Genomic DNA, 48,434 nt, shown 5'->3' with positions numbered 1-48,434 from the left:
CCCCCCGCGGGGCGGGGGGCCGCCGTCTTGTTCAAAACCCCCCCCCCCCCCGGGCCCCCCGGCCGCCGCCGGGGCCCCCCCCCACCCCCCCCCCCCCTCCCCCCCCCCCCCCCGGGCCCGCGCCCCCCCCCCCCCCCCACCACTGGTGGATCACTCGAAGTCCTTGACGTTCTGCAGCGTCACCAGTCCGGCGCCGGTATCCACATTGGCCTCGACGGATTCGCCACGGATGGCCTTGACGACAGTGTCGATGCCAAGCTCACCCATTTTCGCAGGAAATTGAGCTACGCTGGCGTCCTCCGCTCCCGACTTGATCGCTTCGATCTCTCCGCAGCAGGCGTCGAAGCCGACCACTATGAGGTTGTCGTTGGCAATACCGGCATTGCTGATCGACTTGACGGCGCCAGGGATCGGCGGGCCGCAGGCCGAGTAGATTGCCTTGAGATCGGGATTGGCGGTCAGGATGTCTTCGGTCACTGACGTACCAAGCTCCAGCGTGCAGTTGGTTGCACCTTTGCCCACGACATCGACCTTGACGTCGCCCAGTCCCTCCATCATGCCCGTGACCCGGTCATCCAGAGCCGGCACGCCGGGAACGCCTTGCAAGATACCGATCTTGTCACCGCTCTTGAGCACCGTCTTGAGATACTCTCCGGCGATCTTGCCGCCGTTGAGGTTGTTGGTCGATACCAACGCAGTCTGGCCTTTCCAGTTGGGAATGCTGTTGTCGACGAGAACCACCTTGATGCCGGCGGCCACCGCCTTGTCGAGCGCCGGCGCGACCGTCGGGTCGACCGGAGTGATTGCCAGCCCCTTGACGCCTTGCGTGATCATGGATTCGATCAGAGCGATCTGGCCTTCAATGTCGGTAGCCGCCTGGCCCTGGCCTGTGACCAGTTCAATCTCCGGATGAGCGGCCGCATATTTCTTGGCAGCGTCCTCCATGGTCGAGTAGAACGGCACCGGGAATTTCGTAATCAGGCCGACCTTGATCTTATCTGCGGCCGAAGCCGGCACGGAAAACGCAACCGCGATCGCCAGCCCTGCGAACAGTTTTCGGTTCATTGGCATTGTATTCCTCCCTTGGATTGAGACGCCTCCCGGCGGGAGACGCTTCAGGCATTTGCGGACCGGAAAGGTCCCCAAATTTCGAACGGGTCAGGCTCCAACGATCATGGAAACCAGTTCCTGTTTGTTGCCCTTGGTCGGCACCAGTTCGCCGACCCTGCGGCCCTGGCGAAGCACCACCGCGCGATCGGCGAGCTCGACGACGTGTTCCATGTTGTGAGTGATCAGGATGACGGCATTGCCCTGGTCGCGGAGCGCAGCGACCAGATTGAGCACCTGGCGTGATTCACGCAGGCCGAGTGCGGCGGTCGGCTCATCCAGAATGACAACCTTGCGGGCGAACACGGTTGAGCGGGCCACCGCGATCGCTTGCCTTTGTCCACCCGACATCATGGCGACGACGGCATCCAGCCGCGGCAACGTAACCTTCAGGTTTGCCAGCAGAGCACGGGTCTCGGCGTCCATCCGGCGCTGCTGCAGAAATCGCAGGCCGCGTGGAAGCCATTGCGGGCCAGCCAGCTCGCGACCGGCAAAGAAGTTCTGTCCCGGCGTCAGATTGTCGAACAGCGCCAGATCCTGATAGACGGTCTCGATGCCGGCGAAGCGCGCATCCGCAGGGGAGCGTATCTGCGTTGGCGCACCGTCCAAAAGGATCGCGCCGGCATCGAGTTGGTGCACCCCGCTGATGCATTTGGTCAGCGTCGACTTACCCGCGCCATTGTCGCCGAGCAGGCCGACGATCTCGCCTCGCCGCACCTCGATACTGACATCGTCCAGGGCCAGAACCGAACCGAAACGCTTGGTAGCACCGTGTACCGCCAGCACGGGATTGTCCGCCGTGACCGCGTGATCGACTTTGGCCGCAACGGCGCTCATGACTGCCTCCCGGCTTGCAGGACACGCACACGCCCTTCGAGGTAATTGCGCAGCACGTCGGACTCGACCGCGATCACGATGACCACGCCGATGACGATGAGCTGGAAAAAGACATTGACGTTGAGCAGGTTGAGCGCGTTGCGGATAACGCCGATCATGATGGCGCCGATCAAGGCATGGCCGAGGTGGCCGCGACCGCCAAGAAAGCTGGCGCCGCCAATGATCACCGCCGCAATCGTATCCAGTTCCAGCAGATTGCCGAACAGCGGCGAACCGGCGTCGGTGCGGCCGGCAAGGATGACGGAACCGATGCCGGCGCACAGTCCTGAGATGACATAGACCGAAACCAGGACCCGGGACACGGGAATACCCATGCGCAATGCGGCGTCGGGCCGGCCGCCAACCGCATAAATCCAGCGACCCCAGACCATGGTTTTAGCCATGACGAAAAGGACCGCGGCAACGCCGGCAACAACGAAAACCGATCCAGGCAGACCCCAGACCGCCTCGCGGCCAAGTGCATCGATGGAATCCGGCATGCCAGGGATGGCCCGGCCGTCGGCCAGTTGCAGCGCCAGCCCCTTGGCGATGCTCAACGTCGCCAGCGTGATGATGAAAGGATGCGGCAGCCGGCCGAAGACGTAGAAGAGCCCGTTGATGGCGCCGACCGCGGCACCGCAGCCAACCATCACCGCGATCACGATGATGGCGGGAGCGCCGGCATGAAAGCTCAGCGCGCCGACGACGGAAGCCAGTGCAAGGTTCGAGCCGACGGAGAGATCGATGCCGCGTGTCAGGATGACCAGATGCTGGCCCATCGCGACAACCGAGATGACGGCCGTCTGGGCGAGGATGTTGCTGAGATTGCGTCCCGTCAGGAAATAGGGTGACAGAAAGCTGAGGACGGCGATCAGCAGCACCAGGATGACGACCGGACCAGCGCTCAGCAGCATCAGGCCAAGCGCAAGGCCGGGGACGGCTTCTGACTTCCTGGATGCCGGCAACGCGGCCTCGCCGACAGTCGTGTCGGTGTTTCCCGTTTCAGGCAAATTCCCCTCCCCGCCGCAGCTTGTGCGAGCCGCGTCGTCAAACACTCAGTTCGTGCCTCTTCTTATCGATAAAAAACAACCGACCGAGGCGGGTCAAGTTGTTTTTTATGGATAAAGTTCATGCTAAAAAGGACAAGGTATTGTTCCCAAGGAAAATCCGATGAGAACCGACACCGTCTACAAGAAGGCCTTCAATCGAGCTGCAAATATGCTGCGCGACGGGCAACTGGCCGGTGAACTTCCTTCCGAAAATGAGCTTAGACGGCGAATGTGCGTCAGCCGCACAACCGTCAGAAAGGTCTTGCGGGAACTTGTTCACCGCGAACTTGTCATCGAACGCAGCGGCCTCAGGTCGACGGGCCGCCCGGTCAGCGACAACGACTACTATCCGGACGCCGAAACCACGCCTCGCGCCAAGCATGTCGAACAACAGTTCATGGAGTGGATGCTGCGGGGTGACACCAGGCCCGGAACCAGCATCAATGAGCTCGAGCTTGCGCGCCAATTCGGTGTTGCGACCAACGGAATTCGCGAATTCCTGATCCGCTTCAGTCGGTTTGGACTGATCGAGAAAAGGCCGAATACAGGCTGGCTTTTCAAGGGTTTCACCGAAGACTTTGCACTTGAGCTCTTCGAGATCCGGGTGATGTTCGAACTGCGTTCGGCACAACTGTTTTCATTGCAGCCGGACAGTTCTCCGCTATGGTCGAAACTCGCAGCGCTCAAGATGGCGCATGCCGACCTGCTGGAGCGAATTGAAGGCCGTTTTCACGACTTCTCCGGCCTGGACAACCGGTTTCACCGGCTCATAAACGAGGCCTCACCGAACCGCTTCATCGATGATTTCTACGACATCATCACGTTCATTTTTCACTATCACTATCAGTGGAACAAGCAGGACGAAAAGCAGCGCAACCTTGCCGCAATCCACGAACACATTGCCTATATCGATGCGCTTGAGAGCCGCAACTCCACACGGATTGAGGTGGCCTGCCGAGCGCATCTGGCCTCAGCGAGGGAAACACTTATGCGTTCGCTTACGGGATTTGATGAAACGAGCATCAATGCATAACGAAAGACCTCCGCCCATGGGAGGCAAACTCAGCGTGATGCAGGCGTTTTATGATCCGGGCCGAACTGGCGGTGACAAGTTCCCCTTCCAGAAAGGGAACCGACGCACCCCTTTAAGATGCGCCGGAAGAAGGTCTAAGCGTGGCGGATTTCCGTTCCCAGCACCTTCAGGCATTCGCGGATGAACGCAGCAAGCGCCGTCCAGCCTTTTGCCGAAACCATCGTCCCATCCACATATGCCTCCGTTGGAGACAGGTCGATATAGGTGCCGCCCGCAAGCGTCACTTCGGGCTCGCACGCCGCCAGCGCGCCGACCTTCTTGCCACGCACGACGCCGTCTACCGCGATCAGGATCTGCACGCCGTGGCAGATCGTGAAAATCGGCTTCTTGGTTTCGTGGAAGTGGCGCACCATCGCCTGTACGCGCTTGTCGGTGCGGATGTATTCGGGGCCACGGCCGCCGGCGCAGTACACAGCGTGGTATTGCTCCAGCTGCTTCTCAGCGTCGGAAAAGGTCTTGTTGATCAGCGCATAGTGGCCGAGCTTTTCGGTGTAGGTCTGATCGCCCTCGAAATCGTGCAGCGATGTTTTGATCAGGTCTCCGGCGCTTTTGTCTGGGCACACGACGTGCACGGTGTGGCCCACCGCTTCCATCGCCTGCTGGTAGACGAAGATTTCGTATTCCTCGGTGAATTCACCGGTCAGCATCAGGATCTTTTTGCCTGGCATGGTACTTCCTTTCCTGTGACAACGGCCGGGCGAGACCTGTACTCGCCTGGTAGGTTTGAGTTTCTAGAAGGGTGAAACGGGGAAGTAGTCTTCGTTGGCACTGGCCTGCGTGATGACCGTCAACGGCGGGTACGGGGACATCGGGACAGTCTCAGTCGAACGCCAGCAACAAACGGTCGCGGGAATGCTCGATATGGCGACGCATCGCCTGCTCGGCAGCGGCAGGATCGGCCGCAGCGAAAGCGGCCAGGATGGCCTCATGCTCGTCAAGCGCCTCCTCGGTGACGCGCGAATGGAACATCAGGCGAAATATGTGGAAGTGGGTATGCTGGTGCGCCAGTGTCTCGCGCACGAGTTCGTTGTTGGCGAATTCCATGACCTTGTCATGGAAAATGGCATCCTGGCGGGCGAAGTTGGAATACCGCAGGCGCTCGTCCTTGCCCTCACGGCGCGCCATGACGCCGGCCGATGTCTGAAGCTGTGCGAGCTTTACCTCGTCCATGAGCACCGCTGCCTTGGCTGCACCATGAGGCTCGAGCAGCAGGCGAAGCTCGTAGAGTTCATCGAACCGCCGTTTCGTAATCTGCGGCGCAGCGCGGTAACCGATCAGATGCGTCTTCAGCACCAGGCCTTCGCCTTCGAGCCGGCCGAGCGCCTCGCGAATCGGCGTGTGGGATACGTTGAATTCCTTGACCAGGCTGTCGACGGTGATGCGCGAGCCCGGCGCAATCTTCAGGGACATGAGTTGCGCAAAGATCGCTTCGTAGACGTCCTCAACCAGGCTGCTGGAGCGCTGGATACGCCCGCCGGCGAGGTTCGCTTCGTCTAGGCTGGGTAAGTTCATGGCCTGCATGTTTTGCCTCTTGACACATTGAGTTGCTAACACGATGCTCCGGCCAATGCAATCCTATATCCTATACGATTTTATAGAGGATATCATTTGCGGCAGCTAGGAGACAAAGCAATCGAATTTGCAGTGGCCCTGCTGGAACAGCGTGCCGCCCTGGCAGCCCGTGCTTCCTCACCTGCTGAACGGACCGCCAGCGTTGCGGGCGATGGTTCGGCACGTCGATACGCAACCGCGCTGCGAGACGGGTTTTATATCGAACCCGGCCTTGGGGCCGAGTTGAACGCCATCTCGCATTCCAATCCAGTCATCATCACAGGATGCAGGTCATGAGCCTTTTCGCTGCCCTAAGGCTGCCGCGCGAAATCCTCTTCGGGAAGGGCCAACGCCACGTCATCCCGGTTGTCGCGGCCAGGCTCGGGCGTCGCGCACTCGTCTGCACCGATGAACGTTTTGCCGCAACGGGCCTGTTCGCAGAGATTGTCACGGGGCTGCGAGCCGCCTCGATAGACGTACTGGTGCATGATCGTGTGCTGCCCGACGTTCCTCGGGACACCGTTGCCGTCTGCGTCCAGGAAGCACGGAAGTTCGCGCCCGACGTGGTGATCGGCATTGGCGGCGGCAGTTGTCTCGACATGGCGAAATGCGCCGCGTTGCTCATCAGTCACGGCGGTCAGCTCCAGGATTACTACGGCGAGTTCAAGGTGCCCGGTCCGACGCTGCCGTTGATCGCGGTGCCGACGACAGCCGGCACGGGCTCTGAAGTGACCCCGGTCGCCGTGATCTCCGATCCGGATCGCACTCTGAAGGTCGGCATCTCCAGTCCGTATCTGATCGCGGCCGCGGCCATCTGCGATCCTGAACTGACGATGACATGCCCGCCGGGATTGACGGCAATGGCAGGCGCCGATGCACTGACGCATGCAATCGAGGCCTTCACCGCCGCCAGGCGTGGGACCGATCCCGGCCTTCCGCAGAACCATGTCTTTATCGGCAAAACCGCCTTGACCGATCACTTCGCCCTGCTGGCGATCAAGCTGCTTGGCCGAAGCCTTGAAATGGCATACCGCCGGCCCTCCGACGAGGACGCCCGGGCCGACGTCATGATGGGTGCACTTGCAGCCGGCTGCGCGTTCGGAACGGCCGGCACGGCGGCAGCGCACGCCGTGCAATATCCGGTTGGCGCGATCACCCACACCCCTCACGGATTGGGTGTCGCCACCATGCTGCCATACGTCATGAAGTACAACAGAACAGCCGCAGCGACCGAGATGGCCGAGATCGCCAGCGCGCTCTGCCTCGATGGAAAAGGCCGGACGCCCGAAGAGTTGGCCGACGCGACCATTGGCGAGGTCAGTCGGCTGTTTGGGGCAATCGGGATCATCCCCACGTTGGCCGAGCTGGGGCTGCCTGCCGACAAGCTCGATTGGACGGCGGAACAGGCGATCGGTATCGAGCGCCTCATCAAGAACAATCCGCGGCCATTCGATTTGAGGTCCATGCGACGTCTGGTCCAGGCCGCCTTTGATGGCGACCTCGCCAGCTGCGTCATGTAAACAATCGGGAATATCGAGATGAACACGTTTTCACAGGTTCTGTCGGATGATCAGGGCGTCAGCGACTTCCACACAATTTCGCACCGGCTGTATATTGGCGGCCAATGGCGGCAGTCCGCGGATGGCAGGGTAATTCCGGTCATTGATCCGTCGACGGAAGCCATCATCGCTGCCGTACCCGATGCGACCTTGGAGGACGCGGCCGCCGCCGTTGACGCCGCTGCCAAAGCAGCCCATGGCTGGCGGACAACGTCGCCGCGAAAGCGTTCCGAGGTCCTCAGACGCTGCTTTGAGCTGATGACGGAACGATCGGAGGCACTGGCTACTCTCATCGCACTGGAAAACGGCAAGGCCCTGCGGGATGCCCGCGGCGAGATCGCTTATGCCGCGGAATTTTTCCGTTGGAATGCCGAGGAGGCCGTTCGCATTACCGGTGAATTCGGTACTGCGCCTTCCGGCACCAATCGCATTGTGGTCGACTACGAACCGATCGGCATATGCATCCTGATCACGCCCTGGAATTTTCCTGCCGCGATGGCGACGCGCAAGATCGCGCCGGCACTTGCCGCTGGATGCACGGTGATCCTGAAGCCAGCCAGTGAGACACCCCTCACCGCCTATGCGCTGGCCGCGCTCTACCAGGACGCAGGCGTTCCACCAGGGGTGGTCAACGTCCTGACAACCTCCAGTCCCGGGCCTTTGACAGCCGCCATGCTGGCCGATCCGCGGGTGCGCAAACTCTCCTTCACCGGTTCGACGGGTGTGGGTCGCGCTCTGCTGGCAGAGGCTGCCAGGCATGTGATCTCGTGTTCCATGGAACTCGGCGGCAACGCACCGTTCATTGTGTTCGACGACGCCGATCTCGAAGCGGCGCTCGATGGCGCAATGGTGGCCAAGATGCGCAACGCCGGCGAGGCCTGCACGGCCGCAAACCGCCTCTACGTCCAATCTGGCATCTACGAAGCCTTCTGCGAGGGCCTCGAGAAGCGGATGTCGTCGCTCAAGGTCGGCGCCGGCACCGACCCGGACACGGAATGCGGGCCTATGATCACGAAAAAGGCGATCGAGAAGATAGACCGCCTTGTCGTCGACGCGGTCACACGCGGCGCGCGGGTCTTGTGCGGCGGCTCAGTCCTGTCCGGACGTGGTTTCTTCTACCCTCCGACAGTGCTTCGCGACGTGCCGGGCGACGCAAAGATGGCGCATGAGGAGATATTCGGGCCGGTGGCGCCAATCTCCAGCTTCGAAACGGAGGCCGAGGTCATCGCGCGCGCCAATGACACCGAATATGGGCTTGCTGCCTACATCTACACGCGCGATCTGGCGCGCGGCATGCGGGTGGCCTCCCGGATCGAGGCCGGAATGATTGCTCTCAACCGCGGGCTGATGTCCGATCCGGCAGCCCCCTTCGGCGGCGTCAAGCAGAGCGGGCTCGGCCGCGAGGGAGGGCAGCATCACGGCATTGCGGAATTCATGGAGGCGAAATACCTCGCCATCAGCATGTGAGCAGAAGAATGCAAGGCGATCCCTTTCGCATCCGCGACCACGTCGCGGATTTTGACGAAATCGTGCAGGACTTCGTTGATCGCAGCGAGGTCGCCCGCGCCACCATTGCGATGACCGCTGACGTGGCCTACGGACCGGATCCGACCGAGACCATGGACCTGTTCTTTCCCGCGGGCAAAAGAACGGCGCTTCCGGTGCACATCTTTGTCCATGGCGGCTACTGGAGAACGTTCTCCAAGCGCGACTATTCATATATGGCGACGACGATTACCCAGGCCGGGGCCATTGCCGTCATCCTTGATTATGCTCTGATGCCCAAGGTCCGAATGGCGAGGATCGTCGACCAGGTGCGCCGGGCCAAGCACTGGGTCCTGGCCAACATCGCCGATCATGGCGGAAGCCCGGCGGCCCTGACCGTCAGTGGTCATTCGGCTGGAGCCCATCTTGCAACGTTTCTGTTCGACGGCGAGCATACCCCCTCGAATGTGAGGGCAGCCCTTCTGCTGAGCGGGCTCTACGATTTGAAACCGCTCCAGGATTCCTTTCTCGCCGACGAGATTGGAATCACCGACGAGGAAGTCGCCATGTTTACGCCGCTCGCCTGTCGGCATGATCCTCAAACCAGGGCGGCGGTTCTGGTCGGAGCCAATGAGACGCCACCCTTCCATCAGCAAGCCGATCGATTCATAGCGGGCTTGCTGCGGCAGGGATCGTTGGTAACATCGCTTGTGCTCACGAACCGCAACCACATGGACAGTGTCAGAGATCTTGGCGTGCCAGGGACGGACGCTGCTGATTGCCTTACAGAACTGATCGCCAAGGCCCGCTGACTAACTCGGGTTCTCCAGGCGGTTTGTTTTGCGCCACTCCTCGTACTCCCCGCGGGCATCGTCATGCAGCGGATAGTAGCGTTGCAACGGGCCGCCCTCCATGAGCTTCGCTCGCGAGAACTCCTCCCAATCGTGATGCTTTTGTGATTCTTCGATCACCTTCGGGGCCATTGCGACGGGAAGCACCACCACCCCGTCGTCGTCGGCGACGATGATGTCGCCGGGGATCACCGTGACACCGCCGCAGGCAATCGGAACGTTGACGGCATTGGGATAGATGCTGGTTTGCACATGATAGTTTGGCGTCCAGCCGCGCAGCCATAGGGGCAGGTCGAGCTTTTCGACATTGGGCCGGTCGCGCATGCACCCATCGATGACGATACCCGCCCCGCCCCTGCCCTTGAAATACGTCGACATCATATCGCCGAAGACGCCCGAGCTCATATCGCCGCGCGCGTCGACCACGACCACATCGCCCTCCTGCGCGTGATAGAGCACGTGTCGGTGCAGCTGCGTCTCCGGATCGGCATATTCTCCTTCGGTGAAGAGGTCAGGCCGCTGCGGCAGGAACTGCAGCGTCAACGCCGGCCCGACGATCGACTTCCCGTGGTTTTGCGCCACCGGACCAACCATGTGCGGATTGCGGAAGCCCATGTGGCCAAGCGTGCCGGCTACCGTCGCGGCGCCGATCTCCCTTAGCGCGTCGATCAGGTCTTTAGGCGGCCGCATGATGTCGGAAGTATGCGTCATTGTGGACTCCGATTGAATGGAACTACCAGTTCGTAACAGAACCATCGCGGCGCTTAAGGTGAGGCGCTTCCCAGAAACGCAAACTCTGCGCCTGGACCGCAACTTCGTTGACCTCGACGCCGAGTCCCGGCAGATCGCCGACCGGGTAATCGGTCCCGTCGAGCCGTGGTTGCACGGGGAAGAAGTCGGAATTGTCGAAGCCCAGCTTTGTTTCGGGCGCCCTGGTCTCGAGCCACGCGAAGTTGGGTACCGCGGCAGCGAGATGCACGGTCGCGGCCGTGCACACTGGGCCAAGCGGATTGTGCGGCATCAAGTCCACATAGTGCGCCTCGCTCCAGCCAGCGATTTTCATCGCCTCGGTGAGCCCGCCGACATTGCAAACATCGATCCGGTTGAACTGATGGATGCCGCGCTCAATGTAGGGCAGGAACTGCCACTTGCTGGCAAATTCCTCGCCGATGGCAAAGGGGATGTCGGTCATCGTGCGCAGCGATTCATAGGCCTCCGGCGTTTCGGCCCGTATCGGCTCCTCGAGGAAATCAAGCACGCCGCGACCGAGCTTGTTGCAGAAGCTCGCCGCCTCTGCCACCGACAGCCGATGATGATAGTCGAGGCCGAGGACCACGTCGCTGCCCAGCGCCTCGCGCGCCTTGTTCAGCATACTCGCGGTAGCGCCGATGGACTCGCGCGGCTCGAAGATGTCCTTGCTGTTTTGCCCGAAGGGGAAGAAGCGGATCGCCTGCCACCCCTGCGCGCGAAGTTCGCGGGCGCGTTCGATGGCAACGTCGCCCTCGGCCTCGTCGCCGGTCGAGGCAAAGGTGGGAACGCGGTCGCGCTGCTTGCCGCCCAGCAGCTCGTAGACCGGCACGCCCAGCGCCTTGCCCTTGACGTCGTGAAGGGCGATGTCGATGGCGGAAATCGCCGCCTGAAGGACTCGCCCGCCTTCGAAGTACTGGCTGCGGTAAACCTCCTGCCAGATCCGCCCGATCTGCATCGGGTCGCGGCCGATGAGAAACTCGCGATAGTGCTCGACCGCGCCGGCCACGGCCCTCTCGCGACCGCTCAAGCCGCTCTCGCCCCAGCCGAAGATGCCCTGGTCGGTCTCGACCTTGACGAGCATCTGGTTGCGCGTTCCTACCCACACCGGATAGGGCTTGATGGCGGTGATCTTAAGCTTCTCAGTCATCCACGCCCACGTTTCACGCGCATTCGCCCTATCTCAGTTGGCCTTGAGGGCCATTTCAGTTTCGCCATCGAACAGATGCATCCGCTCCTGGTCGAACTCGAGCCAGATCTGCTCGTCGGGCGCGACGGCAATGTTCGGCGGCACGCTGACGTTGACGATGGCGCCGGACAGGAACGCCTGAACGAAGGTGACGTCGCCGGTCGGCTCCACCGTATAGGCTTTGGCCGGGACGCTGCCTGGCACCGCACTCTTGTGGAGCTTGATCGTCGAGTGACGTGCGCCGAGCACGACTTTCCGGGTCGTCGCTTTCGCCACCTTCTGGGCATTGCGCGGTGAGAGCTCAAGGCGCCAGCCCTCGGCGCCGGTCAACACCGTGTTGCCGTTTGCCGTCGAGGCCTGCAGCGGAATAAGGCTCATCGCCGGGCTGCCGATGAAGCTGGCCACGAACATGTTCACCGGATGGGCAAAGACCTGCGCCGGTGAATCGTATTGCTGCAGGTAGCCGCCATTCATCACCGCCATCTTGTCAGCCATGGTCACGGCTTCGAGCTGGTCGTGCGTCACATAGATGATCGTCGCCTTGAGGTCCTGGTGGAAACGCTTGATCTCCGACCGCATCTGCACGCGCAGTTTGGCATCGAGGTTGGACAGTGGCTCGTCCATGAGGAACACTGCGGGGTCGCGAACGAGGGCACGGCCAAGAGCCACACGCTGCTGCTGCCCGCCCGAAAGTTCGCGCGGCTTGCGCTCGAGCAGGTGCGTCATGTCGAGCACTCGCGCCGCTTCCTTGACCTTCTTGTCGATCTCGTCCCTGGGGAGTTTGCGCATCTGAAGCGGGAACGCCAGGTTCTTGTAGACCGATTTCTGCGGGTAGAGCGCGTAGTTCTGGAACACCATTGCGATGTCCCGGTCCTTGGGGTCGAGGTCGTTGACCACGCGCTCGCCGATGATGATGTCGCCCGATGTGATCGGGGTCAGCCCAGCGACGAGATTGAGCGTGGTTGTCTTGCCGCAGCCTGAAGGGCCGACGAGCGCAACGAACTCGCCGTCATTGACCGTCAGCGAAACGTGGTTGACAGCTTTGAAGCTGCCATAGCTCTTGACGAGATCTTGGAGGACCACGTGGGCCATCGGCAACTCCCTAGTGCTTGACCGCGCCTTCTGTAAGGGCGCGTACGAAGTATCGTTGCAGGACCAGGAACAGCACCACGACGGGCACACTCATCATGAAGCTGGCCGCCATCAGGCCCGGAAAGTCCGTCGTATTTTCCGAGAAGAAGCGTTGGATGCCGACCGGCAGGGTCAACTGCTCGTTCTTGGAGAGGAAGGTGTAGGCGTAGATGTACTCGTTCCACGCGCCAATGAAGGAATAGATTGCGGTGGCGATGATCCCCGGCGTCGAGAGCGGCATCACGATCATGATGAAGGCCTGGAACCGTGTTGCGCCATCGATGCGCGCCGCCTGCTCAAGCTGCACCGGGATATTGTCGTAAAAGCCCTTGAGCAGCCAGATCGCCAGCGGCAGGCCAAAGGTGAGATAGGTGAGTATCAGTGAGCCATGCGTGTTTATCAGACCGATCGCGCGCATCAGGATGAAGAGTGGCACGAGAAAGATCACCGCCGGGAACATATTGCGCAGCAGCACGGCAAAGAACAGGAAATTCCGGCCGGGGAAACTGAAGCGCGAAAACGCGTAGGCCGCTGGGACAGCCACGATCACCGAAAGGATTGTCGTGACGGTCGACACGAAAAGGCTGTTCCAGAAGAAGCGGAGGAAGTCCTGGCCGACGCTGTTCTGCGGATCGAGCAGTTTCTGATAGCTGGCGAGGGTAGGTTCGTCCGGCCACCATTGCGGCGGGAATTGCGTCGCCGCGAATCCGGACTTGATCGAGGTGATCAGCATCCAGATCATCGGCAACGCGGTATAAAGCAGCATGAACACGAGGAATATGCGCCCGGCCCACCGCCATCCGTCGACGCGCATGCGGCGACGGGTCTGGGCTCGAGGGGCTGTCTCGGCAATCGTGCTCATGCGCTCCCCTCTTTCCGCTCGTTGCCGCTTAACGCACGGACGTAGAAGTAGCCCAGCGTCATCAGCGTGAGGAACAGGAGCACCGAATAAGCCGATGCCACGCCCCAGCGTTGCCGTCCGAAGGCGAGCTCATAAATGTGGGTTATCCAGATATGCGATGCATTCGACGGCCCGCCGCCGGTCATGATCCAGGGGATGATGAAGGAATTGAAGTTGGCTACCGCGAGCAGCAGCATCGTCACCACTGAGACGTTGCGCAAGTGCGGGAAGGTGACGTGCCAAAAGCGCTGCCACGCATTGGCACCGTCGACTTTTGCGGCGCGCAGCAATTGGTCGGGGACTGTCTGCAGGCCGGCCATCATCATGATCATGGCAAACGGAAACTCGCGCCAGATATTGACGACGATCAGGGAGGGCAGCACCGTGCTGACATTGTCGATGAAATTCGGCGGCTGGGCGGCCAATCCGAGGCCGACCAGCACCGCGCCGATGATCCCGAAGTCCGAATGGTAGATCCACTTCCAGATGTAGGAGGCGGCGACGGCGCTGATGACCCAAGGGATGATCAGGACGGCGCGCAGGACACCACGGCCGATGAAATCGCGGTGGAGCGCCAGCGCTGTGGCAAACCCCAGGACAAAGGAGATGAAAGTTGACCCCAGAGTCCAGATCAGTGTGTTCCAGGTGACTTTCCAGAACACCTGACTGGTGAGGATGGTCGTGTAGTTGTCGAAGCCGATGAAGGTCTTGTCGCGGAGTTGCAGGCCAGGCGGTGTCTTAAAGAACGACAGCTCGACCGTGTAGTAGATCGGATAGGCGATGACGATGAGCATCACGGCGATCGCTGGGAGCACGTACGCGTAGTCCGCGCGATGCTCCCAGATCTTCCGTAGCGCGCCGGACCAACCGGGTTGCACTCTTCGGCGAGCCTCGGCCTTGCCGGTCACGATCGTCACTTGTGGCGTGCCCTTATTCTTCGGAACGAGGCGGCTGCGCCAGCGGCGCAGCCGGTCAGATCGTAGGTCAGGCTTGGACTAGAGTCCGCCCATCAGGTCTTTTACCTTCTTGGCCGCGTCGTCCGCTGCCTCGTCGACGGTCATCGCTCCGGTCAGGGCATTCTGCAGCATGTCCGGGATGATGATGTTCATGATCTCGGGGGCCTGCGGCAGTGCTGGGAACGGGATGCCGTATGGCAGCATCGAGGTCGTGACATCGAGGAACTTGATGTTGTCCAGACGTTCCTTCATCCACTTGGTCTTGAAGCCGTTGAGGTTGCCCGGATTTGATCCGGCGTAGGCCATCTTCAGCGACCATTCAGGGCTCGTCCACATGCAGATGATAGCTTTCGCAGCCGGCTCGTCTACCTTGCCGCCCTCGACATATTCGGGCTTCAGGATGTGAATGTTCGAGCCGCCGAACACGACGGCGCGCTTGCCGTCGGGACCAGTCGGGATCAGGCCGTAGCGCATGTTGTCGATGACCGTCTGCGCCTTGTCCTTGTCGGTGCCCGTCGCCTTTTTCTGCAGGTCGAGCATGACGTTGTAATCGGACGGGTGCGAGATCATCATGCCGAGCTGGCCGGCGACGAACAGGGGCTGGTTATCGGCCTGCTGGTTGGTGAGTGCCGAAACCGGAACCGACTTGTCGCGAACATACATGTCGTACGAGGCTTGCAGCGCTGCCTTGCTCTGCGGGCTATCGAGCTGGACCTGCTCATAGGTCGGGTTTGCCGTCGCTTCGTCGAAGACGCCGCCGCCATAGGCCCATAGCTGTGGCATGAAGCGGTACGGCGTATTGCCGGCATTCTTGCGAGCCACGAGGCCGTAGCCGGCAATGCCAAGCTTGTCGTGGATCTGCTTGGAATATTTGACGACGTCGTCCCAGGTTGCCGGAGCCTTGTCTGGATCGAGGCCCGCACGCTTGAAGATGTCGGCATTCCAGATGAACGCCATCGTCTCATTGTTGGTCGGAATGCCGTAGGTCACGCCCTCCCAGGTCACTGCCTTCATGGCGCCGGGCCAGAAATCCTCGGTCGAATACCCCACGTCCTCTGGCTTGAGCGGCTGCAGATAGCCCTTTGAGGCGAACTCGGTACCACCCAGGATTTGCAGGCGGACCGCCATCGGCGCGGCATTGCCCAGGAGCGCGGTGCGGAACTTGTCGAGAAGGTCGTTATAGGTGAGGGCTTGTTCCTCGAGCTGGATGTTCGGATATGTTTTGCGGAAGGTCTCGAAGAATTCCTTGTAGTACTGGCGCAGGAGGTCCGGGTCGCCCTCGAACACGCCCTGATACCAGAAAGTCAGTCGCCCCTTGTAGTCGAGCGGTGTGACCTTGGCGCAATCGGCCGCCGTGTCAAAATCCTGTGTGCCCGCAATCGAGCGCACATATTCCGGCGACCACTTGCTCAGGTCGACCGGCGGTGCACCCAGCGCCGATGTAGACGTCAGGGATGCCATCAAAGCAGTGGCGACAGTGCCGCGCAGGACGGCACTGCCGAGCGCAATTCTCGTCATAGGTATCCTCCCTGGTTCTCCCATGCCGCCCTAAAGCGGTCCTTGCTCGTTTCGATCGCGAGGATGCTTCTTTCAGCTCAGTGTATCCTCCCGATCGCTTGGTACGTTTTCAGATCATGGATTGCCTGTCAACGCGCAGAATCGTACATTGTTTGCGCAAGCCGTGTGTGATATCGGGCAAGGTATGTATTAAATTGGGGAGCCGGCCTTGGCCGAAATAAGCGATTTCAAAGCGATGCCACCGGTGGGGACCGATCCCATCGGGGCCTCCAGCGAGGGCGCCTCGCTTTATGAATTGATCAGGGAAGATATCATCGAGGGACGGCTCGCCGCCAACGAACGGCTTGTCGTCACCGATCTCGCCCGGCGTCACGGCACTTCGACCAATCCTGTGCGCGAGGCCCTGCAGTTGTTGCGCGGCGAAGGGTTTGTCACCTTTGTCGCCAACCGCGGGGCGCGCGTCCGACCCATTGATCAAGATTTTGTCCGAGATATCTACGAGATCGGTGTTCTGATCGAGCCAGCCCTGACACGATGGTTTGTGAATATGGCTACCGGCGAGGACATCGCCGAACTCGAACGTCTCCAAGGCCTGATCGAAGAGAACAATTTCGCCGACACATTCAGGCATAGTGAGCTGGATACCGCTTTCCACACCGTGATGTACCAGCGGCACTACAACCGCCACGCAGCCGAGCTTTGGTGGAAGCATCGCGAAGTGCTGCGAGCCGTGAGCCGTCGTTTCAATTTCACGCTGGCGCGACGTGCCGCGATCATGCGCGAGCACCGCGAACTCATCGCGCTTGTGAAGGCGGGAGAGGCCGACAAGGCGGCCGAACTCGTTTCCCGCCATGTCGAGGGTTCGGGCCGGCATATTCTCGAACAGATGCGAGCGCGCAACGCCACTCGGGCCGGATAGAATGTCCAGTCCAGAACATCGTTAGCTGACCATTTTCAGGCAAAGGTAGGTGAGATGAAAATCACGAGCATTCGGCCGTGGCTGATCAAGTCCGATGCTTCCTACTGGGGAGAGTTCCTGTTCGTCGAAGTGACGACCGACGAGGGAGTGAGTGGCTGGGGAGAGATCACCACCACGACAAGGCTCGCCAACCGCGCTCTCTGCACGATCCTGCGACAGATCGGCGTCGCCGTGACAGGCGAGGATCCGGCGCGTATCGAGCATCTCTGGCACAAGATCTTCCGCAGCTTCACCTACATGGGAAGCCGCGGCGCCGCCGTCGAATGCGTGAGCGCCATCGATATTGCCCTCTGGGACATCCGGGGCAAAGTCCTCGGCAAGCCGATTTACGAGCTGCTTGGCGGGCCGGTACGCGATGAAATCGCGCTCTACACCCATCCCAACCAGGCCAAATTCACCAGCAAGGAGGCTGTGGTCCGCGAAATTCTTGACATTGTCGAGTCCGGACACACTGCGCTCAAGTTCGATCCCTACCCCCACCAGGGCCGCAGCGCCGATGGCCTGCCCCGCGAACAGCGAGACGGCTACCTCGATGGCAGCATGACCCGCAAGGACGAGCGCGAAGCCGCCGAACTCACGGCTCTGATCCGCGAAACGGCAGGACCCGATGTCGACATTCTCATCGATGCGCACGGCCGCTTCGACGTCCCCACCGCCATTCGCCTCTGTCGGAGCCTCGAGGAGGCCGGCCAGATCGACTGGTTTGAGGAGCCCTGCCCGCCCGAGAGCCTTAACGCCCTCAAGCAGGTACGTGAGAAGGTCAATACCGCCATCTCGTGGGGCGAGCGCGGCCACACGAAGTGGGATTTCGTGCCGGTACTCGAGAACAGGCTCGCCGACTACATCATGCCCGACGTTACCTGGACCGGCGGCATTACCGAACTCAAGAAGATTTCTGCGCTGTGCGAAGCCTACTACGTGCCGGTCTCGCCACATGACGCCGCGGGACCGATCAACGTGGTTGCGGGAGCGCAGGTGATGATGACCGTTCCCAATTTCTACAAACTCGAAACATCGGAGTGGAACCTGGGCAAATACGATCACCTGATCGACAGACCACTCGACATTTCGAACGGCAGCCTCAAGCTGACGTCGAAGCCTGGTCTCGGTATTGAGATGGACCGCGACTACCTGCAGGCCCACGAGATTGAGCTGGGCTAGCAACACTGTATGCCGGGCCAGGGTGCGGGACGACAAGCCGAAAACGAGGATAAGTCATGGCAAAGACAGGTGGCGCCGACGAAGCGCTCAATCGGGTGAACGCGAACTCCAAGCCATCCCAGCTTCGCATCACCGACATGCGGGTAGCCGAAATCGTCGGCGCGCCGTTCACCTCAACCCTGCTCAAGATTTACACCAACCAGGGCATCGTCGGGCTTGGCGAGGTGCGCGACGGCGCCAGTGCCACCTACGCGCTGATGCTGAAGAGCCGGCTGCTTGGCGAGAACCCTTGCGACATCGACCGCCTGTTTCGCCGGATCAAGCAGTTCGGTGGCCACGGCCGGCAAGGCGGCGGCGTCTCGGCGGTCGAGATCGCGTTGTGGGATCTCGCCGGCAAGGCCTATGGCGTTCCCATCTACCAGATGCTCGGCGGCCGGTTTCGGGAGAAGGTGCGCGTCTATTGCGACACCGACGCTACCGTGCCGAGCGGCACCGAGACCGGCAAGCGCCTCAAGCAGCGCATGGCGCTCGGCTTCACCTTCCTCAAGATGGATCTGGGGCTGATGCAGATCGCGGATGTACCCGGTGCGGTCGTCTCCCCTGCCGGTTCACTTGAAGGGTACCGCATCCATCCCGGCCGCGGCCCGGTCAAGACCATGGACGAGCGGCGCGCCCGCAATGCCGCTTACGATTTGCATAACGTCCCCCATCCGTTTACCGGCCTCCACTTTTCCGACAAGGGCCTCGACCTGCTTGAACAGTATATTGCCGAGGTCCGCGATGTTATCGGCATGGATATTCCGCTCGCCATTGACCATGTCGGCCACATCTCGCTGCAGAACGGCATTCGGCTCGCCAGGCGGATTGAAAAATACGTGCCGGCCTGGCTCGAGGATGTGATCCCATGGCAGTACACCGAGCAGTTCCGGCAACTGCAGGCCGCCACTACGGTGCCGATCTGCACCGGCGAGGACATCTACCTTAAGGAAGGCTTCGAGCCTCTGCTCAAGAGCGGCGCCCTCTCCATTATCCACCCGGACCTGCTCACCAGCGGGGGCATCCTCGAGACCAAGAAGATCGGCGACATGGCCCAGGACCACGGCGTCGCAATGGCCATCCATATGGCCGAAAGTCCGATCGCCGCAATGGCCGCGGCACATGTCGCGACAGCGACCGAAAACTTCATGGCGCTCGAATACCACTCTGCCGATGTCGACTGGTGGGACGATATCGTCACCGGCGTTCCCAATCCGCTCGTGAACGACGGCTTTATCACTGTTCCGGACAAACCTGGCCTGGGGATTGACGACGTCGTCGACGAGGTGATCTCGCAGCATCTGCAGTCGGGTGTCACCGGCATCTGGCAGCCCACGGATCACTGGGACAACGAGTATTCCTGGGACCGTATCTGGAGCTGAGGCGAAAAGAACCGAAGATGAAGATCACCGATCTCCGCTGCGCCGTCATCGGCAAACATCCCATCGTCCGCATCGTTACCGACGAGGGCCTCTATGGCCTTGGCGAAGTCGAGTTCACCAAGACCTATCTCAAGCCTTGGGTGCTGCATTTCCGTGAGGCGCTGATCGGCGAGGACCCGACCGACGTCGAGCGGGTGATGCTGAAGATCCGCCAACGCGGCTCTTTCAAGCCCTATGGCGCGGCGGTAAGCGCTATCGAGCATGCGCTGTGGGACATAGCCGGTAAGGCCGCAGGCGTGCCGGCCTACAAACTGCTCGGCGGCAAGGTGCGCGACAAGGTGCGCGTCTATAACGGCTCGATCCGCCAGAAGCGAACGGGGGACCGGCCGGAGGATTACGCCGCTGACGTGAAATGGATGATGGAGCAGCCGCAGAATTTCTTCATGATCAAGCAAGGGATCTCGTTCCACTCCAACATGAAGGACACCATCGAGGACTTCCATTACGGCGTGAAGCAGAATAAGGCCGGCTACCACGGTGCCATGGATCAGGGCGTCATCAGCGAGCGCGGTTTCAACCACATGCTCGACTGCGTGATCGCGATGAAGGAAGTGCTGGGCGACAAGGTCAGCCTGGCGCTCGACTGCGGCCCGGGCTGGATGCTGCCCGATGCGATCAAGTTCGCTCGCGCGGTCGAGAAGTACAATTTGATGTGGCTCGAGGACATGCTGACCGGCGACTATGTGCCGTGGGTCAATCCGCAGGCCTATCGGGAACTGACCACCTCAACCTCGACGCCAATTCATACCGGCGAGCAGATATACCTGCGGCACAATTTCAAGGAGCTGATCGAAACGCAGGCGGTGCGCGTCATCGGCCCCGATCCGGCCGATATTGGCGGCATTGCCGAGCTCAAATGGGTCGCCGAGCACGCCTGTATGCACTCGATCCTGATGGCACCGCACGGCACCGCGAACGGGCTTCTCGGCCTCGGCGCGCTGATCAATGTCTGCGCCACCCTGCCCGCCAACTTCATTGCCTTCGAATACCCGAGCGCCTCCGACCCCTGGTGGGAGGACCTCGTAATCGGCCTGCCGTCGCAGATCGTGAAGGACAGCATGGTGGACCTGCTGCAAGCGCCGGGGCTGGGCCTCGATATCGACGCCGAAGCAGGCAGGAAGTATCTCCGGGAAGAGGATGCAGGCTTCTTCGACTGAACCATGCTTGCGCCACCCTGCACCATGCGGACCGCTTCACGCAACCTGTCATCCGGAATGATCGTTTCGGGGCCGGAAGCAGATTGTCGGCTATGGGAGAATCCGCCCGACTCCTTCCGATAGACGAAAGTCCGCTCTGGAAAAGCAGCGGGGGTCTTGAAATGGCACGACCGAGCCGACGGGCGCATCGGCTCGGACTATACCGCGTGGGAGCGCTCTACGTCTCGATCGGGCGGAAAGTGGTCGCGCACGGGAGCGGCCTAAGTAGGCTCATCTGCGCCAACAGGCGACTCCCAAAACAAGATCCACACCAGCAAACCCCCTTTGACGGAACGAAACAAAACTTGCCGTCGCCGGAGTCGCCCCCAAGCGAACGCCCCACCTCGCGCAGGCCGATGTCTGCCGCGGAAAAGCGAAGGAGGGGTAAGGTTATCGCGCCAAGCTGATCGCCGCTCGGCAAAGGTCTGTTTCTGGGCCGGAAGCAGACGGTCCGGTTCTCGAACGACCTAGTCAGAAAACTGCCCTTCCGCTGACGACCCGCGACGAGACCTGGCATAAGCAGCGCCTGCCCATGGTCGAGGATCGCATCCGTGGCCGGCTGGGCGAACTTTCCGATCGCCTGGGCAATGCCGACTGGCTCGATGGTGCGTTCAGCGCCGGTGACCTTCTGATGGTGGCGGTGCTGCGCAGGTTGAACGGATCGGGTATACTGGACGAATATCCGAACCTCTCCGCTTATGTAGCCCGCGGCGAAGTGCGGCCAGCCTTCAAGCGTGCTTTCGATGCTTAATTGGCGGTTTTCACGCCGCATCGACCGGCTGATGACATTCTGGTTACTTGACCCTCTAGCTTTGGTTGCGGTCTACTTTCTCTTCATTGGCCAGATACTGGTGGACGAAGGCGATGGCCATGCTGCCCTCGCCGACCGCCGAGGCAACGCGTTTGACCGGGCTCAGGCGTACGTCGCCGCAGGCGAAGATGCCGGGCGCGCTGGTCTCGAGCAGGTAGGGGTCGCGGCCATGCGACCAGAGCCCGGCCTTCTTCACGTCGTCGCCGGTCAGCACATAACCGCGTGCATCGCGCGCTACGTCGGCCGGCAGCCACTCGGTCTCGGCGTTGGCGCCGATGAACACGAACAGCCCGCCGCATTCGTGCCGGCTCACCTCGTTGCCGGTCTTGTCGAGAATGTCGATCGCCGTCAGGTGCGTCTCGCCGTGCACGGCCTGGACTTCGGAGCGAAGCTGGACCTTTACGTTGGATTTCGCCCTGAGCTGCTCGATCAGATAGTGGGACATGCTGTCGGCAAGCGAGGGGCCGCGCACCAGCAGCGTCACGCTGCGCGCATGGCCGGAAAAATGCATCGCCGCCTGGCCGGCCGAATTGCCGGCGCCGATCAGGTAGACATCCTGCCCATGCGTGCTGCTCGCCTCGCTGCGCGCGGCGCCATAATAAACGCCTTTGCCGATCAACCGGTCGAACCCGTCGATGGCAAGACGGCGCCAGGCGACGCCGGTTGCCAGGATGAGGCTGCGGGCGCGCACGACATCGGTGCCGTCGAGCACCACCTCGTGCGTCGTCGGGTCGATGCCGGCGACCGAACGGGTGACCAGGATTTCGGCGCCGAGCCGCTTTGCCTGCTGCAGCGCGCGGCTGGCAAGCTCGTCGCCGGAAATGCCGCTTGGAAAGCCGAGATAGTTCTCGATGCGCGAGGATGTTCCCGCCTGCCCGCCGGGCGCCTCGCGTTCGACGACGATGGTGCGCAGCCCCTCGGAGGCGCCATAGACCGCAGCCGCAAGACCGGCCGGTCCGCCGCCGATGATCGCGACGTCGTACTCGGCGCCGCGCGGGCGCGTCTGCAGCCCGAGGCGAATGGCAAGATCGCGCACGGCGGGTGCTTCGATAATCTCCCCGTCCGCCAGCCGGGCAACGGGACCATCGAGAGCCGGCCTGCCGAGGGCAGACCAGAAAGCCTCGGCATCCGACGTGTCGGGCAACAGCCAGGTGAACGAAATCTGGTTGCGGGCCAGAAACCGGCGCAGTTCGCCGCACGCCGTGTCCCAGCGATGGCCGACCAATGTGACGCGCGGCCTCTGCGGCTCGGCAGTGACGCTTTGCAGCCCGCCCATCCGCTCGCGGGCAAGCGCGCTGACCTTTTGGGCCACGTCCTTTAAAACCGCGGCGATGGAATAATACTGCTGAACCTCGATGCGCATGACGCGGGAAGATTCGGCGGCGCGATAGCCACCGGGAAAACCCGAGCCAAGCGCAATCGGCACCTCGCCGAAGATCGTTCCCGGCAGACGCCAACCCAGCGTTCGCTCGATGCCGTCGAAGGTCTTTAGGACTTCGATCTTGCCGGCGAGAACCGCAAACAGCGCGGCCTCTCCACCCTCGTGAATCGCGAACTCTCCGGGGCTGAGGTGAAGATCGGCCGCTGTCCGCGCCAGCCGCTCCAGCTCTGCCGCCGGCAAACCCGAAAACAACGGGATCGCTCCCACTTCATCACTTGTCAGCATGGCCCCTCGCGGGAGCCAGTTAGCGTTGTTTTTTTGTCGTGATCAATAAAAAAGCGAGGCGGAGCCGCGTTTTGGCAGAGAGCGCAACCTCCCCGTTGTTGTACCGTTGTTGTGGGGGAGATCGGCAGCCTCGACGCCATGCCACGCATGCTCGTAGCTCGCTCAAGCCGGACGGCACGTGGATGATCGTCGAGCGGTTCGCGCACGATCATCTGGCTGTTAACCCCGTCGGGCGCGCCTATTATGCCGCCTCCGCCTTTGTGTGCACGCCCGCGTCGCTGGCGCAGGATGTCGGGCTCCGGGGCTGGCGCCCAGGCCGGAGAGGCAAGGCTGAGGGAGGTCGTCACCAGCGGTGGCTTCACCGCTTCCGCCGCACCGCGGAGACGCCGTCCAACATGGTGCTGGAGGCCCCCCGTAGTAGGATGGCTGCCGCAGGAAGATTGCTGCTCAAAAAGGTTGCTGCTCCAATCGATCGGAGGAAGCTATGACCGCCTACAATGTAGTCCGCTTTCGCACAAAGCCAAGCATAGAAAAGGCCTTCGTCGAAGCGCACAAGACTATCGCGCTCAACGCGACAGGCTTTCGCAAGGGCGCCCTGATCAAGACTGGCGAGCCCACATTCTGCTTTGTCGGCGAGTGGCAGGACATGGACAGCCTCGCCGCCGCGCGGCCGTCGATGATCGGCATTCTCGACACGTTCCGCGATATGCTCGAAGACCTCGGCGGCGACCTCGGCCTTACCGACCCGGTCTCGGGGACAGTCGTTGCTGAGGTAAGCTGAGGCAGGCTCGAGTTACCGAAGGCCGGCCGAACTCCCAGGCGATCAACCAAAAAGGCAGAGCAGGTTTTGGCGGATGTAGCCAAGCGACAGAGGTTCGTGCCGGAATTGGTCGGGCGTCTGACGGGCTGTAGCGGCTGAGCCGGAGGCTTGGGTGGCCTCAGCCCGCTGCGTGAGGATTCACCGCGCGCTACGGTTTTTCTCTGCTTCGGATGATCCAAGCGGACAACGGTCCGACGAAGACACTGTCGGCGAGTGCTCGTTCCTCCGCACTCAAAGAACCAGGCATCGTGCACGCAGTGCTGGGTTCGCTCAGCAGCGTCGAGGTAGCGATTGCAAGGAGACTTGCTCTCATTTTGCACACCCGCTCAGACCCCACACGCATTGCGCCGATGGTAGCTCAACCTGATAGGATGACCATGCGCGATTGCGATTGAGGATCAGGTAATGGCCGGAAGCGGTCCGATCTATTGCGGTAAGAACGCGCGAGAATGCAGACATCCAATCCGGGGTTCGAAGTCTCGAACTGACCCAACCCAGACGTTCCCGACCGCTGGAATACTGTCTTGAAACCGTGGAAAGAAGCCGGGGGCTTTCACTTGGGCTTGGTCCAGGCACTGCTCTCCGATCACTCCGCCAACGTTCCCTCGGGATAAGAAGCTGGCGTTGGGTGGTCCCACGGGGGCTCTGTCGCCAAGTTGTACGTCGCGTGCGCACGTCACAAGCCACCCCGGCCATAGCGCCAATGCCAAGCATGCACTAACATTCCAGCTTGCCCCTTTGGGGCTGGCCAGTGATCTGTTCAAAGGGAAGTACCCATGACCAATCATTGCTGTGGACCGGGCTATGCTTCTCCAGCCGAGGCGATGACGGCACCTCGCGAAAAGCTGCTCTATACGATTGCCATCTACACCGGCACGGGCATTCAGAAGCCGGACTATCTGTGCACCATTGATGTCGACCCGGAGAGTTCGACCTACAGCCAGGTGATTTCGCGTTTGCAAATGCCGGGTATTGGCGATGAGCTTCATCACTCGGGCTGGAATGCCTGTTCGTCGTGCCATGGCGATGCGAGCATGGAGCGGAAATATCTGATCGTGCCGGGTGTGCGCTCGTCAAATCTGCATATTGTCGATTGCGGTACCGATCCGCGCAGCCCGACACTGTTCAAGGTGATAGACGGCGCTGAAATCAAAGCCAGAACCAACCTGTCGGCACCGCACACAGTGCATTGCCTTGGTTCGGAGATCATCATCTCAATGCTTGGCGACGCTCAAGGCAACGCGCCAGGCGGTTATTTGCAACTCAACAAGGAGTTCGAGATTGTCGGCCGTTGGGAAAACTCCATGGGCAGGATCAAGTTTGGTTATGATTTCTGGTACCAGCCGCGACACAACGTAATGGTCAGCTCGGAGTGGGCCGCGCCTAACACTTTCATGCCTGGTTTCGACCTGGAGGAGGTGGGCCACCTGAAGTATGGCCGAGAGATCCATTTCTGGGATTTTGAGAAGAAGGAACCAAAGCAAACATTCTATCTCGGTGAAGATGGCTTGATCCCGCTGGAAGTGCGATTCCATCATAATCCCGACAGCAGTCACGGCTTTGTTGGCGCGGCCCTTTCCGCAAACATTATCCACTGGTGGAAGGATCCAGCGGGTGACTGGCAATGGGAAAAAATCGTGGATGTCGAAAATGAGCCGCATCCCGAATGGCCGATACCAATACCGGGCGTTATCTCAGTCATACTGCTCAGCATGGACGATCGATACCTCTATCTGTGCAACTGGTTGCATGGCGACATCCGTCAGTATGATATCTCGGACCCCCACAACGCCAAGCTTACCGGACAAGTGTGGATGGGCGGACTTCTCGGACGTGCGCCTGAGGTCAATGGCGTGAAAGTGACTGGCGGGCCGCAGATGATACAGCTCAGCCTCGACGGCAAGCGCCTTTATGTGACGACCTCGCTCTTCTCGACCTGGGACAATCAGTTCTATCCGGAAATCCGCACCAATGGCGGATGCATGCTGATGGTCAATTGCGATACGGAAAACGGCGGCATGGAAATTGATCCGCGATTTGTCGTCGATTTTGGCAAGGAACCAAATGGACCAAGCCGCTGCCACGAAACCCGTTATCCCGGCGGTGATTGCACGAGTGACATCTGGGTATGACCAACTTCACCATCACTCTCGTCAATCAAGGCGGTGCGGCCTTTGACGTCGATCGCCGGAAGCCCCTCTTGCAAAGCTTGCGCGAGCAGGGCGTGGACCTGCCGTATGGGTGCAAGTATGGCGGCTGCATAACCTGTGCGGCCAAAATAATCAGCGGCAAAGTCAATCAAAAAGCGCAGCGGGCGCTGAACAACCGCCAGATCACCAATGGCTATATAATCCTCTGCGTTGCCCGCCCTATGAGCGACTGCACGCTGGAAGTCGGCGTTGAGAGCCACGACAAGCTCTATCGCAACCCCTTCCTTGACCCCTTGGCCGCTCACGAATTGAAAGCCGATATTGCGACCCCGTTGGAAGCAAAGAAATGACCCATATGAATCATGATGAGCCCTATTCGGAGGCTTATCTGCAAGACATTCTGAAATCGGTCAAAACCATCGCGATGGTTGGGGCCAGCCCCGATAAAACTAAATTTTCCTATGGGGTACTCAGGGTGCTGCACGAAATCGGCTATGACATGATCCCGGTCAACCCCAGTCCCGGTCTGGATGAGATTCGAGGGCTTAAGGTGTACGCGTCACTAGCGGCCATCGACCGGCCTGTGGATATGGTTGAGGTTTTTCGCCGCTCCGAAGATCTGTTGGAAGTTGCACAGGAGGCCATCGCAATCAATGCCAAGGTTCTGTGGGGTCAGATTGGGGTGCGCGATGACGCTGCCGCCCAGTTGGCGGAGGAAGCGGGCTTGAAAGTGGTGATGAACCGCTGTCCCAAGATTGAGTTGTTCCGCCCCTTCTGGAAGCCAAAGCTGCACTTGGGAATATGACTGCAGGGGCGCAGAATTCGGGGTTGTCGCGGCAACCAACCTGTTCCCTCTGGAGTCTCAGACGTTGATTCTGCTAGCAGATTGAATTTTGCCCGAGGTACGATGCCAGATGATCGCTGAGATCACGCGCGTCGTCGCCAGCGCCGTCGATCAGAGCAGACTTGCGGCGGCGCAGAAACTGCGTCCCCATCAGGTACAGGCCCGGATGTTCCGCTACACCGCCGTCGTGACGGACGTGGCCCTTGCGGTCGAGGACCGGCAGTTCCAGCCAGGAGTAGTCCGGCCGGTAGCCGGTGGCCCAGATGATCGTCCTGATAGCGCCTCCGGCAAGATCGAGGCCGAGCGGCGGGTTGTCCTCGACACGGGTCGGCGGCGGGCGATCCGGCGGCCCGACCGTAGCGTCCAGGCCGTTGGCGCGCGCCCATTCGTCGATGAGGTCGAGCAGCCGTGCCATCTTGAGATCGGAAAGCGCGCACATGTTGCGCAACGACCCCGCAAACTGGGCCTTGCCGTCTTCGGTGATGCCGGCAAGACGACCGATGATCCGGACGCCGAGGTCGTCGAGCGCATTGAGGTCGAGGGTGATGCGGTCGGGCGTGCCGACAAGCTGTAGCGAAGGAACCCGTCGCGCCCGCCTGATGTCGTCCACCTCGTCGTAACGCTCGTCGAGCACGCCGGCGGCGTCCATCCACCATTCCAGGTCCTTGCCGCGATAGACGCGGGGCGCCCGGATGTGCTCGCCCACCGACAGGGTCACTTGACGCCCCGAACGCTGCAGCTCCTGTGCGATCTGGGTGCCGCTCGACGACGCGCCCACCACCATCACGCCACCGTCGGCGACCTGACCCGGATTGCGGTAGGACTGTGCCGTCAGCATGGCGACCGACGGCGGCACGCGGCTGGCGACGTCGGGCAGGCGCGCGATGTTGCACGCGCCCGACGCCAGCACGACGGTCCGACACCGCCACTCGCCGCGCTCCGTGCGCACAAGATATCCCGCCCCGTCGCTCCGAACCGAGGTAACGGTCGTGTGGGTTCTGACCGGAGCCGAGATCGCCTTGGCATAGTTCCCGAGGAAGTCGATCACCTCAGGCATCGTCCGGTAGCCGTCGGGATCGTCGCCGTCATAGCGGAAGCCCGGCAGCCGGCTCTGCCAGTTCGGGGTGAGCAGCCGGAGTGAATCCCATCGCTCGGTGCGCCAGGTATGGGCGATCTCGCCGCGCTCCAGCAGCACATGGTCGATAGAGCGCTCTGCGAGGCAGCGGCTCATCGCGAGCCCCGCGTGCCCCGCGCCGACGATCACTGTGGTGACGGAACTAATCGCACCCTCTCATCAGGAGAGTCTACGGTTCGAAGCGCCTTTCAATTCACCACGACCGTGACGTTCGTCGGATTGGTGACAATGTCATAGACGGCCGACCGCTTCTGCGACTGAGCGACGATAGCCTCGATGTCCTCGCGCTTGGCGTCGGCGTCGATGTTGTATTTCACCGTGATGCCGCTGAAGCCGTTGCGCACGTCGCTGTCGATGCCGAGTATTCCGGCGAGATCCATGTCGCCTTCGATGGTCGCCTTCACCGACTTCAACTGGATGTTCCGGTTCTGGGCAACCGCGGCGATGCCGGCGGTCAGGCAACTCGCCAGTCCGACCAGCACGTATTCGACGGGCGTGGCGCCCTTGTCCTGGGAAGCGAAGACCTCCGGATGGTCTGCGTCGAATGTGAAGGTGGTCTTGCGATGCTGATCCTCGCCGAGACCGTAGAAGCTCTCGACCGACGAGTGGCTGTGGGTGCCATCCTTCCATTCGCAGGCCGCGCGCCACTTGAACTGCGCTGCCTCCGGGGCGTTGGTAAGCGCTTCGCGTGCGCCGAGCAGCGCCTCTACGTTAACGCCGTTGTTTGCCTGTACTTCGGAAGCCATAATTATTATCCTCCCTACCTTGCACTGGCTCAAAAACCCGACCGATCTCACTGACCTCCCGATCAGATTTCACCATGGCGCGGCATGCTATGGGTCGCGAAGCGTTTCTTCAAGTTGTTTCCGCAGCGGAATGTTCGCCCTCGTGTGCCGAGTTGTGCCTTGGCAGGCTCTGGCGCGACCACGACCTTCAGCGTGGTCAATTGCAGTGTCTGCTTCCGGGCGGAGGCAAAGTTCGCCTCTATGGCCGACATCAGGCGCGAAGCTGCCGGATCGAAATACGAAGCGATGAGCAACCCGCGCGACGCCGTCCTCATTCAGATTTCAATTCGTTTGGCCAGCGCGGACCGCGGAAGTAGCTCCTCCCGTGCCTGGTCAGACAGGCTGTCGTCCCCCATTCTTTGCACAGCGCCTCAATGAACGGATTATCCTTTAGCTGCCAGATTGCGGTCTTAGGGCGGTACGGACCTATGGGTTGACGGCGTTTGGAGTCGTATCGGGCTGCACGCGGTGGATCCTAGAGGCGGCAGAACATGCGTTTGATGGAGTTTCGGTCGATCTCGCTCACGCCATGTCTTCGGCAACACGAAAAAGGAGGCGGATATACCGCTCCAGATGGGCGAGGCTTTCGCGCGCCAGCTCCGCATCATTCCCTGCTTTCGCGAGAACAAATCCTCCTTGTATGACAGTCTGCGTGTATCGAGCCAGACTTTCGGCGGTCCAATCATCCGTGATGCCGCGCTCACGGCGAGCCAGTTCAATGTCGGCTTCTAGCGTGGACGCATGACCGAATATGCTAGCTCCACAGGCATCGCGGATGCTGGGAAAACTCGAGAAGGTCTCTTGGGCCATCGTTCCGACCAGACAGCTGGAACCTGCCAGATCGTCGGTGATGATCGCTTTGCGAAAAGCGACATACGCAAGCACCCTCTCCAACGCATCGAGAGGGCGATGATAGGGAGCAGCGGCGAAAAAGTCCGAGGTGGTCTTAGCCCAAAATTCCGCAGCTGCAATTCCCAGGGCTTCCTTGCTACCGAAGCTGTGGAAGAATGCCCCCTTAGTTACCGCAGCCGCCTTGCACAGATCATCAACGCTGGCTGAGGCGAAGCCTTTGGCGCGGATAGTGTCCCTTGCAGCTTCCAGGAGCCGGGTTCGGGCATCACCGCGCTCGGGAGCATGTTTGGTTGGCCTAGACATGCGAATATTCATACCTTACGATCGGTATGTGTCAATAGTGAAGCCCCCATTCGCCAAGGGTGCATAGGTCTCGAAAACACGGAACGTGATATGAATTTATATGACGACGATCTTACCCGGTTTGCTGAGCATGGGGCCGCCCTTCTCCCTGCCACAGATGGCGAGGATCGAGTAGAGCATGACGGAGCCCTGATCTGGTACGCATCATTTGGTAGCGGTCCTCCCGTCATCCTCTTGCATGGCGGACTCGGCCACAGCGGCAACTGGGGATATCAGGTTTCGGCCTTGGCGGCGGCGGGCCACCGCGTGGTGACGATCGACAGTCGCGGACACGGCCGCAGCACCCGCGATAACAGGCCATATTCCTATGAACTCATGGCTTCTGACGTCGTGGCTGTGATGGACCACCTTTCCCTTGACAAGGCTACCTTCGTCGGCTGGAGTGACGGCGCCTGCGTCGCTCTGGTACTTGCCTCCAAGGCACCAGCACGCGTGGCAGGCGTCTTCTTTTTTGCCTGCAACATGGATCCTGGTGGCACAAAGCAGATCGAACCGAGTCCGCTTCTCGATCGCTGCTTCAGTCGCCACAGGAAAGACTACGCCATGCTCTCCGCCACGCCAGGCGACTTCGACCAGTTCGTCGGCGCCGTGGGGCTGATGATGCGAACCCAGCCGAACTATACCAAAGAGGACCTTGGCGCCATCAAAGTGCCTGTGGTCATCGCACTCGGCGAGCATGACGAATTTATCAAGCGAGAGCATGCCAACTACCTGGCTGACGCTATTCCGGGGGCCGAATTGATCATTTTGCCCGGCGTTAGTCACTTCGCGCCATTACAGCGTCCGGACGCATTCAACGCGACGGCCCTCGCCTTCATAGCCAAGTATCGATCTCGGGTTCGGACCGATAACCAGTAGCTGGCGGTCGCGGCGAGGCAGCCGGCTGCGAGGAGAACGGCGTTGAGTCGTATTGGATTGCGACGCGGCGGAAAGGCGGCAGCAGAACCTGCGCTCGCCTGTGAGACTCTGCTTCGGGTCACAAGCAGAACAGCAGCCCCCTACGGCTCGTCCCTCTCATCGCGCAAATTAGACACAACGCGGCGGTTCTGCGACCTGCAGGCGGTGTCGGGGCACTCGCGGACGAGCCTGTCCTTGCCGTAGCCCTTGGCCCACATGCGGTTGCGGTCTATGCCGCCGGCGGCGAGGTAGTCCATCACCGCATCGGCGCGCTGCTGCGACAGCGCCATTTCACTTGCGCCGGGATCGTCGGCGAAACCCTGCAGCTTGAGCAGCCAGCGCGGATGCTTTGCTAGCCAGGCGATCTGGGTGTCGAGGGTGGCCTTGGCGACAGAATCGAGCGCGGCCGAACCTTGCGTGAAATAGGTGCGGCGGCCGACATTGAGGATAAAATCCTCCTCGCTGCCCGGCTGCACGTTCTGGAAGCCGGCAACCTCGGTGTTGGTGACGTCGGGCGTGGAAGGGGCCAGCGTGTTGCTGGTCGAGCAGGCTGCGGCCAGCACCAGCAGGCCCGCGGCGAGCAGCCGGCGCGTGTTTTCAATCATGCGGTTCATGAGGCGCCAATCATTCGACAGTGGTGGAAGCGGGCGCCTGGTCGGCGATGTGCGGCAGTACCTGCACCGCGGTGCCGATCGGGCAGCGCTGGTAGAGGTCGATGATGTCTTCCGGGAACATGCGGATGCAGCCGCTGGAAGCGTCGGTGCCGATGCTCCACGGCTCCAGCGTGCCATGCAGGCGGTAGCCGGTATCGGCGCCGTTGCGGTGCAGATAGAGCGCGCGCGGCCCGAGCGGATTGTTGGACGCGCCGCCTGCGACCATGGGCGGTAGGTCCGGCCTGCGCTTCCGCATTTCGGGGGGCGGGACCCATTGCGGCCACAGCGCGCGGCGGTCGATCGTCGCGCGGCCGTACCATTTGAAGCCGTCCTTGCCGACGCCGACGCCGTAGCGGATGGCGGTCTTGTTTTCCATGATGACGTAAAGGAAATGGTGGCGGGTATCGACCACGACGGTGCCGACCGGCTCGCTGCTGAAATACTTGACGATCTGGCGATGCCATCTCTTGTCGATCTTGGCGAAGTTGGTCTTGCGATACACAAAATTGTTGTCGCTGGCGGTACCGGCGAAAAAGGATTTTGCCGCCGCTGCTTGAGCAATGTTGCTGGTTGCACCCACCGCGACCAGCGCCAGGCCGCCGAGCACGACACCCCTGCGTGATAAAACCATCGGCAATATTCCCCCTCATGCCAAAAGCTTGGCGGACCATAGTTGAGAATTACTTCGCCTCAAAGTGGAAAATGCTGCGTTGCTTCAGTCCGCCGTGTCCGGACATTCGTCATTGCCGGGTTCGGGCGGGTAGGCCGGGTGATCGGCAGATTGCTCGACGAGCGTGGATACAGGTGGGTTGCAGTCGACCTCGACGCCAAAAATGTAGAGCGGTCCCGGGAAGAACGTCTACCGGTCTTTTTCGGCAACGCTTCGCAGGAGGAGATGGTGGCCGCCGCGAAAATTGACAGCGCAAAGGCCCTGGGGATCACTCTGGACGACCCCGAGGCAGCCAAATCGGTTCTTGCGGCGCTGAGACGCAACTGCCCGACCTCCCGGTGATTGTCCGGGCGCGTCACCACATGCATGTGCAAGAGCTGCTTGAGAAAGGCGCGACAACCGTAATGCCCGAAACGACGGAATCCAGCCTTCTCCTGGGTGCAGCTGTCCTTCAAGAACTCGGGGACAGCAAAACGGATGTGGATGCGGCCGTCAGGACCGTCCGCAGGCGTTCTTACTCCACGTCCCCAAGCGGGTCCGGCCTTCTCCGAGCCTGTGTGCTTGGCATTTACCGCTCGCGGTGATCTGTACCCGCCCCATGCAATCGGGAACTCCACCGCTCTCGGCGGCTGGCGGATGAGCCGAATAGCTAACGCCTCCGGAGTGCACTCCTCGTAAGCCGCTGACCTGCCGTTTCCTTCGACGGCCATGGTGCTGGCATTCTACGAAACGTGGATATCCCGGAGCGGAGACTCGCGGGATCGGCGATGGCCGCCAGCAAAGAAGCGTTTGAAAAGGCCAAACGGTGACGCCGTCGCAGGAACGAAAGTGGAAAAGAAAGCAGAACTTTCGTGTGCAGGCTTTGCATGCGCGCCCCCATAACTCTTTGATTTTGTTTAGTTGTCTGTCCGATCCATCACACGCTGACTGTCATCACGGCAGCCGGTGTCCGCTTATGGGATGTCGCAATGGCCCGCTCTACGTCTGAGTTTAGGCGCAGAGCAGACGGTCGGGTTTCCAACCCGGAGCGACAAGAGCTGACCTTTGGTCGGCGCAAGTGTCGTCCTGACGTGACCCAATGCGGTCTTTCGTTGCGAGCGTCGCTTGCTGGAGCTGCGTTAAGTCGGTCGGAGGCCAATGGTATTTTCAATGGAACGCTAATATACATGGAAACCCCAACGAGCAGCGCCTGCCAGATACTTGAGGAATGCCATGCGAAGGCTCATCTTCACGGCGATATGTATCGCCGCCGCAACAGCCGCTAACGCCCATGATTGGTACGAAGATAAGATTGACCCACAGACCAAATTCAAGTGCTGCGGCGGTTCAGATTGCCGCGCCATACCTCGGTCTTCGGTGCGGTCCAGGGTAGACGGCGGGTACACTTATTTGCCGCATAATTTCACCATCCCACGTGACCGTGTGCAGGAATCCCCGGACGGGCAATACCATATCTGCGAAAATAAATATGTTGTAACCAACCAGTTGTATTGGCGTTGCTTCTTCGCACCTCGTGTCGATGTGTCTATACTTCTAAAGCATTAACCGCGCGTCGCTTCCGCAACTTACATCAGCAAGGTGCTAGTCCATTAATTCTGTTGGACTTTCTTCAAAATTGCCGAAGCTCAAGCGGTGCGCGACTGCCCCAGGGATTTCATTGGATACGTCGCGGCTATCGAGAGCCTGCGCGCCCTGGGCGTAACGCCATGGGGCGCTGCCGCGGGTGACTTCTGGGCGCGCTCCGCAATTCGGTGACAGTCCAGATTTTATCGTGTCGGCGCGGCCGTGGTTGTGTAGATTGGCTGCGTGGCCCGCCTTGCCCGCATTGTCGTTCCAAGTCCACTCGCCACGTGACGCAAACGCGGTAGCGGCTGGCGATTTCGACCACGATGGACAGCCAAGCGATAGGGGATAACTGGCGCGGGATCAGCACGGTTCATGCGGGAGCGGTATTCGCCGGATGAGATAGCTGCGGCTGCAGTCTCGAATTTGACGCATCAGCACTTGCAAATCGTCAGCCGAGGTCTTTTGCTCGCGCGATAGTTGCCCTTGACCGTTGAATGGTTGGCGAACAGATGAACAAAATCGATCGACGGCGGCCAGAATCAGAAACGGACGCCACCGTAAATGCCGCAAGACTTGGAACTCGGCTGCGCCTCGCCCGCCAGACACGCGGCATGACGCTGAAGACGCTGGCCGCGGCTGCGAATTGCTCGGAAAGCCTGCTGTCCAAGATCGAGAACGGCAAGGCTTCGCCGTCCCTGCCCATGCTTCACCGTCTGGTCGAGGTTCTCGACACCAACATCGGCTGGATGTTCGAGCAAGTCGACGACGACGAGGCGATCGTATTCCGGGCGGGCGCAAGGCCTTTGATCGCGCTCGACGCGCTACGGCGTGGCGAGGGAATTTCGCTCGAACGCATCATCCCGTATTCGCCTGGCCACCTCTTACAATGCAACATCCATCACATCGAGGCAGAGGGCTCGAGCGAAGGTCCGATCCAGCATGCCGGCGAGGAAGTCGGCTACGTGCTCGCCGGGCGGATCGAACTGATCGTCGACGGCAAGAGCCATGCTCTCGCCACGGGTGATGCCTTCGTGTTCAGGTCGGAGCTGCCGCATCATTACCGCAACATCGGCGAGGAACGCGCTAGCATTTTCTGGGTCAACACGCCGGCGACTTTCTGAGCAACGCTCTGTGTTCATTTGGATTGACAAATATTCAAGTCTCTTGAATGCTTGCCTCGTGCCTGTAGCACCAACGGGACCAGCCGAGGTCTGGTCCGCAAGCAAGGGGAACCGAAATGCGTCTGTTCAAACTTCTCGCCGGCTGTGCCGCCGCCATTGCCATGGGCTCGGCAGCCATGGGATCGGCGCTTGCCGATACGTTCGCTCTCGTCAACATCAACCAGCAGGCCCTGTTCTTCAACCAGATCAACGAGGGCGCGCAAAAGGCAGCCGACGCCGCTGGCGCCAAGCTGGTCATTTTCAACGCCAACAATGTGCCGAGCGCGCAGAACGACGCGATCGAGAACTACATCACGCAGAAAGTCGACGGCATCATTCTGGTCGCCATCGACGTCAACGGCGTCAAGCCTGCGATCACTGCAGCCAAGGCGGCCGGCATTCCCGTCATAGCCATCGACGCGCAGATCCCCGACGGCGACAATATTTCGTTCATCGGCGTCGACAACACCAAGGCCGGCGAGGACATCGGCAAATTCTACGCCGACTATGTGAAGACCGATATGGCCGGCAAGGCCAAGATCGGTATCGTCGGCGCACTCAATTCATTCATCCAGAACCAGCGCCTCGACGGCTTCAAGAAGGCGGTGACCGAAAGCGGCCAGGCCGTCACCTTCCTCGACACAGTCGACGGCCAGAACGTTCAGGAGACCGCGTTGAGCGCTTCGGAAAACCTGATGACGGCCAATCCGGACATGAACTCGCTCTATGCGACCGGCGAACCAGCCTTGCTCGGCGCCGTTTCGGCTGTGACCAGCCAGGGCCGCACCGGCGACGTCAAGGTGTTCGGCTGGGATCTGACCAAGCAGGCCGTTCAGGGCATCGATGACGGCTGGGTGGTGGCGGTCGTGCAGCAGGATCCGGCCGGCGAAGGCAAGGCTGCGGTCGAAGCGCTGGGCAAGATCAAGAAGGGCGAGAAAATCGACCCGATCATCAATATCCCGGTAACGATCGTGACCAAGAAGAATGTCGACCAATATCGCGCGATGTTCAAGTAAACTGCGTCGGCGACCGAGCCGCGGCGCCGCCCGAGGCTGCGCCGCGGATCCCTTGCAATCGCGTGGAATTCCAGATGAGCAGTGGCCAGACCTATCGGGTGCGGATGAGCGGCATCTCAAAGCGCTACAACGCCATCCAGACGCTCGATGACGTGTCGCTGACGCTGAAGCCGGGCGAGGTGCTGGGGCTGGTCGGCGACAATGGCGCCGGCAAGTCGACATTGAGCAAGGTGCTGTCGGGGGCGGTGGTTCCCGACGCCGGCACCATCGAAATCGACGGCAAGCCGGTGATCTTCAGCTCGCCGGCGGACGCACGTGCGGCGCGCGTCGAGATGGTCTACCAGGACCTGTCGCTCTGCGATACGGTCGATGTCGCCGGCAATCTGTTTCTCGGCCGCGAGCCGCGCCGCCGCATCGCAGGCATTTCCTTTCTCGACAAGAAGCGCATGCATGACGAGACGCGCGAGATGCTCGATCGGCTCGGCATCGTCATTGCCGACACGCGGCTCAAGGTTGAAAACCTCTCAGGCGGGCAGCGCCAGTCGATCGCGATCGGCCGCGCCGCCTCGTTCGAGCCGGCGGTGCTGATCATGGACGAGCCGACGGCAGCGCTTGCCGTGGCCGAAGTCGAGGCGGTGCTCGAACTGATCCGCGCGGTCAGTGCGCGCGGTGTCAGCGTCATTCTGATCACCCACCGGCTGCAGGATCTCTTCCTCGTCTGCGATCGCATTCAGGTCATGTATGAAGGGCGCAATGTCGCCGAGCGGCTGATCGGCGACACTAATATCGAAGACGTGGTCAATCTGATCGTCGGCCGCAAGTTCAGTGCGCGTTCCGCCACCAATGGCTATCGCGGTGGAGCCCCGGCATGAGTGACGCGATCCACACCGCCCAGCCCTCACGAGTACGCAGGGGCACCTGGCGCGATGCGCTGCTCGCCAACGGCAGCGTCGTCTCGATCGCGCTGTTCTTTCTGGTCGTCTGCATCATCTTCTCGGTTGCGACCGACGCGTTTCTGACATCGCCCAATCTGTTGAACATCCTGCGGCAGTCGGCGCCGCTGCTGATCGTCGCCGCGGCAATGACTTTCGTCATCACCACTGGCGGCATCGATCTTTCGGTCGGCTCCGTGCTGGCGCTGGTGGCGACGCTGTCGGCGACGCTTTTGCAGTTTGGCCTGCCGTGGCCAGTCGTTATCCTTGCCATGTTGGCGCTCGGTGCTCTGCTTGGGGCGGTACAGGGCTATTTCATTGCCTATGAGGGCATCCCGTCCTTCATCGTCACGCTTGCCGGGCTTTCGGTGATCCGTGGCGTGGCGCTGCTGATCACCGGCGGCTATTCCATCCCGATCGAGCCAGGAAGCGCTTTCACCGTGCTGGGCCGCGCCTGGTTCCTTGGCGTGCCGGTGCCGGCGCTGATCGCGCTGGCGATCCTGGCCATCGCCTATCTCGCCTTCAACGAGACGCCATTCGGCCGCTATGTCACCGGCATTGGCGCCAACGCTGAGGCGGTGCGGCGCGCCGGCGTCAACACGCGGCAGACGACGCTCTTCGTCTATGTGATTTCCGCCACCGCGGCCGCCCTCGCCGGAATCATCATTGCCGCCCGGCTTGGATCGGGATCTTCGAATGCCGGCCAGGGTTTCGAGCTGGAAGTCATCGCCGCCGTCGTGCTCGGCGGCACCAGCCTGTTCGGCGGCCGCGGAACGATCATCGGCACGGTGCTCGGCGCGCTGACCGTGGCCGTCATCGGCAACGGCCTGATCCTGGCGCATCTGTCGCCTTTCCTGACGCCGATAGTCACTGGAACGATCATCCTGATCGCCATCTGGCTGAACTTCCGCCTGTTTCGCGGCGCCGTGCGGAGCCGTTGAGCCGATGAGCGATCTGTTCGATGACGCGGTGCCCAGGCGGCGGCTGCCAATCGGGGTCGAAACCGGCCATGTGATGACCGTGCTCGGCCCGGTTCCGGTCGAGGAGATGGGCATTACGCTGATGCACGAGCACATCTTGCTCGACGGCGCGCGCAGCTGGAAATGCCCCTGCCATCCCGATGACATGGCGATCGCCGAGCAGCCGGTGAACATCGAGATCATCGGCGAGTTGCGCATGAACCCTTACGTCAACCGCGACAACGTTTCGCTCGACGACGCCGACCTGGCGCTGTCTGAGCTGCAGCGCTATCGCGCGCTGGGCGGCCACACCGTCGTCGATGCCACCAATATCGGCATCGGCCGCGCCCCCGAAAAGCTCGCTCGCATCAGCCGCATGTCCGGCCTGAAGATCGTCATGGGCACCGGCTTCTATCTCGAGCACACCCATCCCGAATGGCTGAAGGCGATGGATGTGGACGCCGTGACCGAGTTCATCGTCAACGATGTCGGCGGCGGCGAGACGCAGCCGCCGATCATGGCCGGGCTGATCGGCGAGGTCGGCGTCAGCAAGGATTTCACCGCCGAGGAACGCAAGTCGCTGCGGGCTTCGGCGCGCGCCTCGCGCATCACCGGCGTGCCGCTGTCGATCCATCTGCCTGGCTGGGAGCGGCTGGCGCACGACGTGCTCGATATCGTCGAGGCCGAGGGCGCCGATCTTCGCCATACCGTGCTCTGCCACATGAACCCGAGCCACGACGATCCCGACTACCAGAAAAGCCTCGCTCGGCGCGGCGCATTCCTCGAATACGACATGATCGGCATGGACTATTATTACGCCGACCAGGACGCGCAATCGCCCTCCGACGAGGAGAATGCACGCGCCATCGCCGCGCTTGTCGAGGCGGGCTTCGGCGACCGCCTGCTGTTGTCGCAGGATGTGTTCCTCAAGATCATGCTGACGCGCTTCGGCGGCTTCGGCTATGGCTATATCCTGAAGCATTTCATACCGCGCCTAAAACGCCACGGCGTCGAGCAGCCGGCCATCGACCGCATGCTGATCGCCAATCCGAAAAGCGTATTCGCGCGGCTCTAAGCGGCCTGGAATTACACTGGAGTTCAAATGTCCAAGAAGAAGATCCTGCTTGCCGGCGAATCCTGGGTGTCGACCGCGACCCATATCAAGGGTTTCGACCAGTTTCCGACCGTTACCTACCACACCGGCGCAGACGAGTTGCTGGGCGCGCTGAAGGCGACCGACTTCGACGTCACGTTCATGCCGGCGCATGAGGCGCAGCGCGGCTTTCCACAGACCATGGAGGCGCTGTCGGCCTATGACGCGGTCGTGCTCTCCGACATCGGCGCCAACACGCTGCTGCTGCATCCCGACACCTGGGTCCACTCCAAGCCGACGCCGAACCGCCTGCGCCTGCTCCGCGATTACGTCAGCGGCGGCGGCGGTCTATTGATGTTCGGCGGTTACTACAGCTTCCAAGGCATCAATGGCGGCGCGCGCTACCGCAAGACGCCGGTCGAGGACGTGCTGCCGGTGAATTGCCTGGCCTACGACGACCGCGTCGAGGTTCCCGAAGGCTTTGCGCCGGTGCCGAAACCAGGGTCGAGCCATCCCATCCTCAAGGGCCTCGGCTCGGACTGGCCGATCCTGCTCGGTTTTAACGAGGTGACGCTGAAGGATGGGGCCGAGGTCCTGGCCAGCGTGTCGTCGGACTATGGCTCGCTGCCGCTGCTTGTCACCGGCCGTTACGGCAAGGGCCGCACCGTGGCCTGGACATCCGATGTCGGGCCACATTGGCTGCCGCCGCAATTCATCGCCTGGCCAGGCTACAAGACCCTGTTCGAACAGATGCTGGGCTGGGCGACCGGTGAGAGCTGAGCCATGCATGTCCACGTCGTCGGCAATGCCTGCGTCGATACCGTGTTTCGCGTCGGCCGCTTCCCTGCCGCGGGCGAGACTTTGAATGCCGTGAGCTATGCCGACGGGCTCGGCGGCAAGGGCGCCAACCAGGCGGTCGCAGCAGCACGGACTGGTGCAGAGGTGACGTTCTGGACGGCGCTCGGCAAGGACCCCGCTGGCGCGTGGATGAGGAGCCGCCTCGACAGCGAGCTGTCAGACCTTGAGGTGAGCGAATTCGAGCTGCCGAGCGACCGCTCGACCATCGTCGTCGATAAAGGCGGAGAGAATTTCATCGTCAGCGGCGTCGCCTGCAGCGAAGCCTTCGATCCGGTGGCGCAAACAGCACTTGTCCGCTGGATCGCTCCCGGCGACATCCTCGTCTGCCAGGGAAATTTGCGGACTGCCGTGACCAATGCCTGCCTCAGAGCAGCTAAGGAAAACGGTGCGCGCACCGTTCTCAACGCCAGCCCGATCGACACGGCCTCGCTGCCCGATCTCGGCCTGGCGGAGGTTTTGGTGGTCAACCAATCCGAAGCGCAAATCTTGACCGGCCGGGATGACATGACAGCAGCCGCTGGCGCGCTGGTGGCCAAAGGCGCAGGCGCCGTCGTCATCACCCTCGGTGCCGCAGGCTGTATCGTGCTTGGCACGGACCGGACGGAACCGCTTCGCTTGCCGGGGCAGCGAGTCGAAGCGCTCGACACCAGCGGCGCGGGCGATGTGTTCTGCGGCTGTCTGGCCGGTGGGCTTGCCCGGGGCATGCCGGTCATCTCGGCGCTGAAGCTGGCGCTCGCCGCCGCCGCAATCGCCGTGACACGGCCGGGCACGCTGGCATCCTGTCCTTCCGCCTCCGAGATGGCGGCGCTCATCGATCAAATGGAGCTCTCATGACCCACCTCGGCCAATCTGGCGGCGACGCGCTCGTGGACCTTTTCGGCCGCACAAAGGTGGTGATCGGCGTCGTTCATCTGGCGCCGCTGCCCGGCGCGCCGCGCTATGACGGCGAGGCTATCGAGGCGATCTACCAGCGCGGGCTCGACGACGCCAAGGCCTATCTCGACGGCGGCTGCGACGGCGTCATCGTCGAGAACCATGGCGACATCCCCTTCGCCAAGCCTGATGATATCGGCCCGGAGACGGCGGCCTATATGGCGGTCGTTTCCGACCGCATCCGCCGCGAACTCGGCAGGCCGATCGGCATCAATGTGCTGGCCAATGCCGCGATCCCGGCCTTGGCGATCGCCAGCGCAGCCGGCGCCGGCTTCGTCCGAGTCAATCAATGGGCGAATGCCTATGTCGCCAATGAGGGTTTTGTCGAAGGCGAGTCGGGCCGCGCGGCGCGCTACCGCGCCAGGCTGCGCGCCAACGGCATCCGCATTTTCGCCGATGCCCACGTCAAGCACGGCGCACACGCCATCGTCGCCGACCGCCCGGTGGAGGAACTGGTCAAGGACCTGGTCTTCTTCGACGCCGACGCCATCATCGCCACTGGCCAGCGCACCGGTCACGCCGCGGATTTGGGCTACATAAGTATGATCAAGCAGGCCGCCGGCCTGCCGACGCTGGTCGGCAGCGGTGTCACCCCGGATAACGCCAAGGATATCCTTGCCATTGTCGACGGGGTCATCATCGCCAGCGCGCTGAAGCACGACGGTGTCTGGTGGAACCAAGTCGACTCTGCTCGAGTAAAGGCTTTCATGGGTGGTCTGAAGCGATAGCTGACTACCCTACCAAGGGGCTTGCGGTCCAGCTTGATCAGAGACGACGGACGAGCGCAGGATACCGCGCGACCCGATCGTCGACGGTCAAAGTAATGCCTTCCACAATCGATTGAGCAATGAGGATCCGATCGAAGGGGTCCTTGTGGATGGGTGGAAGCCCCTCCACCGCAATGGCATGCTCGCCGGTGATTGGCAGCTTATCATAGCCATTGTCGATCAGGCCCCGACGGAAAGACGCGCATCGACCCTTCAAGTCAGGGCGGCCCAGACCGCGTTTAAAGGCAATCTCCCAGAGACTTGCGGCGCTGAACGTCAAGTGGTTATCGGCATTCTCGATCTCAGCGAGGGCTGCGGGCGGGAGCTTTTCGGGCTCGCCCGCCGCCCAGAGCAGAAGATGGGTATCGAGAAGAAGTTTCATGCATCGCCGCCAAACAGCTTCTCGATTTCGTCATCTGCCATCCGATCAAAATCGTCCGGAACTGAAAACTGCCCGGCCATAAACCCCACCCGACGCATTTCGCCGGCCGCAGGTGCGTCTATGGCAACGACCTTGACCATCGGCTTGCCGGATTTGGCAATAATGAAAGATTCGCCTTTGGCCGCCCTGTCGACAAGACGAGACAGATGCGTCTTGGCCTCGTGGATATTGACGGTGCGCATTGCGGGCCTCATGACTTAGTCCATGCAACTTAGTCTACATGGGGCCCCCGATTTTCAAGCGTATTTCAGTCAGTGAAGGATGCTGGAGGTGGCCGACCCTCTCGGATCGGCCGCATGGCACGACTTCAACAAAGACGCGTAATCGATTGTCTGAACTGCATGTTTGTTGGAACTACGCCTCACCTGATGTTGGCCGAACCTGTTGGTCCGCCATGCGACGTCGGAGTTCACAGGAGCGATTTTTGCCGAGCAAATGCTCTACGATGCGCTAGGGGCCGAAAGCGAAACGTCCGCTTTTAGGGCGCTGCACCACGGCGGCGACGAGCCCGACACTGTACCGAAGGCGATCGACGCGACGGGCGCCAAGGGCCTTACCGGACTCTATGTTCCCTTCACGATTCTCGGTTTAGTCGGTCGGCGGGATTGAGCCGCGCTCTCGAGGGCCAAGGCCAACCGCTTCTCGTCTTCGATGGCGCGATCGACTGCCTCAATTTCCTCTTGGAGCACCTTCAGCTCGGCTCCGTAGCTGGATCCGTCGCTGTCCCCGATCTGAAAGCCACTTGCCCGCATTGCGTCGCGAGTATGGTGCACGTTACGGACTCCTTCGCGTCGAGTCGCGACCAAGATTTCCCTAAACTCTCCAAGACGTTCAACGTGATTGCGAGCCATTGCGTTCTCCTATTTCGTCGTCATCGTCGCCGACGGCGATTCAGAACGGCTAAAACCTACGGAGATACTCTCGACAAAGCATGAGTGCGGAAGCTCAAATTTGAATGTCTTGCAATAGCGTGAAGCGCGGTAGGCGGAAATTGGCTTCGACCCGATCGGGTGCAGCTTTGACTTCGTCTCTCGGGCCTTCCTCGGTACCGCTCGCGCTACTTTCGACAACGAGAGGCGGTGGTGACAAATATCCCCTGCTCGGCACTCGCGAAGACCTTGCTCCTACGAAGTTTCGCACCTCTTTGACGGATTCAGCATCAGTCGTGATGTGGCGCTTTACTTGCACTGCCCGCTGGATGACCCAGTTGTCACGCAAAGGCAGGAAACGGCGTAACGAAGCGAACGCGATGGCGATGCGATGCGGCCTTTCGTCTGTGAGTGGCTGCGCGGACGCCGTCAAACGGCAGAAACTTCAAATCCATCATGTTGGCTCATTGCCAAAGCACCGCTTCAAGACAACAATGACCTCGACGCCGGCGCGCCAGACGCGCACAAAAAAAGGCGTCGGAGGAAATGGAGGAGGAAGCCGCTGGCCAAGTCACGGACGCGCTATGCATGCGGCCTTTCGGTGCTCACGACCGACGAATCTGACGCGGATGCGTTCGCCCGGGCGGTGGCAGCGGAAGCAGCGGCCATTGACGCCGGGTTTGCCCTCCTGTTTTTCTCGCAGAGCCTCATAGAGGCCGTCGCCCTGTCGGAAGCGCTGAAGACCCACGCGCCGGCGCTCCACTATGCCGGCTGCTCGACGGCCGGTGAGATAACGCCCAAAGGGCTGGAGGAAGGCCAGATCCTGGCTATGCTGCTTCCCTCCGCATCGTTTTCGGCAGCCAGCACCATGGTCGAAAATCTGTCCTCATCGGGCATGGACGGGATTACCGGCGAAGTCGAGGCGCTGAGGCGTTCGTTACACGAGCGCCTCGGGCACGAGCGAGCCGACACCACTTTCGCGCTCTGCTTGATCGACGGCCTGTCTTATGCCGAAGAAGCGGTGACCTCCGCCATCCATTGGGGGCTCGACGACATCCCACTGATCGGCGGGTCGGCTGGCGATGATTTGAAATTCGAGACAACGCGGCTGATCTCGAACGGCAAAGTGACCTCCGACAGCGCCATCATCGTGCTGATCACCACGGAAATTCCTTTCCACGTGTTCAAGACCGACAATTTCGTTCCCACCGAAGAGAAGCTGGTGGTGACGGCATCCGATCCCGACCACCGCATCGTGCGCGAATTCAACGCCACCATTGCCGCCGAGGAATATGCCGCCTCGGTCGGCGTCGTCGCGCAGATGCTGACGCCACTGAGTTTTGCCTCGCACCCGGTGGTGGTGAAAGTCGGCGGCGAATTTTACTGCCGTTCAATCCAGAAGATGCATGCGGACGGCTCGCTGTCGTTCTTCTGCGCCATCGACGATGGTGTCGTGCTTGCCGTCGCCCAGCCTAAGGACATGGTCGAGGCGACCCGCGCCGCTCTCAGCGACGTCAGCAAAAGGCTTGGCGGCATCGACCTGATCCTCGGTTTCGACTGCGTGCTGCGCCGGCTCGACGCGCGCAACCGCCAAGTCTATCGCGAGATTTCGGAACTCTACAAGGTCAACAACGTCCTCGGCTTCGGCACCTATGGCGAACAGTACCGTTCGATGCATCTGAACCAGACCTTCACCGGCATCGCCTTCGGTGAACGCAATGCGGCCGAAGCGGCGGAGTAGGAAATCCGGGATGCCGCTCAGGAACATCGACGACCTGGAAAAGCTGAAGAAGATCAACGCCGCGCTGATCAGCCGCGTAGAGCGTTCCATGGACCAGCAAGGCAATGCGTTTTCGCTGTTCCAGACCGCCATTTCGCTCGAGAGCCGGGTGCGCAGCCGCACCGAAGAGCTGCATTCGACCTTGCGCCGGCTGGAGCAGTCGAACATCGACTTGAACGCGGCCAAGGAAAACGCCGAGCTGGCGAACCTATCCAAGACCAGGTTCCTGGCGGCCGCCAGCCATGACGTGCTGCAGCCGCTGAACGCCGCGCATCTGTCGGTCTCGGCGCTTGCCGAAGTACAGACCAGCGAGGAAGGCAGAAACCTGGTCCGCCAGGTCGAGCGATCGCTGGAGACGATGGAGGACCTGCTCCGCACTTTGCTCGACATTTCCAAGCTCGATGCCGGCGTCGTGCAGCCCGACATCACCGATGTCAGCCTGGAGACGCTGTTTTCGTCTCTGCGCTCGGATTTTCAGCCGGTTGCGGAGATGAAGGGGCTGACGCTGAAGTTCCGGCCGGTCAATGCGCTCGTTCGTTCGGACCGAACCTTGCTGCGCCGCATCCTGCAGAACATCCTGTCCAATGCACTGCGCTATACCCGTTCGGGCGGCGTGTTGGTCGGCACCAGACATCGCGGCGACACGATCCGCATCGACGTCGCCGATACCGGCTGCGGCATCCCCGACGACCAGCGCGAGGCGGTGTTCGAGGAATTCCATCGCGGCGTGATCCCGACGGATGCCGGGCTTGCCGCCGGCGGGCTGGGGTTGGGGCTGGCCATCGTGCGCCGCATCGCCGCGGCCCTCGGCCATCCCGTCACGTTTTCGTCGAAGGTCGGACATGGCACGATTTTCCATATCGACGTTCCGGTCGGGATCGGCGACACGGCCGATCCAATCGCCAGCACCGTCGACATGGAGCGGCCGCGCGGCTACGGTCTGTTCGGCACAAGGGTGCTGCTGGTCGAGAACGACATCGACGTGCTGCAGGCGATGACCTCCCTGCTCGAGCGCTGGCAATGCCTGGTGCGCCCCGCCACCTCGACCGGTGACGCGCTCGATTTGCTTGGCGATACCGACTGGTTGCCAGATATTGTCATAGCCGACCAGCATCTCGACGGCGGCGACCTCGGCACCACCACAATCGCCGAGGTCCGTGATTATCTCGGTCGCGCCGTGCCGGCGCTCATCGTCACCGCCGACGGCTCGGAAAGTGTCGCCAAGGCCGCCCGCGCCGCCGGCATCGAGCTGATGCGCAAGCCGCTGAAGCCGGCCCAACTGAGGGCGCTGCTGGCACATCTGCTGGCTTGAACTGGTCGTATCTTCCCAGCATACGGGTCACCGTATTCCAGCCATTACTTGTGCCTAGGCGGTAATTCATATGAAGCAGATTCACTTCTTCGCGCTAAAGGACGATCTTCTTCCCGTATTGGAGGCAGTAGAACGTGAAATTTCGATAAAATACATCCTCATGGGTCATTTTCCCAAGATGGAATTCGACTCTTTTAGCAATAGAATGCAAATTCCAACTCTTGGGCAATCAACCACTGAATCGGCTTCCAGCGGTCGATCATTTCTTGTCACTGGCCACGCTGTGCCCATTGAGGTGAGGCCGATAAAAACACCTTCCGGCATCCGGTATTCGCTAGATCAGCTTAGCAATCCGGACACAGTAACTTTTTCCCCTGGTGGGCGATGGGCTGAAGATGTTGTGATAAATGGCCGCGTGGCTACGGTCTCCGACACGCCGCTCGCTCAGGAGCTAATGAAGACTTTTAATAGAGCATTCAAAAAGCAATTTAGTAAAATTAAAGCATTCTACGTTGGACCGGGGGCCGCCATTTTATTAGACGCGGGAAAGCGGCTAACTGCTGCAGAGCAATCGCCGCGTGAATTTGATCTGACTAGAGAGGCGCGGGTTGCTTAGCTGGTGTCGGGAACGTGAGAGCCGTGGCTAGTCTAGTTCGATTGCGGTGACACGAGTGCGGTCGACTACAGTGACAGTGCGCTTTTTAGCGAGCGCTCTCAAAACCCCGCCGGATCGCGAAACAGCTCGGCATTGTCCAGCTTTGAGACCTCGATCACCGCCTGGGTGCGGCTGTAGACGTTGAGCTTGCGCAGGATTTCGGAGACATGCGCCTTGACGGTGGTCTCGCCGACCTGCAGCTCGTAGGCGATCTGCTTGTTGAGCAGGCCCTGGCGCAGCATCTGCAGCACTTTGAGCTGCTGCGGCGTCAGCGTAGCCAGGCGCTGCACCATCTCGGCGCGGTCGGTGCTGTCGGCGTCGCGCGGCCGGCCTTCATAAGTCTCGGGAACATAGATCGCGCCTTCCATCACCGAGCGGATGGCGGCCGCAAGGTCGCTCTTGCGCGCCGATTTCGGGATGAAGCCGGCCGCACCGTAGGACAGCGCCTCGGAAATGATCTTCGGTTCCTCATAGCCGGAGACGATGACCACCGGCAGGCGCGGATACCGGGTCCTGAGCTGCAGCAGCCCGTCAAACCCATGCACGTCGGGCATACTGAGATCGAGCAGCGCCAGGTCGAACGGCTTGGCATCCGTCAGAAGCTCGAGCGCCTCGGCAATCGAGCGTGCCTCGACCGTGTCGACTTCCGGATAAGCCATCTGCACGGCACTATGCAGCGCCTCCCGAAACAGCGGATGGTCGTCAATGATCAGGAACCTGGCGCGATCGGTCATCAGCTTCATTTCGGTTTGGTCTGGCCTAGAATAGTCCTGCAACCATGGCCAGCTTATTGGCAAATAGTACATTGCCATCTTGGCCGGCTAAAGCAGAATGTGCCCATGATTTCCGCGGCGCCACGCGGCAGATGTGGCCGTTCTGAAATGCAATGCCTTGCCCGGTGGCCCAAATCGGCCGAATGTGCCGGCGACAGATCCATTGAAACAGAGACAGGTCGTGACCGACTTCCGGCTTCGCGTGACAGCCAGTGACCGCCGGCTTTCGCACTGTTGCCGGCCGCCACACGACGCTTCCCCGACCCCCGCCTTGTTCGCGGCCGCACCGATGGTATCGGCTGGTCTGGGGTCGCGCTGGTATACGGGCTGGTTTCCTGGACAAAACGCAGCAAGCTGATGGTGCTGCCGTTCAAGCCCCGCTAGGCGCTCGATGCCGTACTGGTAAGGAGCATCACCTTGCCGCCATCGCGCTTTGGGCGCGAATTTGCCCGCGATATCCAAGCTGTAGTCCACGATCTGGGCCGCGCCAAGCCAGAACCAACTGATCGCAGTCGCTGATCTTGAAGCTATACGATCCGGTTGGACCAATTTCAGCATATTCCCGTTGAGCCCAACGCCCCCCAGGCTGACAGCACGTCGGCAATGACTTACGAGTCGTCTACGCGGTCGCCTGCGTTCGTTCCAACGCGTGGGACCGGGCGATTTCGTCCGGCCCCCAAGGATAGTGTCTGATCAGTCGTTAGGCCGGCAACGCGCCGGACCTCTTGGCCGTCCAGGTGGCGATATAGTCCATCAGCCCGGGATTGAGGCAATCATAAGGTTCGAGCCCGATCGACTTCAGCTGTGACCTTATGCCGTCCATGCGGCTCGGATCGACACCGGACT

Annotated in this window: 47 protein-coding genes and 3 pseudogenes; 28 read left to right on the top strand and 22 right to left on the bottom strand. The window is 61.1% G+C overall.

Annotated elements, in window-relative coordinates; translation table 11 throughout:
- Positions 1–150 precede the first annotated feature (150 nt).
- From NKI70_RS30270 to NKI70_RS30260, 3 genes are all read right to left on the bottom strand, one after another.
- Positions 151–1,065: a sugar ABC transporter substrate-binding protein gene (locus NKI70_RS30270; RefSeq protein WP_352725939.1), complete on the bottom strand. Its 915-nt coding sequence runs from the start codon at positions 1,063–1,065 to the stop codon at positions 151–153.
- 93 nt (positions 1,066–1,158) lie between these two features.
- Positions 1,159–1,944, bottom strand: coding sequence for an ATP-binding cassette domain-containing protein (locus NKI70_RS30265; protein ID WP_352725937.1), 786 nt, complete (start codon positions 1,942–1,944; stop codon positions 1,159–1,161).
- The gene (locus tag NKI70_RS30260; RefSeq protein WP_352725935.1) at positions 1,941–2,993 is read right to left on the bottom strand and encodes an ABC transporter permease; all 1,053 of its coding nucleotides are present in this window, start codon (positions 2,991–2,993) and stop codon (positions 1,941–1,943) included. Before NKI70_RS30260 ends, NKI70_RS30265 begins: the two co-directional genes overlap by 4 nt.
- 160 nt (positions 2,994–3,153) lie before the next feature.
- On the opposite strand from NKI70_RS30260, the gene NKI70_RS30255 reads away from it, so the two are divergent.
- The gene (locus tag NKI70_RS30255; RefSeq protein WP_352569968.1) at positions 3,154–4,065 is read left to right on the top strand and encodes a GntR family transcriptional regulator; all 912 of its coding nucleotides are present in this window, start codon (positions 3,154–3,156) and stop codon (positions 4,063–4,065) included.
- A 134-nt stretch (positions 4,066–4,199) separates the two neighbouring features.
- Here the strand turns inward: NKI70_RS30255 and NKI70_RS30250 are convergent, their stop codons facing one another.
- The gene (locus NKI70_RS30250; RefSeq protein ID WP_352493019.1) at positions 4,200–4,793 is read right to left on the bottom strand and encodes a DJ-1/PfpI family protein; all 594 of its coding nucleotides are present in this window, start codon (positions 4,791–4,793) and stop codon (positions 4,200–4,202) included.
- 151 nt (positions 4,794–4,944) lie between these two features.
- On the bottom strand, positions 4,945–5,646 hold the full coding sequence (locus tag NKI70_RS30245; RefSeq protein ID WP_352569970.1) for a GntR family transcriptional regulator: 702 nt from the start codon (positions 5,644–5,646) through the stop codon (positions 4,945–4,947).
- A gap of 323 nt (positions 5,647–5,969) precedes the next feature.
- Here NKI70_RS30245 and NKI70_RS30240 point away from each other — a divergent pair, with 323 nt between their 5' ends.
- The 3 genes from NKI70_RS30240 to NKI70_RS30230 are packed head-to-tail and all read left to right on the top strand — an operon-like array spanning position 5,970 to position 9,532.
- The gene (locus NKI70_RS30240; protein WP_352569971.1) at positions 5,970–7,196 is read left to right on the top strand and encodes an iron-containing alcohol dehydrogenase; all 1,227 of its coding nucleotides are present in this window, start codon (positions 5,970–5,972) and stop codon (positions 7,194–7,196) included.
- A gap of 18 nt (positions 7,197–7,214) precedes the next feature.
- The gene (locus NKI70_RS30235) at positions 7,215–8,702 is read left to right on the top strand and encodes an NAD-dependent succinate-semialdehyde dehydrogenase (protein WP_352725932.1); all 1,488 of its coding nucleotides are present in this window, start codon (positions 7,215–7,217) and stop codon (positions 8,700–8,702) included.
- Positions 8,703–8,710: 8 nt separating this feature from the next.
- The gene (locus tag NKI70_RS30230; RefSeq protein WP_352569973.1) at positions 8,711–9,532 is read left to right on the top strand and encodes an alpha/beta hydrolase; all 822 of its coding nucleotides are present in this window, start codon (positions 8,711–8,713) and stop codon (positions 9,530–9,532) included.
- On the opposite strand, the gene NKI70_RS30225 is transcribed toward NKI70_RS30230, so the two are convergent.
- The 6 genes from NKI70_RS30225 to NKI70_RS30200 form a co-directional block, all read right to left on the bottom strand.
- Complete coding sequence (locus NKI70_RS30225; RefSeq protein WP_352569974.1) at positions 9,533–10,282, bottom strand: ribonuclease activity regulator RraA; 750 nt, start codon at positions 10,280–10,282, stop codon at positions 9,533–9,535.
- Between the two features lie 22 nt (positions 10,283–10,304).
- Entirely contained in the window at positions 10,305–11,468 is a 1,164-nt protein-coding gene (locus NKI70_RS30220) for a mandelate racemase/muconate lactonizing enzyme family protein (RefSeq protein WP_352569976.1), read from the bottom strand.
- Positions 11,469–11,501: 33 nt separating this feature from the next.
- Positions 11,502–12,599 (bottom strand): ABC transporter ATP-binding protein, encoded by a 1,098-nt coding sequence (locus NKI70_RS30215; protein ID WP_352569977.1) that lies wholly within the window; start codon positions 12,597–12,599, stop codon positions 11,502–11,504.
- A 10-nt stretch (positions 12,600–12,609) separates the two neighbouring features.
- The gene (locus tag NKI70_RS30210) at positions 12,610–13,500 is read right to left on the bottom strand and encodes a carbohydrate ABC transporter permease (protein WP_023679256.1); all 891 of its coding nucleotides are present in this window, start codon (positions 13,498–13,500) and stop codon (positions 12,610–12,612) included.
- Positions 13,497–14,456: a carbohydrate ABC transporter permease gene (locus NKI70_RS30205; protein WP_352725929.1), complete on the bottom strand. Its 960-nt coding sequence runs from the start codon at positions 14,454–14,456 to the stop codon at positions 13,497–13,499. The genes NKI70_RS30210 and NKI70_RS30205 overlap by 4 nt, the downstream gene beginning before the upstream one ends.
- A 78-nt stretch (positions 14,457–14,534) precedes the next feature.
- A complete protein-coding gene (locus NKI70_RS30200) occupies positions 14,535–16,013 on the bottom strand; it encodes an ABC transporter substrate-binding protein (RefSeq protein WP_352693453.1) in 1,479 nt (492 codons plus the stop codon).
- Positions 16,014–16,221: 208 nt separating this feature from the next.
- On the opposite strand from NKI70_RS30200, the gene NKI70_RS30195 reads away from it, so the two are divergent.
- From NKI70_RS30195 to NKI70_RS30175, 5 genes and pseudogenes are all read left to right on the top strand, one after another.
- A complete protein-coding gene (locus NKI70_RS30195) occupies positions 16,222–16,932 on the top strand; it encodes a GntR family transcriptional regulator (protein ID WP_352725927.1) in 711 nt (236 codons plus the stop codon).
- 54 nt (positions 16,933–16,986) lie between these two features.
- Positions 16,987–18,153, top strand: a complete 1,167-nt coding sequence (locus tag NKI70_RS30190; RefSeq protein ID WP_352449172.1) for a mandelate racemase/muconate lactonizing enzyme family protein — start codon at positions 16,987–16,989, stop codon at positions 18,151–18,153.
- A 56-nt stretch (positions 18,154–18,209) separates the two neighbouring features.
- A complete protein-coding gene (locus tag NKI70_RS30185; RefSeq protein WP_352725925.1) occupies positions 18,210–19,571 on the top strand; it encodes a mandelate racemase/muconate lactonizing enzyme family protein in 1,362 nt (453 codons plus the stop codon).
- A gap of 17 nt (positions 19,572–19,588) precedes the next feature.
- Complete coding sequence (locus tag NKI70_RS30180) at positions 19,589–20,788, top strand: mandelate racemase/muconate lactonizing enzyme family protein (RefSeq protein ID WP_352458389.1); 1,200 nt, start codon at positions 19,589–19,591, stop codon at positions 20,786–20,788.
- A 538-nt stretch (positions 20,789–21,326) separates the two neighbouring features.
- Positions 21,327–21,578 (top strand): annotated as a pseudogene (locus NKI70_RS30175) (glutathione S-transferase family protein); the annotation flags it as partial.
- A 55-nt stretch (positions 21,579–21,633) separates the two neighbouring features.
- Here the strand turns inward: NKI70_RS30175 and NKI70_RS30170 are convergent.
- Positions 21,634–23,304: an FAD-dependent oxidoreductase gene (locus NKI70_RS30170; protein ID WP_352725922.1), complete on the bottom strand. Its 1,671-nt coding sequence runs from the start codon at positions 23,302–23,304 to the stop codon at positions 21,634–21,636.
- Positions 23,305–23,465: 161 nt separating this feature from the next.
- Between NKI70_RS30170 and NKI70_RS30165 the strand changes: the two are divergent.
- The 5 genes and pseudogenes from NKI70_RS30165 to NKI70_RS30145 all read left to right on the top strand — a co-directional run.
- A pseudogene (locus NKI70_RS30165) lies at positions 23,466–23,711 on the top strand (SAM-dependent methyltransferase); the annotation flags it as partial.
- 77 nt (positions 23,712–23,788) lie between these two features.
- Positions 23,789–24,085, top strand: a complete 297-nt coding sequence (locus NKI70_RS30160) for a DUF718 domain-containing protein (protein WP_352725920.1) — start codon at positions 23,789–23,791, stop codon at positions 24,083–24,085.
- A gap of 815 nt (positions 24,086–24,900) precedes the next feature.
- Complete coding sequence (locus tag NKI70_RS30155) at positions 24,901–26,256, top strand: selenium-binding family protein (RefSeq protein ID WP_352725918.1); 1,356 nt, start codon at positions 24,901–24,903, stop codon at positions 26,254–26,256.
- Positions 26,253–26,624: a 2Fe-2S iron-sulfur cluster-binding protein gene (locus NKI70_RS30150; RefSeq protein WP_352622471.1), complete on the top strand. Its 372-nt coding sequence runs from the start codon at positions 26,253–26,255 to the stop codon at positions 26,622–26,624. Before NKI70_RS30155 ends, NKI70_RS30150 begins: the two co-directional genes overlap by 4 nt.
- Before the next feature lie 5 nt (positions 26,625–26,629).
- Entirely contained in the window at positions 26,630–27,079 is a 450-nt protein-coding gene (locus NKI70_RS30145; RefSeq protein ID WP_031212498.1) for a CoA-binding protein, read from the top strand.
- Between the two features lie 73 nt (positions 27,080–27,152).
- Here the strand turns inward: NKI70_RS30145 and NKI70_RS30140 are convergent, their stop codons facing one another.
- The 4 genes from NKI70_RS30140 to NKI70_RS30125 all read right to left on the bottom strand — a co-directional run bounded on the left by NKI70_RS30140 (position 27,153) and on the right by NKI70_RS30125 (position 30,193).
- Complete coding sequence (locus tag NKI70_RS30140; RefSeq protein ID WP_352725916.1) at positions 27,153–28,382, bottom strand: NAD(P)-binding domain-containing protein; 1,230 nt, start codon at positions 28,380–28,382, stop codon at positions 27,153–27,155.
- A gap of 59 nt (positions 28,383–28,441) precedes the next feature.
- Positions 28,442–28,999: an OsmC family protein gene (locus NKI70_RS30135; protein WP_023679231.1), complete on the bottom strand. Its 558-nt coding sequence runs from the start codon at positions 28,997–28,999 to the stop codon at positions 28,442–28,444.
- Positions 29,000–29,061: 62 nt separating this feature from the next.
- Positions 29,062–29,292: a hypothetical protein gene (locus NKI70_RS30130; protein WP_352622467.1), complete on the bottom strand. Its 231-nt coding sequence runs from the start codon at positions 29,290–29,292 to the stop codon at positions 29,062–29,064.
- Between the two features lie 268 nt (positions 29,293–29,560).
- Positions 29,561–30,193, bottom strand: coding sequence for a TetR/AcrR family transcriptional regulator (locus tag NKI70_RS30125; RefSeq protein ID WP_352693492.1), 633 nt, complete (start codon positions 30,191–30,193; stop codon positions 29,561–29,563).
- Positions 30,194–30,283: 90 nt separating this feature from the next.
- On the opposite strand from NKI70_RS30125, the gene NKI70_RS30120 reads away from it, so the two are divergent.
- The gene (locus tag NKI70_RS30120) at positions 30,284–31,111 is read left to right on the top strand and encodes an alpha/beta fold hydrolase (protein ID WP_352725914.1); all 828 of its coding nucleotides are present in this window, start codon (positions 30,284–30,286) and stop codon (positions 31,109–31,111) included.
- Between the two features lie 140 nt (positions 31,112–31,251).
- On the opposite strand, the gene NKI70_RS30115 is transcribed toward NKI70_RS30120, so the two are convergent.
- The gene (locus NKI70_RS30115) at positions 31,252–31,764 is read right to left on the bottom strand and encodes an OmpA family protein (RefSeq protein WP_352725912.1); all 513 of its coding nucleotides are present in this window, start codon (positions 31,762–31,764) and stop codon (positions 31,252–31,254) included.
- Between the two features lie 10 nt (positions 31,765–31,774).
- Positions 31,775–32,434, bottom strand: a complete 660-nt coding sequence (locus tag NKI70_RS30110; RefSeq protein ID WP_352595026.1) for a L,D-transpeptidase — start codon at positions 32,432–32,434, stop codon at positions 31,775–31,777.
- Positions 32,435–32,476: 42 nt separating this feature from the next.
- Here NKI70_RS30110 and NKI70_RS30105 point away from each other — a divergent pair, with 42 nt between their 5' ends.
- From NKI70_RS30105 to NKI70_RS30065, 9 genes are all read left to right on the top strand, one after another.
- Positions 32,477–32,815, top strand: coding sequence for an NAD-binding protein (locus tag NKI70_RS30105; RefSeq protein ID WP_352725910.1), 339 nt, complete (start codon positions 32,477–32,479; stop codon positions 32,813–32,815).
- 1,733 nt (positions 32,816–34,548) lie between these two features.
- Positions 34,549–35,160 (top strand): cupin domain-containing protein, encoded by a 612-nt coding sequence (locus tag NKI70_RS30100; protein ID WP_023679230.1) that lies wholly within the window; start codon positions 34,549–34,551, stop codon positions 35,158–35,160.
- 116 nt (positions 35,161–35,276) lie between these two features.
- Entirely contained in the window at positions 35,277–36,215 is a 939-nt protein-coding gene (locus NKI70_RS30095) for an ABC transporter substrate-binding protein (protein ID WP_352449198.1), read from the top strand.
- 74 nt (positions 36,216–36,289) lie between these two features.
- Positions 36,290–37,087, top strand: coding sequence for an ATP-binding cassette domain-containing protein (locus NKI70_RS30090; protein WP_352693476.1), 798 nt, complete (start codon positions 36,290–36,292; stop codon positions 37,085–37,087).
- Positions 37,084–38,088 carry an ABC transporter permease gene (locus NKI70_RS30085; protein ID WP_352474303.1) on the top strand — a complete coding sequence of 335 codons (1,005 nt, stop codon included), beginning with the start codon at positions 37,084–37,086 and terminating at the stop codon, positions 38,086–38,088. The genes NKI70_RS30090 and NKI70_RS30085 overlap by 4 nt, the downstream gene beginning before the upstream one ends.
- Before the next feature lie 4 nt (positions 38,089–38,092).
- A complete protein-coding gene (locus NKI70_RS30080; protein ID WP_352693478.1) occupies positions 38,093–39,181 on the top strand; it encodes a phosphotriesterase family protein in 1,089 nt (362 codons plus the stop codon).
- A 27-nt stretch (positions 39,182–39,208) separates the two neighbouring features.
- Positions 39,209–39,979 carry a glutamine amidotransferase gene (locus NKI70_RS30075; RefSeq protein ID WP_352725908.1) on the top strand — a complete coding sequence of 257 codons (771 nt, stop codon included), beginning with the start codon at positions 39,209–39,211 and terminating at the stop codon, positions 39,977–39,979.
- 3 nt (positions 39,980–39,982) lie between these two features.
- A complete protein-coding gene (locus NKI70_RS30070) occupies positions 39,983–40,891 on the top strand; it encodes a ribokinase (protein WP_352693480.1) in 909 nt (302 codons plus the stop codon).
- Complete coding sequence (locus tag NKI70_RS30065; RefSeq protein WP_352693482.1) at positions 40,888–41,718, top strand: BtpA/SgcQ family protein; 831 nt, start codon at positions 40,888–40,890, stop codon at positions 41,716–41,718. Before NKI70_RS30070 ends, NKI70_RS30065 begins: the two co-directional genes overlap by 4 nt.
- A 37-nt stretch (positions 41,719–41,755) precedes the next feature.
- On the opposite strand, the gene NKI70_RS30060 is transcribed toward NKI70_RS30065, so the two are convergent.
- Together NKI70_RS30060 and NKI70_RS30055 are read right to left on the bottom strand one after the other, a co-directional pair.
- Positions 41,756–42,139, bottom strand: coding sequence for a type II toxin-antitoxin system VapC family toxin (locus NKI70_RS30060; RefSeq protein WP_352693484.1), 384 nt, complete (start codon positions 42,137–42,139; stop codon positions 41,756–41,758).
- On the bottom strand, positions 42,136–42,381 hold the full coding sequence (locus tag NKI70_RS30055) for a type II toxin-antitoxin system Phd/YefM family antitoxin (protein ID WP_352621536.1): 246 nt from the start codon (positions 42,379–42,381) through the stop codon (positions 42,136–42,138). Before NKI70_RS30055 ends, NKI70_RS30060 begins: the two co-directional genes overlap by 4 nt.
- 202 nt (positions 42,382–42,583) lie before the next feature.
- Here NKI70_RS30055 and NKI70_RS30050 point away from each other — a divergent pair, with 202 nt between their 5' ends.
- The 4 genes from NKI70_RS30050 to NKI70_RS30035 all read left to right on the top strand — a co-directional run bounded on the left by NKI70_RS30050 (position 42,584) and on the right by NKI70_RS30035 (position 46,776).
- On the top strand, positions 42,584–42,808 hold the full coding sequence (locus NKI70_RS30050) for a hypothetical protein (RefSeq protein ID WP_352693486.1): 225 nt from the start codon (positions 42,584–42,586) through the stop codon (positions 42,806–42,808).
- 861 nt (positions 42,809–43,669) lie between these two features.
- Positions 43,670–44,809: an FIST N-terminal domain-containing protein gene (locus NKI70_RS30045; protein ID WP_352725906.1), complete on the top strand. Its 1,140-nt coding sequence runs from the start codon at positions 43,670–43,672 to the stop codon at positions 44,807–44,809.
- Between the two features lie 10 nt (positions 44,810–44,819).
- Positions 44,820–46,160, top strand: coding sequence for an ATP-binding response regulator (locus NKI70_RS30040; RefSeq protein WP_352725904.1), 1,341 nt, complete (start codon positions 44,820–44,822; stop codon positions 46,158–46,160).
- A gap of 70 nt (positions 46,161–46,230) precedes the next feature.
- Positions 46,231–46,776 (top strand): hypothetical protein, encoded by a 546-nt coding sequence (locus NKI70_RS30035; protein ID WP_352725902.1) that lies wholly within the window; start codon positions 46,231–46,233, stop codon positions 46,774–46,776.
- 98 nt (positions 46,777–46,874) lie between these two features.
- Here the strand turns inward: NKI70_RS30035 and NKI70_RS30030 are convergent, their stop codons facing one another.
- Positions 46,875–47,558: a response regulator gene (locus tag NKI70_RS30030; protein WP_023679211.1), complete on the bottom strand. Its 684-nt coding sequence runs from the start codon at positions 47,556–47,558 to the stop codon at positions 46,875–46,877.
- A 730-nt stretch (positions 47,559–48,288) separates the two neighbouring features.
- Positions 48,289–48,434, bottom strand: a pseudogene (locus NKI70_RS30025) (S-(hydroxymethyl)glutathione synthase); the annotation flags it as partial.

Origin of the sequence: Mesorhizobium sp. M0500, from assembly GCF_040321165.1 — a bacterium.
Classification (GTDB): Bacteria; Pseudomonadota; Alphaproteobacteria; order Rhizobiales; family Rhizobiaceae; genus Mesorhizobium.
This window is presented reverse-complemented; position numbering and strand designations above follow the sequence as displayed.

Bases quoted from the DNA above. Each gene is read 5' to 3' on its own strand.
- NKI70_RS30210 (WP_023679256.1), bottom strand. From the start codon at position 13,500: ATGAGCACGATTGCCGAGACAGCCCCTCGAGCCCAGACCCGTCGCCGC.
- NKI70_RS30095 (WP_352449198.1), top strand. From the start codon at position 35,277: ATGCGTCTGTTCAAACTTCTCGCCGGCTGTGCCGCCGCCATTGCCATG.
- NKI70_RS30270 (WP_352725939.1), bottom strand. From the start codon at position 1,065: ATGAACCGAAAACTGTTCGCAGGGCTGGCGATCGCGGTTGCGTTTTCC.
- NKI70_RS30135 (WP_023679231.1), bottom strand. From the start codon at position 28,999: ATGGCTTCCGAAGTACAGGCAAACAACGGCGTTAACGTAGAGGCGCTG.
- NKI70_RS30180 (WP_352458389.1), top strand. From the start codon at position 19,589: ATGAAGATCACCGATCTCCGCTGCGCCGTCATCGGCAAACATCCCATC.
- NKI70_RS30060 (WP_352693484.1), bottom strand. From the start codon at position 42,139: ATGAAACTTCTTCTCGATACCCATCTTCTGCTCTGGGCGGCGGGCGAG.
- NKI70_RS30200 (WP_352693453.1), bottom strand. From the start codon at position 16,013: ATGACGAGAATTGCGCTCGGCAGTGCCGTCCTGCGCGGCACTGTCGCC.
- NKI70_RS30085 (WP_352474303.1), top strand. From the start codon at position 37,084: ATGAGTGACGCGATCCACACCGCCCAGCCCTCACGAGTACGCAGGGGC.
- NKI70_RS30125 (WP_352693492.1), bottom strand. From the start codon at position 30,193: ATGTCTAGGCCAACCAAACATGCTCCCGAGCGCGGTGATGCCCGAACC.
- NKI70_RS30100 (WP_023679230.1), top strand. From the start codon at position 34,549: ATGAACAAAATCGATCGACGGCGGCCAGAATCAGAAACGGACGCCACC.
- NKI70_RS30115 (WP_352725912.1), bottom strand. From the start codon at position 31,764: ATGAACCGCATGATTGAAAACACGCGCCGGCTGCTCGCCGCGGGCCTG.
- NKI70_RS30170 (WP_352725922.1), bottom strand. From the start codon at position 23,304: ATGCTGACAAGTGATGAAGTGGGAGCGATCCCGTTGTTTTCGGGTTTG.
- NKI70_RS30055 (WP_352621536.1), bottom strand. From the start codon at position 42,381: ATGCGCACCGTCAATATCCACGAGGCCAAGACGCATCTGTCTCGTCTT.
- NKI70_RS30075 (WP_352725908.1), top strand. From the start codon at position 39,209: ATGTCCAAGAAGAAGATCCTGCTTGCCGGCGAATCCTGGGTGTCGACC.
- NKI70_RS30030 (WP_023679211.1), bottom strand. From the start codon at position 47,558: ATGAAGCTGATGACCGATCGCGCCAGGTTCCTGATCATTGACGACCAT.
- NKI70_RS30245 (WP_352569970.1), bottom strand. From the start codon at position 5,646: ATGCAGGCCATGAACTTACCCAGCCTAGACGAAGCGAACCTCGCCGGC.
- NKI70_RS30225 (WP_352569974.1), bottom strand. From the start codon at position 10,282: ATGACGCATACTTCCGACATCATGCGGCCGCCTAAAGACCTGATCGAC.
- NKI70_RS30230 (WP_352569973.1), top strand. From the start codon at position 8,711: ATGCAAGGCGATCCCTTTCGCATCCGCGACCACGTCGCGGATTTTGAC.
- NKI70_RS30145 (WP_031212498.1), top strand. From the start codon at position 26,630: ATGAATCATGATGAGCCCTATTCGGAGGCTTATCTGCAAGACATTCTG.
- NKI70_RS30120 (WP_352725914.1), top strand. From the start codon at position 30,284: ATGAATTTATATGACGACGATCTTACCCGGTTTGCTGAGCATGGGGCC.
- NKI70_RS30215 (WP_352569977.1), bottom strand. From the start codon at position 12,599: ATGGCCCACGTGGTCCTCCAAGATCTCGTCAAGAGCTATGGCAGCTTC.
- NKI70_RS30265 (WP_352725937.1), bottom strand. From the start codon at position 1,944: ATGAGCGCCGTTGCGGCCAAAGTCGATCACGCGGTCACGGCGGACAAT.
- NKI70_RS30160 (WP_352725920.1), top strand. From the start codon at position 23,789: ATGACCGCCTACAATGTAGTCCGCTTTCGCACAAAGCCAAGCATAGAA.
- NKI70_RS30035 (WP_352725902.1), top strand. From the start codon at position 46,231: ATGAAGCAGATTCACTTCTTCGCGCTAAAGGACGATCTTCTTCCCGTA.
- NKI70_RS30185 (WP_352725925.1), top strand. From the start codon at position 18,210: ATGGCAAAGACAGGTGGCGCCGACGAAGCGCTCAATCGGGTGAACGCG.
- NKI70_RS30235 (WP_352725932.1), top strand. From the start codon at position 7,215: ATGAACACGTTTTCACAGGTTCTGTCGGATGATCAGGGCGTCAGCGAC.
- NKI70_RS30080 (WP_352693478.1), top strand. From the start codon at position 38,093: ATGAGCGATCTGTTCGATGACGCGGTGCCCAGGCGGCGGCTGCCAATC.
- NKI70_RS30065 (WP_352693482.1), top strand. From the start codon at position 40,888: ATGACCCACCTCGGCCAATCTGGCGGCGACGCGCTCGTGGACCTTTTC.
- NKI70_RS30250 (WP_352493019.1), bottom strand. From the start codon at position 4,793: ATGCCAGGCAAAAAGATCCTGATGCTGACCGGTGAATTCACCGAGGAA.
- NKI70_RS30240 (WP_352569971.1), top strand. From the start codon at position 5,970: ATGAGCCTTTTCGCTGCCCTAAGGCTGCCGCGCGAAATCCTCTTCGGG.
- NKI70_RS30070 (WP_352693480.1), top strand. From the start codon at position 39,983: ATGCATGTCCACGTCGTCGGCAATGCCTGCGTCGATACCGTGTTTCGC.
- NKI70_RS30110 (WP_352595026.1), bottom strand. From the start codon at position 32,434: ATGGTTTTATCACGCAGGGGTGTCGTGCTCGGCGGCCTGGCGCTGGTC.
- NKI70_RS30150 (WP_352622471.1), top strand. From the start codon at position 26,253: ATGACCAACTTCACCATCACTCTCGTCAATCAAGGCGGTGCGGCCTTT.
- NKI70_RS30220 (WP_352569976.1), bottom strand. From the start codon at position 11,468: ATGACTGAGAAGCTTAAGATCACCGCCATCAAGCCCTATCCGGTGTGG.
- NKI70_RS30090 (WP_352693476.1), top strand. From the start codon at position 36,290: ATGAGCAGTGGCCAGACCTATCGGGTGCGGATGAGCGGCATCTCAAAG.
- NKI70_RS30190 (WP_352449172.1), top strand. From the start codon at position 16,987: ATGAAAATCACGAGCATTCGGCCGTGGCTGATCAAGTCCGATGCTTCC.
- NKI70_RS30040 (WP_352725904.1), top strand. From the start codon at position 44,820: ATGCCGCTCAGGAACATCGACGACCTGGAAAAGCTGAAGAAGATCAAC.
- NKI70_RS30255 (WP_352569968.1), top strand. From the start codon at position 3,154: ATGAGAACCGACACCGTCTACAAGAAGGCCTTCAATCGAGCTGCAAAT.
- NKI70_RS30155 (WP_352725918.1), top strand. From the start codon at position 24,901: ATGACCAATCATTGCTGTGGACCGGGCTATGCTTCTCCAGCCGAGGCG.